Origin of the sequence: Gracilimonas halophila, from assembly GCF_042684365.1 — a bacterium.
GTDB classification, from domain to species: Bacteria; Bacteroidota; Rhodothermia; order Balneolales; family Balneolaceae; genus Gracilimonas; species Gracilimonas halophila.
Genome location: NZ_JBHULI010000024.1, coordinates 461373 through 519043, shown reverse-complemented (window position 1 = coordinate 519043; position 57671 = coordinate 461373). Strand labels below are relative to the sequence as shown.

Below are 57671 nucleotides of genomic sequence, written 5' to 3'. Positions count from 1 at the left end.
CCGGCAAAGTACTCTTCATAGATGCCCGTGAAAAAGGCTACATGAAAGACCGCGTACTCCGCGATTTTAAACCCGAAGAGATCAAGGATATAGCCGAAACCCTCACCAACTGGCAAAAGGGCAGCGAGGACTACGAAGACATTCCCGGCTATTGCAAATCCGCCACGCTGGACGAGATACGGAAAAACGATTATGTGCTTACGCCCGGCCGCTACGTAGGCGCTCCCGAAACCGAAGACGACGGCATTCCCTTTTCGGAAAAGATTGAGAAACTCACTGCCCGACTGAAAACCCAGTTTGAAGAAAGTGAAGCTTTAGAAACTAGGATTAAAGAAAACTTAGCGGGGTTGGGGTATGAGCTCTGAAGTAAAACTATCTGAAGTTGCTGAAATAACTATGGGTACTTCTCCCAAAGGTGAATATATAAATGAAACTGGTGAAGGCACTCCGTTCTTTCAAGGAAGTGCGGAGTTTACAGATCGATATCCAATAGTTCAAAAGTATACAACTCAGCCAAAACGTAATGCGAAAAAAGGTGACATTTTATTTAGTGTAAGGGCTCCTGTTGGATCAATTAATATTTCAAATACAGACTGTGCTATTGGTCGTGGTTTATGCGCAATTCGAGCAAAGAATGATCAGGACCAAGAGTACTTGGAATACGCTATTAAGCAGAGAAATAACTATTGGGGTGCAATAAATGATTCAGGATCTGTTTTTGGTAATGCCAAAAAATCTGACATGCATAATTTTTTAATTAAATGGCCTACAGATCCAATTATTAGAAAATCAATAGCCAGTCAACTAGCATCACTTGACAAAAAGATCCAAATAAATAAAAGAGCCAACGAAACACTGGAAGCCATAGCTCAGGCGATCTTCAAGAGCTGGTTTGTGGATTTTGATCCTGTCCGTGCCAAAATAGAAGCCACCTCCGCCGGCCGCGACCCTAACCGCGCTGCTATGGCTGCCATTGCGGGTATTTCTTTGGAAGACCAGGATTGGGATGAGATCGAAGCCGCTCTCGAACAAAAACTCACCAGTATGTCGGAGGCCCAGCAACGACAACTTTCCCGAACCGCCGAACTTTTTCCGGATGAATTGGTGGAGAGTGAGATTGGGGAAGTGCCGAAGGGGTGGGAGGTGAAAATAGCTGAAGATATTTTAAAAAGATTTCGAGCTCCAAAACGAGTAAAAAAAGATGAAGTTGAGGAAACTGGCAAAGTTGTTGTGCTTGAACAAGGAGAAGGAATAATAATGGGCTACCACAATGAAGAAGCAGGTTATGATGCATCACCCGACAATCCATATTTCATCTTTGGCGATCATACCTGTATAACCCACTTAGTAATTGAACCTTTTGATATAGCTCCAAATGTTATTCCTTTACAAGGGGAAGAATTTGATTCTTACTGGACTTACTACGCAATTAGAGACTTACAGCAGTTTCAGGAGTACCGCAGGCATTGGAGTGAATTAAAAGTAAAAGAAGTAGTTACTCCAAATAATGAATTGGATGAGTTGTTTGCTGAATTTATTAAGCCATTAATTATTAAGATCAATAAGAATCGAAATGAGAATTTAACTTTATCTCAACTAAGAGATACGCTTTTGCCGAAGTTGATTTCGGGGGAATTAGAACTTAACTAACTAATTAAATGCAGGAGAAATAAAATGAATGATCCACGGGGCTCTGTTTGGAGAAAATGGGATTTACATGTTCATACACCGGCATCAATAGTACATCATTTTGGAAATCAAGAAGACGTTTGGGAAAAATTTCTAAAAGACTTAGAATCTTTGCCTTCTGAGTTCAAAGTTTTGGGTATAAATGACTACATGTTTTTGGATGGTTATGAGAGACTTTTGAGAGAGAAAAGAGAAAATTATCGTCTTGAAAATATTGATTTATTATTACCTGTAATTGAATTCAGAATTGAAAAATTCGCTGGTGTAGACTTTGGTTCCTTTAAGAGAATGAATCTACATGTGATTTTTTCTGAAGAAGTATCGGTTGAAAATATTAAATCCCAATTCTTAAATACACTTGATCAAAGTTATGTATTGAATGATGGACAAGAGTGGAATCGGGCTATTACAAAGGAAAGCATTTCGGATCTTGGTAGATCTATCAAGGAAAATATACCTGCGGAAGAATTGGAAAATTATGGAAGCGATTTAATCGAAGGATTTAACAATTTAAATGTCAAAGAGGAACAAATCTTCAAAGCATTAAAGAGAGATTGTTTTATTGGTAAAAATTTAATCGCTATTGGAAAGACTGAATGGGACAGTTTGCGTTGGTCTGATGCATCTATCGCCACAAAAAAGTCGATAATAAATAAGGCAGATATTGTATTTACAGCAGTTGATAATATTAAATTCATTAAAGAGCATGATGAATTTGATTTTAAAGAGATTCAGAGTTTATGGCAATTTATGGGATTTCATCTCACTCTATCTTTACAAAAATGCATGCAGGGAGCAAAACAAAGCGGTACAAGAAGAAAAAAACAAAGTAAGAATAATTGTGTTTTAGTATTTGATCATCAACATCGTGAACAAAATAATTTTACTGATCTAATTCTGAATCCACCTGTATGGTCGATGACTTATTATGATAAGGTAAAACATCAGCGGGATTTGGCTAAGATTATTGATGTACCACATTTTGTTGATTCGAAGCATGTGGAATGAGTATAAGATCCTAACTCCTTAGCAAAGCTAAGGAGTTAGGAAGAGTATTCAAAGAGTAAGTTTAACCGGCAAAAGAACCGGCAATATTTCTTTTTCATATTATCAAATAAAGTCGGATATTATCATGGTTTGAATACACTTATACCACATATATAAACCGGCAAAAGAACCGGCAAAAATACAGTCATGATGTTTGATCGTCCTTCACATATGGAGCCCCTGTTTCCAAAGGCAACCAAGCCATTGGTGGATCTGGCTATGGAGGTATTTCGACTGGAAGCTGAATTAGGTGGATTGGTGCACCCACTCACTCGTAAAGAGATTGCACGGTTGCTACGGCATATTAACAGTTACTATTCAAACCGCATAGAAGGAGAGCACACCAACCCGGTAGATATTGAACGGGCCGTACGAAAAGAATACAGTAAAGATGATGAAAAGAAGGGGTTGCAGAAGCTAAGTGTGGCACACATAGAAGTGCAAAAACTTATTGATTATCGCTTTGAGAATGGGGAGAAGGTTCCGGTATGTTCATCAGAGTTTCTTTGCTGGATTCATCGGGAATTCTATTCAAGAGTCCCCGACAGTTTTCTGAAGATCAGAAAAAAAGACTCGGATGAGATCATTGAGATGGTTCCGGGGGAGATTCGAACCCAAAATGTAGAAGTAGGTGAGCATGTGGCTCCTGTTCATAGTGCGTTAGAAGCCTTCCTGACTCATTTTGAAAAGAAATATGATCCTGAAAAATTATCTGGCCATACGTTATTATTGGCGGCGGCAGCAAGCCATCACCGTTTGGTATGGATTCACCCTTTTTTAGATGGAAATGGTCGTGTGAGCCGTTTGTTTACCTATGCGTACCTGCGAAGAGCCAATATCGAGTCTTACGGACTTTGGACCCTATCCCGAGGTTTGGCAAGAAAAGACGAAGAATACAGAAACTACTTAGCCAGCGCAGATAGTCCAAGAAGAGGAGATTTGGATGGACGAGGCAACTTATCGGAAAAAGCCCTGAACTCTTTTTGTTCTTTCTTCTTTGAGACCGCCTTAGATCAAATTCATTTCATGAAGAAATTATTGAACCTCGAAGATTTGAGAGACCGGATTATGGCTTATGGAAATCTGCGCGCTCAGGGTTCCATTCCAGGAGAATCGACACTTCGACCGGAAACCAAGTATGTATTGGCTGAAGTGATGATGCGAGGTAAAATAGAGCGTGGGGAGGTTCAGCGTTTAATCGGTATGGCCGAAAGAACAGCCAGAGACTTGACCAAACAGTTATTGGAAGAAGAGTTAGTGAGGTCTGATTCCCATCGGAGCCCATTGTATTTTAATATTCCGCCGAAGGTAGTAGGCTATTATTTCCCGGAATTGTACCCGGCCGGTTCGATTTAAAATAGAGTATAATTTTAGATCTTATTCCGTTACTTTAAGCAAAACAGACAATTAGGAATAATGAACGAAACACAGCTTGAAGAAATAGGTCTGCAATGGTTTTCGGAAAATGGCTGGCAGGTGGTACACGGTCCTGATATTGCTCCCGACAGTGATACACCACAACGTGCATCCTACAGTCAGGTATTGATGGAGCAGCCCTTGCGGGAAGCCATTCAGCGTATAAATCCCCATCTGAAACGGGAAGAAGTGGATGAGGTAATCCACAAGCTCCGTACCATCACACATCCCATTTTGGTAAAGCGGAATAAGCTTTTTCATTCTATGCTGTTGGATGGTGTAACCATCGAAATTGAACGTGATGGAAAGCGGGAGCCTGAACCTGTCCGGATAGTGGACTTCGGGAATGCTGAGAACAACAACTTTCAAGTCGTTAATCAGTTTACTATTCAGGGAACCAAGCAGCCCCGTCGTCCGGATGTAGTGGCTTTTATTAATGGGATCCCCGTAGCAGTTATTGAGCTTAAAAATCCTGACAACGAAGACACGGACATATACTCAGCCTTCAATCAGATTCAAACCTACAAAGACGAGATTCCTGATCTGTTCGCCTACAATGTGGCCAATATCATCAGTGATGGCTACAATGCACGGGTTGGTTCACTGACGGCCAACACCGAATGGTACATGCCGTGGCGAGCCATAAAGAATGAAGATGATAGGCCAAAGCTGGAGTTTGAGCTGGAAACAGTGATCAAAGGATTCTTTAATCCAGAGCTGTTCCTCGATTATATCAGACATTTTATTTTATTTGAGCAGGATGGGGACCATGCAATCAAGAAGATTGCCGGTTACCATCAGTTTCATGCGGTCAGGGAAGCAGTAAAAGCTGTGATAACAGCCTCACGTGCACCGGAAGGAAGAGTAGAAGAGCAACCCCGTGCTACATACGGAGACGAAGTAGAACCCGGTTCCAAAAAAGGAGGGGTGATTTGGCATACCCAAGGTTCGGGAAAAAGTATATCCATGGTTTGTTTTGCGGGAAAACTTTTGCAACAGCCGGAAATGAAGAACCCGACTATTTTGGTAGTGACTGACCGTAATGATTTAGACGGTCAGCTGTTTCAAACCTTTTCCTCTGCGCAGGATCTGCTCAAGCAAACACCGATTCAAGCTGACAGCAGGGATGACCTGCGGGAGCAGCTTTCTTCCCGAGAGTCAGGAGGAATCTATTTTACTACCGTACAGAAGTTTTCAACTATTGGTGATGAGAAGAGGCATCCGGCACTGAGCGAACGCCATAATTTGGTGGTGATCTCAGATGAAGCACACCGGAGTCAGTATGGGCTGAAAGCGCAGTACGATACCAAAGAGCAAAAATATAAGTACGGTTATGCCCGCCACATGCGGGACGCCCTGCCCAATGCGACTTTCATCGGCTTTACCGGAACACCAGTATCCATGGAAGACCGCGACACCCGTGCGGTCTTCGGGGATTATGTAAGCATTTATGACATACAAGATGCCGTAGATGATGGAGCCACAGTCCCCATTTACTATGAAAGTCGTCTGGCCAAACTCGATGTGAATCGCGCTGAAATTGATGAGCTTAGTGATCGCGTCGAAGAAGTGGTCGAAGAATATGAAGATGAATCGGAACGGGAGAAAACCAAAAGTGAATGGTCTACTCTGGCTAAGCTGGTAGGGGCGACACCACGAATTACGCAGGTAGCGGATGATTTGGTAAAACACTTCGAAAAACGAACGGCAGCCATAGATGGAAAGGCTATGGTCGTTGGAATGAGTCGTGAGATTTGCGTGGATCTGTATAATGCTATAACAGAGATTCGGCCTGAGTGGCATTATGAAGATCCCGAGAAGGGACAGATCAAGATTATCATGACCGGTTCAGCTGCTGATCCTGCTAAAATGCAACCGCATATCTATCCCAAGAAAGTTAAAAAGCGACTTGAAAAACGATTCAAAGATCCAGCTGATGAGTTTAAAGTAGTGATAGTCTGCGATATGTGGCTCACCGGGTTTGATGCGCCTTCGTGTCATACCATGTACATCGACAAGCCTATGCGAGGCCACAACCTGATGCAGGCGATAGCACGGGTAAACAGAGTATTCAGAGACAAGCAAGGTGGGCTGGTGGTAGATTACATCGGCATTGCTAATGAGCTTAAGCAAGCCCTCAAAACTTATACCGACTCCAAGGGTAAAGGATCGCCGACATTGGGGGCGCAGCAGGCTTATGAAATCTTACTCGAAAAACTTCACATCATTCGTGGAATGCTACACGAGTTTGATTATTCCGGTTATGAGACTGAAGCCCACAATTTAGTTATTCCGGCAGCGAACCATGTACTTGAGCTTGAAAACGGTAAGAAGCGGTTTTTGGATGCGGTCTTGTCTCTTAATAAAGCGCATTCACTCTGCAATACCCTGGATGAAGTGATTGAATTGGAAAAGGAGATTGCTTTCTTCAATTCTATAAAAGCGGCGATCAACAAATTTACGGCCGTAGAACGAAAGCGAAGTGAGCGGGAGAAAAACTCCATTCTAAAGCAGATTCTGGATAATGCGGTGGTGGCTGAGGGAGTAGAGGATGTATTCAGTATGGCGGGATTGGAAAATCCTGAGATTGGATTGCTCAGTGATGAGTTTCTGGAAGACGTCCGCAGAATGAAGTACAAAAACCTGGCTGTTGAGCTGCTTGAGAAGTTGCTAAAAGATGAGATTCGGTCCCGCACTAAAAACAATGTGGTTCAACAAAAGAAATTCAGCGAGCGCTTGTTGGAAACTCTTCGGAAATATCACAACCGGGCTATTGAGACAGCACAGGTGATTGAAGAGCTTATTGAGATGGCCAAAGATTTCAAAAAGGCTATCAAAGAAGAGGACGCACTTGGTTTAAACAAAGATGAAGTAGCTTTTTATTATGCCTTGGCTGAAAATGAAAGCGCCGTTCGTGAAATGGGTGATGAAATCCTGAAGAAGATCGCGGTAGAGATCACCGAAAAGCTGCGCAACTCCACAACCGTTGACTGGCAAAAGAGGGAGAGCGTACGAGCCAAATTAAGAATCCTTGTCAGAAGAACACTCCGAAGGTACAAATACCCACCTGATGAACAGAAGAGAGCTATGGAGCTTGTGATGGAACAGGCCGAAGCGCTGGCAGATGAATGGAGTAAATGAGAATTATGGGGTCAGATTATTAAAGCCCCATTTGAAAATTTTTGTATTTCCTTAATAACTAAAGCAATTTTCTATTACATTCACTCAGCAAAAATAGCGGGTACTATATATAAAGGACCTGAAATTCGGGTAATTCTTATTACTAAATCCATTAATCTAATTATATCAGAATGAAGCTACACCTACACAATGTTTTTAAACTGGTATTAATACTTCCCCTTCTTTTTATCTCAACCAACCTCTTAGCGCAAAGTGATCATACCGGACAGGCTTATCCTACCCGTACCTTTGCCATTACCGGTGCCACCATTATGCAGGCACCCGGACAGGTTGTGGACAGCGGGATGGTAGTAATATCAAACGGACTTATCACTGCGGTTGGGACCAATGTTTCCATCCCTGAAGATGCAGAAGTTATTGACGGAAGTGAACTTTTCGTCTACCCGGGATTCATCGACGGAATGTCGAACACCGGTGCTACACGCCCCGACCAGATGGAACGGCCGGATGACCTTTTCACCCCCGATCCACCTAACGACTATGCCGGTATCACTCCGGAAGAAAGTGTGGTCAGCCAGATCGATGTTACTGAAAACAGTATTGCAAGCATGAGAGGGCTGGGATTTACCATCTCACATACCGTTCCTTACGGAAGAATGCTTCCGGGCTCGGGCTCTATCATCCTCCTTTCAGACAAGGACACTTCGTATGATCTTCTGCTGAAGCAGGACGTTTCCATGTTCACCCAGTTTTCAGGCGCTCCCGGTGCATATCCGGGCAACACGCTTGGGATCATGGCCAAATGGAGAAACCTCTATACCCAGGCTTCACTCAATAAAGACCATGAGGCCTTGTATGCCAGTAACCCGGCCGGTATTCAGCGTCCAACGCAGGATCGTGCATTACAGGCTTTCTACCCGGTCATAGATAAATCGAAACCGGTATTCTACCATACCAACAGTATGCTGGAAGCCCGCAGAGCCATGAAGCTTAAGCAGGAGCTGGGCTTCGATCTCGTACTCAGCGACCTGGAAGAAGGCTGGTTCCTGATGGATGACCTGAGAGGTTCTGACATTAAAGTATTGATGTCGCTGGATCTTCCGGATGAACCAGAAGTATCCGAAGACGAGGAAAAGACGGATGAAGTGGTGCATATGGAACAGCGCAGACAAGAAGCCTATGATCAGTTCCTGGCGCAGTACCGTGAATTTAATGAAGCCGGGATCCCTTACGGGTTTTCAACCATGGGGACTTCCACCGGCAGTATCAAAGGGAATCTGGAAAGGCTGGTAGCTTCGGGTTTAAGTGAAGATGCAGCTATTGCAGCCCTTACCACGGATGCCGCTAAGTTACTCGGAATCGAAAATATTGCGGGGACACTTGATCCCGGCAAACTCGGGAATGTGGTTGTTACCACCGCTCCTTATTTCGAGGAAGGGTCCAAAGTAAAGTATGTGTTTGTGGACGGAGAGAAGTATGAATACGATACCTCCAAGAAAGCAGCTGCTGAAGTTTCGGAAGAAGCAGCGGAAACACTGTTGGGAACATGGAATTATACCCTCACTTCTCCGCAAGGGGAACAAACCGGGCAGTGGATCTTCACTGATGAAGCAGGTTCGCTTACCGGATTGATGACAAGCGACCAGGGAGGGCCTGACATGGATATGGAAAACCTTTCTTTCATAGAAGGAAGCCTGAGTTTTGATTTTAGCTTTGATGCCGGAGGGCAATCTGTTGAGATCGTTGTAGTAGGAACCGTTTCCGAAACCGAGTTTTCCGGTGAGGCTTCTATTGCGGCATTCAGCATGTCTATTCCTATTTCTGCAACCAAAGAGCCTAATTAAAAATGAAAAGATTTGATATGAAGAAACTAACTTTTTTGATCGCCCTGTTGCTGTTTGGCACTGATCTGATCATGGCACAGACCACAAAAGGCGATGTACTTATTAAGAACGCAACGGTGATCACCATCACCGACGGAACCCTTGAGAATACGGATGTTCTGATCGAGGACGGGAAGATCTCCCGGATCGGAACGTCGCTCAGAAATCGAAATGATGTTACCGAGATCGACGCAACCGGAAAATTTGTGATGCCGGGTATCATCGATGCTCACTCGCATATTGCCGGAACATCCATCAATGAAGGTACCAGTCAGGTTACGGCTGAAGTTCAGATGGGGGATGTGGTCAACCCGCTCGATATTTCTATCTATCGTGCCCTGGCCGGTGGTGTTACCAGCATCCACCTGCTGCACGGCTCTGCGAATGTGATCGGCGGTGAAAGCGAAACCCTGAAATTGCGCTACGGCGTAACGGATCCTCAGGACATGATGTTTGAAGGAGCCCCGCGTACCATTAAGTTTGCTCTCGGTGAAAACCCGACTCGCGGCGGACGTGCTCGCGGTATTCAGCCTCAAAGCCGAATGGGTGTGGAAGCCATGCTTCGGAATTCATTCAAAGAAGCCCAGATATATAAAAAGGAGTGGGATGCATACCGGGCTAATAACAGTCGCCGCAAGGTAGCCCCTGAATACGACCGCAGAATGGAGACATTGGTTGATATTCTGGAAGGCGAAGTGCTGGTTCACTGCCATTCCTATCGTGCAGATGAGATCTATATGCTTCTGAATGTATTCAGTGATTTCGGAATTGAGAAACTAACTTTTCAGCATGCCAACGAAGCCTATAAGGTAGCCCCTGAGCTGGCTGAATTCGGTGCCGGCGCCTCGGTGTTCTCAGACTGGTGGGCCTACAAGCTGGAAGTGTATTATTCCACGGCATACAATGCGGCTATACTCACGAACAACGGAGTTACGACTTCCATTAACTCTGACTCCGGTGAGCTGATTCGCCACCTGTTTCATGAAGCAGCCAAATCACAAAAGTATGGTGGGTTGAGTGACGAAGAAGCACTGGCACTCATTACACTGAATCCGGCCAAGCAGCTGGGAGTGGACGATCGCGTAGGATCCATTGAAGAAGGTAAAGACGCTGATATCGCTATCTTTGAAGGCCATCCGCTTTCTTCGTACGCCATGCCTGTAATGACTTTTGTGGATGGAGTGAAGTACTTCGACCGTGAAAATGATGCAAAAGACCAGCGGTTATCTGTAGATCCTGAAGACACCATTGAGCAAGTTCATATTTTTGATGCTGATGAGCAGCACAAGTGTATGCAGGATGCCGAGATCGTAAATCTGTACGAGTTTTTAAATAATAAATAGACGAACTATGAAAAAATTTATACCCTTAATTATTCTGATCGCACTTATCCCATTCGCTACGTTTGGACAACAGGCGAGCAACGAGATTCGTCAGGAAAACAGTACGAAGTTTGCCATTATAAATGCCAAAATTTACACTGTGACCAATGGGATCATCGAGAACGGTACCATACTTGTCAATAAAGGTGTTATTGAAGCTGTTGGCACCGATGTAGAGATTCCCTCTGACGCCGCTGTATATGACTATAATGGCGGTGAAGTATATCCCGGCATGATCGACTCCGGTACCCAGCTGGGGCTGAAGGAGATCGGCAGCATCGATGAAGCCCAGGATTTCGACGAGTACGGAGATATCACTCCTCAGATGGAGGCGCTGACCGCAGTGAATCCCAATTCTGAGGCCATACCCGTAACCAGGGTAAGCGGAGTTACTACCACGCTTACCATGCCCGCAGGCGGACTCTTACCCGGAACTGCTGCTACCATAAATCTCTTCGGATATACTCCTGATCAAATGTATGCAGGCTCCAAAGGGATCGTGGTTAATTTCCCCAACAGCAGACGCAGCTGGAGACAAACGCAGGAACAAGCTGACAGAGCCCGCGAACAGGCTTTGGAAGACCTCAATGACGTATTCGACAAAGCAGAGTTATATGCCGAGATCGAAGATGCGGACGACACGCGCTACTATCCTGAGATGGAAGCTCTTGCCAACGCCATCAGAGGAGAGGTTCTGATGTATATCGAGGTGAATGCAGCCAAAGATATCCTGAGTGCTCTTGAATGGATAGAAGACCGCGGATACGACAACGTAGTGTTTACCGGAGTTTCAGAAGGATGGAGAGTTGCAGATGAGATCGCTGAAGCCGGTATCCCGGTTATAGCAGGTCCGGTTCTGTCAACACCAACCCGAAGCTCGGATGCCTATGACGCGGCTTACAAGAACCCGGATGTGATGCAAAAAGCAGGCGTTAAAGTAGCGTTGCGAACCGGCGACACTGAAAATGCCCGTAACCTTCCTTACAATGCAGCATTTGCTGCCACTTATGGAATGGGACGGGAAGAAGCCCTGAAGGCAGTCACCATTAACGCTGCTGAGATCATGGGCGTTGGCGACACCATCGGTTCTATTGAAGTGGGTAAGAAGGCCAACTTCTTTGTGGCTAACGGTGATCCGTTTGAAACCAAGACCCAGATCCTGAATGTGTTCATCGACGGATACCTCGTACCAATGACGAGTCGTCAGATCGAGCTCTATGAAGAATTTCTGGATCGGAAACCCGGTCTTCAGAAATACCCGGTCACTGAAAACTGATCGATTTCTGAATAACAGATTAAAAAAAGGCGGACACTTGGTGATCCGCCTTTTTTATTGTCTATGAATTTTGGAATGAATCCCATCCTTAGCTTTCGAAAACGCTGAATCCGTTAAATGTGTTTTAAGCCTACTAATTCGAATGAAATGGTATAGTTATGAGCAATCAATTAAAGACACTTTCGAATTCGCAGCTTGAAACTCTTATCTCTAAAAGCATAAGCGAGTACCTTCATGAAGAGGTGGAATGCAATGTGCATCATACCGACAATCCGAACATAGATGATGTAGATCAGATCGGGCTTGGCAACAAACGCACCATGACGTTTAAGGCTGATCTGTCGTACACTGAGTCGGACCGGGTATAAGGGCCATTTTTATGTTACTGGAAGCCGGAGCTTCCGGGAGGGGGTTACGCAGCTGGAGCTATGTAACTAGAATAAAGCACACTCACACCTCAACCAGCGTATCACCTATGGCTTTTCTCAGTTTTGGATCCACCCGGGCGAGTTCTGCAAATTCATTCCAGCGGTTTACGACGAACTGGATCTGATCAATAATAGGCGCGGCTTTTTTGATGTTCATGGTTTTGGCTACCGTCAGGAAGTCATCCCGGCTGATCCCTTTCCGTTTCCCGTTGATACTGAGGGAATGCTGACTGACCCATTCACTGTCGGGCCGATAGGCATGACACAGATCATAAGCAGGAGCGAGTTCCCATTTCCCGTCCTTTTTGAGGCGGAAAGAGAAGTTTTTGGTGTGATCATCACAATTACGGGAGAGTACATTGAAGACCATACGCCTGAACATTTGCTCGGCATCGGGGTAGGGGAGTCGCAATTCCCGCATGGCCTGAAAAAGCTGTTCGTAGCTGTAGCTTCGGACATCGTTATAGTCAAAATGTTTTAGGGCACAGAAGGTTTGTACATGATGTTTCATATCCGGCCCTTCACGATCAAAGCGTTTGGACATAAAATGAGCCCGGCTATTTTCTTCGAATAACTGTGAGGGCATCATGTCAATTTCACACTCTTTAGCCATCAGGTAGTACGCATATTCTACCCGGCCGTAACCCTGACTTTCCCCAAGCTGTACATCACTGACACCATCCAGTTTAATGAGCCAGTGCTCAAAACCCTGAGGAGGTTTTGTCTGCCCGGATTTTACCTTTCCTGATTCTTCATTATAAGCGATCACCGCCTTTGGCCTTGCGCCCCCGGCCGAAGTACCGATCCTCAGTATATTCCTGATCGCCTGTTCATCATTCTTCTCCAGGTTGGTTTCGAAGCCTTCTCTTTTTGAAAGCATCTTTTGTGCGATCTCCACCAGGCTGTTTACCTCAACATTGAAACTTCTGTTGGTGTTTTTCAAGGTTGCCGGTTCAAATTCGAGCGCTCCCATACCTCTTGTCCCGATAAAGCAGAGGGTCTCAACGGGATTCATACTATTCTCCGGCTGACCCTGTTGAGCCAGCCAGCTATTGATCAGCTGATTTCCGTATCTGTCAGGAAGTACATCTGCGAGCATTCCAGGCAAGCCCTTAAAGCAGTCGTTTTCGGTATTGGTTTTCTTACGCAATTCCGGAAAGGTGAATATATCCACGCCGCTGTCTAAAGGCATCTTCAAAGGGGAGAGGTTCCACCCGTTTTGTTTGAATGAATCCTCAAACTCAAAACTAGCCAGTCCTGTGGATTCATCCCATGCAACGGCTCCGACTCTTTTTCCCCAGATGTGAACAAATGCTGTATTCATACTTACCACTCACTTGTTTCTTGATCGTCAGTTTCGCTCTTTCGGGCTCGTTTTCTTTTTTCCTTCTCTAATTTTGCAAGCGTAAGGGGACTCACCGTTTCATTGATCTTGAACGAGTCCATAACATGCAGTTGATCCAGAACCCGGAGTACTTGTATGAGGGTGGTGAGGGTTACCGTTTCTCCCCGTTCCAGCAGGCTCAGGGTGGAACGGCTGATCCCGGCTTCCCCGGCCACTTCCTCCTGGGTCTTATTCTGCTGCAGGCGGTGATGCTTTATATACGCACCGATCTGCTCGATCAATGCCTTATCACTCATGGAAACCCAATTTTTGTATGATGAATCATTCATAATGTTCTAATTTTGTCTATAACGTATGATAACTCATGCGCAATATACAAAAAAATTAGAATAATGGTGTATGATAATTCATTCATTAAATTGTTTTATATGCTTAATGAATGATATATCAAACATAAGGTAGGCATCTTAAAATATTACTAAAAAGCAGAAGTAGGCACTGGGCTCGAAACCCCCCCCCCCCAAAAAGTCGTCATCCCGAGTGCACATTTAAACTCGTTCCTAAGCTCCGGGTTCGGAATGCCGAGTCACAGCAGAAAACTGCTAACCAGAATGGGTGGATTTTGCCGAGATCAGCTATTTGATCAGTTCGATCTCATCAATCAGCAGTTCAAAAGATTCAGGCTTTTTATTTCCGATCAGGAAGGTGAGTTCCTCCATGCTGTTGTGATCAAAATCGGGCAGGTTAAGCTTTCTGCCCCTGAAAACCGGGTACATTTCCTGTAACGGGATATCTATGGTTTGCCACTTTCCGGAGGTTTCAAATTCATAAAACATAAGAATGGCGGGTATGCCTATCGTTTTTGATCCTGAACTGATACTCTTTTCCGTCGCCTTTAACTCGAAGGCGTATGTGGTTATCAGGATTCACATTCATCGGGGGAAAAGCATATCGCAATGAAGAAAAGCCGCCGTTATTCTCCAGGGAGATCTCGCCCGTATACCGGCCATGTCCTTCTGAAGTAAGCTTGAAGTTACCCGAAGATCGTCCGCCCATAACAACATCGTCAACAATACGCCAGTTTTGGAGATCAGAAGAAGCAGTAAGATCAACAATAGTTTCGCTGTTCATGGGCAAAGTGATAAGGATCATTCCAATTAGGTACTTCACAAGTAAAGGAAAGGAGGTTCTCATTGTTTTGAAATCGGGAGGAGGGCTATTTCGTTCCTTTAGTATTTATGAGGCTGCATTTCGGTTCTCAGGATTTCTTACCCAAATACGGATTTAGCGAAATAATCCAATAAAGTCTTAGTAATAAACGCAATTATTGTCTTTATTGATTGCGGTTTGATCGGTCAAAGTCTAATCATAGAATCAGGAATTTAGTTACAGGAAATTATGGAATACCTAATCATCGCATTAAAAGTAATTGTCGGGCTCAGTATCTTAAATGTCTGGTTATTGCGATCAGGCAAAAAAACGCAATGGAGAGGGGGCGAGGCCGGAAACCTTGAAGAAGAATTTAAGGCCTATGGATTGCCTGTTTGGTTCATGTGGACCGTTGGCGGACTGAAGATCTTGTTTGCTGTGGGGCTTTTAGCTTCCATTTTTCTTACAGAATATCCGGCACTGGAAACCTATTCAGCATATGGCATCGCGGCTTTGATGTTTGGAGCAGTTAGCATGCATCTAAAAGTAAAAGACCCCTTAAAAAAATCGTTTCCTGCCTTTACCTTTTTGGTTCTGTCGCTTGCAATCGTTCTTCTATAGGTCATTGAGAACAAGTATCAGATACTTGTAAGCCAGGTAGCCGTTTAACAACAGGAAGAAAAAAGAGGGGAGAGTCTGATTCAAGGAATCTCTCACCCTTAAGCGTGTACTGAAAGCGACCACCATCATGAGGCATAAACCGCAGGCTGAAAGAAAGCCCAGTATGCTGATGTATAGTCCGGCTAGAAGGCCGCCGGCGCCTACAAGCTGAGATATACCTGTGAGTTTCCTTAGTCCATCTCCCATTCCATATCGATGAAATTCTTCTTTCATAAAGGGAGACCGCAGGCATTGTATTCCATAGATCAGAAAAAATCCGGCGATAACTATGGAGAGGAAAAATAAGGAGTCGGACAATGAGTTCCCGGTTAAAGTGAGGCGGTTAAGATACATGAGCACCAAAACATTAGCACGATATGGTTTCGTTCGTTTGGTGTGATGCAGGAGTTATAAACTGGAGGTATTTCTCCTGAAAACTTCCCCACCTCGCAGATCGGTCCATCGGTTCATCGGTCCATCGTTCATCGTCCATCGCATTTCAACTTTCCCCTCGTTGTTAAGCTCCGGCTTCCCGTGCCCTAAGCTGCTTTGTTTCCCGTGTTCACCTTCCTTGTTCTTTTGTGCCGACAAAAGAACCAAAAGCTCCCGGCTGCGAAAAAAGAGCTAAAGCTGACTCCATTCCACTAAAAGAAATCAATGCTCCATCGCCGGGCTTGCAGGTAATTTAAATGCCATGCGGTTTGATTTCTTTCTTAACGCTTCATTGCGTCATCTTCTTAACGCTCTTTTTTCTAAGGCCGAATAATTGGTTTACCTGTTTCTTGCCGGCTTTCTTTACCTTGTTGAAAACTTCCCCACGTGTTTTCGGAGTTACCCCACCTCGCAGATCGGTCCATCGTCCATCGTCCATCGCATTTCAACTTTCCCCTCATTGTTAAGCTTTGGTTTACCGTGCTTATTCTGACTGATTGCTCGTATTCACCTTCCTTGTTCTTTTGTGTCGACAAAAGAACCATCCCGAAAGCGTTCGGGACCGGCTGCGAATTTTGTCCGGCGTTCGCGATGACTTGCTGTATAATTCCAATGGTCCATCACCAGTTGAGATAGTGCGGGTTGCCGAGCCGGTATGGAATTATACCCCGCCGGGAGGCGGGACGCTGCATCATCACTCACTTAATCCGGCCAAAATTCTAAGGCCGATGGGTTTGGTCCTTGTGCTCGTTACGGTGCTCTGCTCCGTAATGTCGTACTGAGGCTCTGCCTCAAACTATAGAGAGATGGCAGAATGATTTATCTGGTATTTATAAGCATCGGCCTCCTTTGCCTTGTTGAAAACTTCCCCACGTTTTTTCGGAGTTCCCCCACTTCGCAGATCGGTCCATCGTTCATCGTCCATCGCATTTCAACTTTCCCCTCGTTGTTAAGCTCCGGCTTCAAAAGCCAGAGCTTGGTAAGGAGTTCGAAGTAGGGCAACGGGCTCAAAAAAAACTCCAAAAGTCGTCATCCCGAGTGTATATTGGGTTCGGGAAGGCAATACTGTTGAACACGAGGGATCTCAAAGTGTGACTTACTTGCTAAGCTTGAATTACCAAGCCCTAAGCAGCTAACGAGTTTGAAAAGATATGAGATGTTTTTTTGATACATTAAGCGGGAATGCCTAACAACTTTTTGAAGAGCATATTGGAATTACCGTTGTCACATTCGAGTTAGATAAGGTAAGAAACACGACTTTGCCGGCATCAACGTAAAAACAGGTATAAAGGTATGGAAATGGAGAAAACAGCGACCCCACTTAAAGCGGCACCTGAAGATAATTCAGAAACTGAATTCAGATTTTCCCGAAATGAGCTTATCCAAAAGTTTGAAACAGTCCGGGCTTTTACCGAAACAATAACCGATCCGCTTGAGATCGAGGATTATGTAATTCAGGTTAGGGAGAATGCGAGTCCTGCCAAGTGGCATCTTGCACATACCACCTGGTTCTTCGAGACTTTTTTATTGGAGAAGGAGCTTGAAGATTATGATCCCATTCATCCACAGTATAGCTACTTATTTAATTCCTACTATCTGCAGACCGGGGTGCCGCACTGCAGGGCCCGGCGGGGTAATATTTCCCGGCCTACGGTGAAACAGGTGTTCGAATACCGGAAGAGTATTAACGAGCATGTGGTTGATCTGATCAAAGATGCTACGGATGAACAGTATGAGAAATGGGGGCCGATCATTGAGATAGGGATCCATCATGAGCAACAGCATCAGGAATTGTTGATGACCGATCTGAAGTATATGTTTTCCCAGAACCCATTGGATCCGGTGTATAAAAATGTAGACCGCCCCAAAGCAAGATCAATCCCCGAAATTTCATGGATCGGTTTTGAGGAAGGAGTATATGAGGTAGGTCATGATGGAAAGGGTTTTGGCTATGACAACGAATTTCCCCGGCATAAAACCTACATTCATGATTTTGAGCTGGCAAGTCGTTTGGTTACAAATGGCGAATATCTGGAATTCATGGAAGCCGGAACCTACAGCGAACCCAAGTGGTGGCTGGATGAGGGGTTTTCAACCATCAGGGATGAAGGATGGAAGGCTCCGCTACACTGGCGTAAGGTAGACGGAGAATGGTATCAATTCACCTTGTCAGGAGTGGTAAAGATCGATTTGAATGATCCCGTGACGCATGTCAGTTATTTTGAAGCGGATGCCTATGCCCGATGGAAAGGATATCGCTTACCGACTGAACAGGAGTGGGAGGTGGCTGCAGAATCAATGGAGGTAGAAGGAAATTTTGCCGATGCAGGATATTTACAGCCGGCGGCACTGCAGTCAGAGAAAGCCGGGTTACAACAGATGTTCGGAGAGGCATGGCAGTGGACTCAAAGTTCGTATGCACCATACCCGGGATATAGACCCCTGCCCGGTGCATTGGGCGAATACAATGGGAAATTCATGTGTAATCAGTATGTGTTGAGAGGGGGTTCTTGTGCAACTTCAGAATCTCATTTCAGAAAGACCTATCGTAATTTTTTCCATGCTAACGAGCGCTGGCAGTTTACCGGTATTCGTCTGGCCAAATAAATAAAAAAGTAATTCATCGACAGCAATATCAATGAGCACCGAATACCAGGAAGTGAGTACATCAACAGCATTATTGGATGATGTTCTTGAAGGCCTTAGACATCCCCAAAAAAGTCTGCCCAGTAAATACTTTTATGATAACAAGGGATCCGAGCTTTTTGAGAAGATCTGCGGACTGGATGAATATTACCTGACTCGAACGGAACTCAATATCAAGGAGAATAATATCCGGGATATCACTGCGGCATTAGATAAACATGTTCAGCTGATCGAATTGGGGAGCGGGAGTAGCTTAAAGACCAGGTTGCTGCTCGATCACCTGGAAGAACTTCATTCATATGTACCTGTTGATATTTCCGAAGAATTCCTTCAAAACGAAGCCCGTAATCTGCAGGAGGAATATCCCAATTTAACGATTGAACCTGTAGCAGCTGATTATACCAAGCCTTTTGATCTGCCGGAATCACCTGATGAAGTTAAAAAAGTATTCTACTTTCCGGGTTCAACGATCGGAAATTTCACCAGAGAGAATGCTACTGATTTCATCCGCTTGATCTCAAATTTGATCGATAACGATGGCGGACTGCTTATTGGGTTCGACCTCATTAAGGATGAGGAGAAACTTATTGCAGCATATGATGACTCAAAAGGTGTGACTGCAGCATTTAATAAGAACATCCTGATTCGTATAAACAGGGAACTGAATGCAGATTTCGATTTGGATCAATTTCATCACAAAGCTATTTTCAATGAGGAAGAGAACAGAATAGAGATGCATCTTGAAAGTTTGATCGATCAAACGGTGACCATTTCTGGGGAAAAGATCTTTTTTGAAAAAGGGGAAACCATCCATACTGAGAATTCACATAAATATTCGCTGAGTTCATTCAGAGAAATGACGTCCTCGGTTTTCAGTAATGTACAAACGTGGATGGATGATGAGCAGCTCTTCGCAATTCAATTTCTGAGCTAAGTTAAGTGGATATGTCAGAGCGGTATAAGTAGTAGTTAGGGCTTTTCTCTGTGACTTCTACATGGGTTCATTCAGTTTCTGGAGAATACCGGTAACCTTCGAAAGCAACACTTTATATTGGGATGGGTCAGTCTTCACTGAGTACCCGTGAAGTAACTCTTTCACAATCGATCTCAGCTAACAGTTCTGCAGCAAGTAGAATTATGGATGCTGACTTTGCGAAAGAGCAGAGTGAGTCGGTACGACTACAGATCCTTAAGCAGACTTCAACCTCAGCATTGGCACAGGCCAACATGGGACCACAGTCAGCACTTGGATTCCTCGGATAATCTCCGACCGAATAACCAGGACGTTTTAAGATCCATGTCTTCGAAAGAGGGCATGGATCTTTTTGTTTGAAGGAATTAAGCAGTGGCAGAGCCAATACATCGAGAATGAATTACATGCTTAGTAGATTTAGAAACGAACTGTCTACCGTGTCATTTTCCGGTTGAAAACTTTTCTTATAGTGAGATAGCGAGATTTAAGATCTCAATCAGGTTGGTGTTAAGCAGAATAAGAAGAACGGCTGCAAAGGAAAGGACAGTATGAAGACCTATGGTCAAGAACAGGTATAAAAACCGCCCGGAACCCATACTTCTGGAAGTATCAAAAGCGGCCAAATTAAATGCCAGAAACCATATTAAAACATAAACAGCTGCAAATATAAGTGTCAGAGATGACCCTATTTGTGCAACAAATAAAGTGATCATTAGAGTGATGATCAAGAAATCAATATAAAAAGAACCGGCATATAGGTTCACGGTTTGACTGAAATGATCTAGTGATTTAGCAGGTAAATGTAGCCAAAGTAAAGTCAGGATCTGGGTCAAGAGAATAAGAATCAGTCCAAAAAAGAAAAATGAGAAATAATTACTGCCGGTAATGGCAAAGAAAGGGAGGTGATGAAAGAACGCTGCTATACCATGTTGCGAAAGTAGAATTTTGGCAACAATATAGAATACCAAACCTCCAAAAATTGCATGCTTTACCATCATCAAAATACCGGGTGCAAGGTAACGCTCACGGTAATGTAGAATGTCATCAACATAAAAGCGATGAGCTAAATAGAATCGTACGATCAGGGGGCGTACATATGGAAGATATTTCATCTGTATTGCCAGAGCAGCCCAAAGCAATAATAAAATAAGAACCATCCAATTTGCTGCAACTCCTTGGTCACTCGTATTTGGAAATGGAAGCTCCCATAGGTTCTTTTCATGATACTCTATTAGAGAATTAGATAGCTCAGGATATTGAGAAATAGCCTCTAAGAACCATGAGGACTGAATAAAAAGCAATTGATCAGAATTCGTTGCTATCAAAGAATGCATAGCAGTATCAAATGCAAAGAGGTCGGAGGGTTGATAGGACTGATCGGGATAGAAGGTTCCAAATGGTTGTTGGGGATTGCCAAAACTATACCATTTTTCTCTTTGGAAGAAGTAAAATGATTTATTGGAAACTGTGGACAGTGAGTCAATTATAGGATTAAAGACATCAGAAAATAAAGGGTGATCAAAATGACTATGTGATAGTAAACCAAGTCCTGCTACATTGAGGTATGGTCGATATTGTTCTGCAAAATCAATGTAATTTTGAGTTAATTGGTCAGATTGAACTTCGATCTCAGAAATGGTAAAAAATCTATTTCCGCTACGAATTAGAACAGCTAAATCTGACCTTTCAAGTAACTCCATTATTGAAGAGGGAACAGGATGAGAAACCTCGATATGGGTGACACCCAAATCTGAAAACTCTTCGAGTTGCTCATTTACTCCGGCTGTATCCGATGGAACTTCCCAGACTATTCCTAATGAATTCTGAGCATTACTTTGCTGAGTAAGAGCAATACTTAAGAGAAACAGACAGCTCGCGAACAGATATGTTGCCTTATTGTTCACTCAGGCTACAACTTCTGCTCCATAGTATTCGGAAAGGGTGGTCTTCCGTATTGGATCTGCGATCAGCGTAGCTGAGGTTGTTTCCTTGACTTCAACTTCAACATAATCACCGGGTTTGAAATCCTTTCGGTCAAAAACTACCATCTTATTGGTATCGGTTCGTCCACTAAGCTGGGCATCCGATTTTTTGCTGGTGCTTTCCACAAGTACTAAATGACGGCGGCCTACTTCTTCTTTATTCCGTCTTTCCTGAATTTCTCTTTGCTGAGTGATGATCTCCGATAATCGTCTTTTTTTAGTTTCTTCAGGAACATTGTCTTCAAATTTGCGCGCTGCAAGTGTCCGCTCACGTTCGGAGTAGGCAAACATATAAGCCAGATCGTACTCAACTTCTGCCATCAAAGTCAATGTTTGCTGATGTTCTTCTTCCGTTTCATCACAAAAACCCGCAATAATATCGGTTGAAAGAGAAACACCGGGTATAATGGCTTTCATGTTATCAATGAGTTCAAGATAACCTTCTCGAGTGTATGGTCGACGCATTCGTTCCAGCATGGTATCGCTGCCTGCCTGTGCGGGAATGTGGATATAATTGCAAAGGTTTGGTCGCTCTGCAATCAAATGCAGAAGGTCATCCGGAAAATCCTTTGGGTGAGGAGAGGAGAATCGAAACCGTATTTCAGGATCTACTTTACTTGCTTCATCCATCAGTTTGGTAAATGTAGTTTCTCCATCGAGGTAGGAATTTACATTTTGTCCAAGCAGGGTTACTTCCTTATATCCTTCATCACTAAGTTGCTTGATCTCTTTAAGAATTGACCCCATAGGACGGCTGCGCTCTCGGCCTCTGGTGAATGGCACTACGCAAAATGCACACATATTGTCGCAACCACGCATAATGGATACAAATGCGTTTACCCCATTTCCGGTAGTTCTGACAGGAGCAATATCTGCATAGGTTTCTTCCAGCGAGAGTAACACATTTACTGCTTTTCGTCCATCATCAACTTCCTGTAACAGATTAGGTATATCACGATATGCATCGGGGCCAACCACGATATCAACTAAATGCTCTTGCTCTATAATCCGATCTTTGATGCGTTCAGCCATACAGCCTAACACACCCACCGTCAATTCGCCATTTTCTTTCTTTATGGATCGGAGTTCCTTCAGTCTATTCCAGACTTTTGTTTCTGCATTTTCACGTATGGAACAGGTATTCACTAAAACCACATCTGCGCTCTCGGCGTCATGTACGGGTTTCATTCCTTCTTCCAGCAAAATGGAATTCACGATCTCAGAATCGGCGAAATTCATCTGGCAACCGTAGGTTTCGATATAAAATGTTTTATTAGTCACTGCACTAAACTTTTTAAGAATTTAAAAAAATATAGATTATTGATCTTCTTCAGGAGATTCAGGCCATGTTTCAGGATGATCTCTCCAGCTTGAAAGCAGGTCCAGGTCATCTCCGTTTATCATCCCTTTTTCAACAGCTACATTAACGAGTGTCTTATAATCGGTGAGCGTATAAACAGTTACACCAGCATCTTTGAATTTTTTAGAGGCTTTATCAAAATCATAAGTAAAAATTGAAAGTACGGCATCTACCTTGGCACCTACAAATTGTAACGCTTCAACTACTGAAATAGCTGATCCCCCGGTAGAGATCAGATCTTCAATAACAACCGTTGATTCACCTTTCTTTACGCCTCCTTCAATTTGATTACCCATGCCATGAGCTTTAGCTTTAGCTCGAACATAAGCCATCGGTTTGTTGAGGTTCGAAGCAACCCAGGCTGCATGTGGTATGCCTGCAGTAGCTGTTCCGGTTATGACATCGACATCAGCGAATTTCTCCTTTATGATGAAAGTAAATTCGTTCTCAATCTTATTTCTGATCTCAGGGAAACGTAAAGTCAGCCTATTATCACAATAGATAGGTGAATTCCATCCTGAAGTCCATGTAAAAGGATCATTGGGGCGTAATACTACGGCGTTAATGTCTAACAAATGAGCTGCCAACTCACGTGCAAATGAGGTATTAAGTATCATAAGTAATTTAAATTCTGTTATTGGTACCGCTGCGATGAGTGAGGTATTAGACCATTCCAAATAAATTTGGCCACGTAAAAATAAGGGTTTTTAAGCATATAAGCGCATACAATCCTGCCAATAAATCATCCCCTAATATCCCAAATCCACCTTTGTATTTTTGCAGTTTGTTAATACCCAAAGGCTTGAGAATATCAAAGAAACGGAAGAGAATAAATCCGGCAATAAGAATGATTAAACCGGACTTTAGATCGCTTGTAAAGGATATGGAAATAAAAGTAAGGCTTTGACCGGCCCATTCGTCAATGACCATCTTGCCGGGATCTTCCCCAAATTCTTCTTCAAAATACGGAGCAACCCACAAAGAAATCAGGCAAGAACCAATTAAGATCACAAACAAAAGCAGGTAAATTTGTGCATATATGATCCAAAATATGATCAGCAAAACAGCCAAACTCCCTGTTGTTCCGGGTGCTTTTGGAATGAGACCGGAGTAAAATCCTGTTCCTAAAAAATATTTAAGAATATTCACGATGAAGGTTTTGCAGCGTTGAACATGCTACGGTTCACCCATAGGTATTCAATTCCTGAATAAACGGTAAGTGCAGTTACAAACATCATACTGTAAAACAAGATCCCTGAATGAAAGAATTGAGCAGCTGAATCTGCGAATTCAATATCTGCTTGCTTGAATACCCCTACCAGTAATACAATATAAAGGAATACCATTTGAACCAGTGTTTTAGCTTTCGCTGTGAAGCGGGTTTCCATAGAGATATTCTTTCTTCCTGCATATAGTCGTAAAAGTGTCACAACCATATCCCGAATATAGATCAAAGTCACAGCCCACCAAGGAAATTGACCTGGATCAAGTATAGGAAGACAGAAAAAACCAGCAAAAGTCAGGAATTTATCAGCGAGAGGATCTAGAAAAACTCCAAATTCACTTTCAAGTTTGTAATAGCGTGCGATCTTTCCATCAAAGTAGTCGGTTACCGCTGCGGTTGCGAATACAGCAATACTCAATGAACGCCAGATTAGTTCGTCCTGTATGTACATAAACAGAAAAATAGGTGCCAAGACCATTCTGAATGCACTGAGTATGTTTGGTAGGTTTTTCATTGAAAACAATAATATTTAAAGTGCCCAAACTTACTAAGGAATTTAATTCATAACACAAGCTTTTTAATCAGCAATAAGAAGCAAGGTTCAAGGTGCAAGAAACTTCTTGAAACTTGCTTCTTGCACCTTGAACCTTATTATAAATAGCTGTGGAATTTGGGCATGGTAATGCAGAATTTACGTGGCATGAAAGCACAGATCATCTCTATCGGTAACGAACTTCTTATTGGTGACACAGTAAATACCAACGCAAGCTGGTTAGGAGAATTTCTTACAGGAATGGGATTTACAGTGACCATGGTCTATACCATATCCGATGAACTTGAGGATATTAAGAAGGTTATTACACAATCGATGAGCGAATCCGACCTAGTTATTTGTACCGGTGGACTTGGCCCTACACATGATGATATGACCAAAAAAGCCGTAGCGGAATTGTTTGAAGTCGGCTACAAGCTGGATGAGAAGACACTGAATCATATCAAGTCGTTGTTCAAGGAAAGAAATATTCCCTTTTCAAGTTCAAATAAAAGTCAGGCTGAAGTGCCGGAAAACGCCGAAGTAGTCTTTAATAAAGCCGGTACAGCTCCGGGGATGTGGTTTCATGAAGGAAATTATTTGGCCGTTCTTCCCGGGGTGCCCTATGAGATGAAATATCTGATGAAGAAAAAAATGGCCGCTAAAATCCGCAAAGCTTTTGGAGAAACGGGGTATGTATACTCTCACTATATAAAAACCGCGGGTATTGGAGAGAGTACACTGAGTGATAATATTTTGGGAGATCTATCCGGTTACTATCAAAATGGAGTGAGTTTAGCATACCTTCCTGCACCGGGAGGAGTAACGTTGAGATTGAATGCCGCCGGAAAGACACAGGAAGAAGCTAAAGGATATTTGGAAGATCTTTCTGAAATTATCTATCGAAAGGCAGAAATTTATATTTATGGGGAAGGAAATGAATACTCAATTAGCGAAGCTGTTGGGGAGTTATTAGTAGAAAACGGAATGAATATCGCTGTTGCGGAAAGTTGTACGGGTGGACATATTTCTAATGCATTTACAGACGTTGCCGGAAGCAGTAATTATTTTGAAGGCGGTATTATTTCGTATGCCAATCGGGTAAAGGCCGGGCAACTTGGAGTTTCTCAAAAAGATCTAGATGATTTGGGAGCTGTGAGCAAGGAAGTAGCATTACAAATGGCAAAAGGGGTTGCTGAGAAACTTGGAACAGATATTGGTATTTCAACAACCGGAATAGCAGGCCCCGGTGGCGGAACAAAAGAAAAACCGGTTGGCACTGTTTGGATGGGATTCTATCAAAAAGGAAGAGAACACTTTGCTATAAAAGCACTGTTTACAAAAGATCGCCTGATCAATAAAGAACGTACTAAAATGGTATTACTTGAAACTGTCCGAAGGGTATTGAAAGGAATCGAAATTATGCCCTATGATCTTAAAAAAGAGCAAGCATGAAGAAACTGCTTCTCATACATGTCATGTTCTTCATTTTCATTGGTCAAGGCTATGCTCAAAGGAGCGATACTACATCAGTGGACTCAACTGCTATTGAAATGGACCGACAAGGAGTGATGGAGGAAAGTGCCCGGGACACTTCAGCTATCGAACAGAAGAATCTTCCTGAAGCCAGAGAGGTAGTTCCATGGCAAGAGGAACGTGAATTGAATGAGTATTTCATTACTAACGATAGTTTAATGCGTTGGCAGCTTTGGCCTAATTGGGGTGATTTTCAGTCCTACAGGCGAGATGCTATTTCTTTCCGTCAAGGTACCATTGGCAGAGTAGATGCTTTTCATGTCAACGGTTATGAGCCGTATGAGCAGCAGCTTGAGATGGAGGGACTTTCCTTAAATAATCCTATAACAGGGCTTCCAAATTATAACCTTGTACCGCACCGTAAAATCGGTGAGGCTGTGGAAAGCTATGGTGGTAATTATTATTCAAATATCAGAATCAGGGATTTTTATGTGGTCAAACCCATTAGTTATCTAAACTATGATGAGGATGGAGAAGCATTCAGAAATCTAGAGTTCCTTGTAGCTCAGAATTTTACTGAAAAAACAAATGTGGAAGTTTCATACTGGGATCGAAGAGGAGGAGGGTATTATCCGAATAGTGAAGTTACCGGAAATCAGATTACGGCGAGAGCTTATCATCATCTGAATGAAAATTATTTAGTGAGGGCATTATATTTACGTAATCAACTTAACAAAGGAGAACCTTTTGGGTATAGTGTGGGAGATCCATCCTCATTTCCATTTAATGAATTTACATCGGCACCAGTTTCGGGCAGAGCCAGTTCTGAGTATAGCCGCTGGGATTTGATAACCGGTATCTATCAGCGTAAGGATACGGCCTCTGCAGAAAGTGGAGGCTTGGAGTTTTCGGTTACCAAAAATAAGCATGATCTCTACTTTAGTGCAGACACACTTTCCCGGGATATTCGAACATTGGGTACAAGAGCATTTAAATCGCTACAGCTTGATCGTTTTGAAATTAGGGGAGAAATTAGTGCTAAAAACCATAAAGCCGAAGCATTCAGTCCAATTAGCTTAGGTGGTTGGACTGATCTCCAATCCGAAGTATCAGGGGCATTTAAGCCAATCAAAAATGTAGCGTTCTTTGGTTCAGGGATCTTTACTTACCGAAGTGATGGAATGAATGGGTTCGATATAACAGGTGGAATAAAATCATCACTTTTTGATCGCTTACAGACTTCAGTAAGTATTTCTACATTCAGCAAGATACCTACCATACAGGCAATGTATTGGCAATCAGAAAATTATGTCGGAAATGAAGGGCTGAATAACGAATTAGGTGTTTCGGCTGTAGCAACGCTGGATTTTGAGTTGACTTCAAATATTACCGTTGGCGGAAAGGGTAGGTTTAAATTAAGTGGGAATGCTTCCTTCCTGACTCAGGATAGCTCTTTCACAAATAGCAGGCAGTTGCAACATATTTCCGGCTCAGCCTATGCCCGTTTTGAAAATCATTTATTTGAGATCGAAAGCTCGGGGATCTTTCAACAGTTCCAATACAGTGACACAGATGCGAATAATCTTGAGCTCAATGGGCAGGATCAGGTAGTATGGCTTCGGAATTCTGCTTTCGTAAAAGGATATATGTTTGATCGTGCTACCTATCTGAAATTGGGTGTAAAAACCTTATTATCCCCTTTATTTTATGGAGCCCGTACATTTAATACGGAGTTGGGATATTGGCAGGGAAACAGTACGTATCAGGAACTTCCTGCTTTTTTCAGGATGGATGTGGAACTTTCAGCGCGGCTTCGGGGAATTATGATTGTAATGAGGTGGGAAAATGCGCTTGACGGATATGGTCAGGCGGGCTACTTTGAGGCGGCAGGTTTCCCAATGCCACCACGTAGATTATTAGTAGGAATTAGAGCACAATTCAGAAATTGATATGAGTATAAAATATATTGTTAGAGAAGGTTTTACAGGTATAAAGCGCACTAAATTAGCAGCTACCACATCAATCTTCTCACTATTCATCGCCGTTCTTTTATTGGGAGTACTCACCAGGACCGGGTATAATGTGTACAGTCAGGCTATGTCTATTAAGAATTTGATTGAGGTTGAGGTATTCTTGTTGGATATAGATGAGCGAACCACCAACCAAATAAGGGTTCAGCTTGAAAACGAGGAGTTGGTTGAAGGAGTAAATTATATTTCCAAAGACAGTGCTTCTGCTATAATGAGAAAGGAATTTGGAGCCGGAGTTGAAGAACTTGCTGAACTCAATTTTCTTCCGGCCTCATTCCGACTGAGTGTGAATACTGATGCCGGTGCTTCTCAGATTGAGAACATGGTTTCCCGCTTGCAAAATGTTAGGGGAGTAGATGAAGTAGAATACAATGAGGCGTTACTCCGGATCCTGGAATCAAACCTGAATACCTTTAGCCTGGTTGGAGGTGGTATTGGTATCTTAATTCTTTTGGCAGCTCTTATTTTAGTCTACAACACCATTCGTCTAACGATCTATGCAAAACGTGACCTTATTAGAGCTATGAAGCTGGTGGGCGCCACCAATAAATTTATACGAAGTCCTTTTATAGTGGAAGGAGTATTGCAAGGTTTGATCGCCGGCTTCCTTGCCGTGCTTAGTATATTTCTGATCTTTGAATTTGCAGTTCCTTTTTATCTGGATCTGGGAACCTTAAGCTGGCCATTTGGAAGATGGTACTTTTTAGTAGGTGGAATGATGGGGCTTTCCCTGTTAATGGGATGGTGGGGAAGCCGCTGGGCAGCCCGTCGATTTATTCAGGAAACATATATTGCAAGTTGATCAGGAGTCTTTGATACCCGCAATTTTATTATCGGATTCCTGTCTAAGTTTACAAGCTTCTTTATCAGTACACGTTCCAAAGAAATGAAGTGAATGCCCATCAATATCCATGTCGTGGATCTCAGAAAGCATACGCTGAATCTCACCAACACGTGGATCACAAAATTCGAGAACGTGTCCGCATTCCCGGCAAATGATATGATCGTGCTGTTGGTAAGCATAGGCACGCTCGTAATAATACTGGCTTTTACCGAACTGCTGTCGTTGCACTAATCCGCATTCAACAAGTAGGTCGAGCGTATTATATACTGTAGCTCTAGAGACTCTTGTGCCTGCTTCTTTCATACGAAAGAAAATATCGTCGGCATCAAAATGTCCATCAGCAGTATAGATCTCTTCCAACACCATAAATCGTTCCGGTGTTTGGCGCTGATTGCGTTCTTTGAGATAGGAACGAAATATCTCCTTTACTAAATTTACTGTATCTTCGTGCGCTGGGTGTGCCATAAATACTTTTTTGATTTCCTCAAATATACGATTTGTAAACATGCTTATGAAACCCGTGCATTTGATTTCAAGAGTATTATATTTCGCCCGGAGTTACACTTGGAATAAATCAGCTTATTATGCCTACTATCGTACCATTCGAAACACTTACGGAACTTTTTATAAACCTTTCTCGCAAGTACAAAGGTGCCGGAAAAAAACCTTTCTATTTCAAGCCTACGCCTGATGCAGAGTACCAACCAATAGATTGGGATCAGGTAACAGATGATGTGTATTCCCTTGCCGCTTATTTGATTGAGCAGGGAATTGAAAAGGGAGATAGAGTCGGAATATTGAGTGAAAACAGATATGAGTGGGCTGCAGTTGACCTGGCAATTCAAGTGGTAGGAGCGATTAATGTGTCGTTATACACGACTCTACCTGCACATCAATGTCAGTATATTCTAAAAGACTCTGGGGCTAAGATATTTTTTGTTTCAACCGGACTCCAACTTAAAAAAGCTGTAGAAGTATTTGAGGACTGTGATGAGCTTATGGAAGTAGTAGCGTTTGATGTTCCTAAGCTTGAGCATCTTATGGAGGAGCCTTATGTGAATATGTTTGAGGATGTGCTTATTGAAGGTGGAAAGCATTTGGAGTCGCATAAAGCGACTATCAAAGAAAGAGTTAAAATGGTTCAGCCTGATGATGTAGCAACGTTGATCTATACTTCCGGCACAACAGGAAAGCCCAAGGGAGCCATGCTTACCCACAATAACATTGTGAGTAATGTAAAAGCGGCAACGCAACATATTTACTGGGATGACACTGATCGGTTGCTCTCTTTTTTACCACTTTGCCATTCTTTTGAACGTACCGCAGGGTACTACGCCATGATATCAAGTGGGGTAGAAGTATACTATGCTGAAAGTGTTGATACCGTTTCGAAAAATATGCCTGAGGCCAAGCCAACCATTATGATAAGTGTGCCTCGACTGTTCGAAAAAATGTATAACCTGATTGTAAAGAGCGTGGAAGAAGGCAGCGATGCCAAGAAAAAAATTTTCAATTGGGCTGTTGAAACAGGGCGTAAATATGCTGAGGGAAAACGAGGCCTGGTTTCCCTGCAAAAGAAAATTGCTGATAAACTGGTATTCGATAAACTTAAAGAACGTACCGGTGGTCATGTTCGGCTTTTTGTTTCCGGCGGCGCCGCACTTCCTCCGGAGATCGATACTTTCTTCCAATGTGCCGGTATGAATATTTTACAAGGCTACGGCCTAACAGAAACTTCACCGGTAATGGCTGCCAACAAACCCGGACAGGAAAAGGTTGGTGCTGTGGGAACGATCATCCCCGGGGTAACGGTAGGTATTCAAAGTCTGGACAATGGTAAAATTATTGCTGAGATAAGTGGCGAGGATTACCCAACGGATCTAAGCAGTGAAGCAGGAGAAATCCTTTGTAAAGGTCCGAATGTCATGAAAGGATACTGGAAGAATGAAGAAGCAACCAAAGAAATGATAGATAATGACAACTGGTTGCATACCGGAGACGTTGGTAAGTTTGATGAAGGATTCCTTAAGATCACTGACCGGATAAAACACATGATCGTCAATGCCGGTGGGAAGAACATTTATCCGGGCCCAATCGAGGATCTCCTTAAAACAAGTAAATGGATCGACCAAATTGTAGTGGTTGGAGAGGGACAAAACTACATGGCAGCGATCATCGTGCCCGACTTTGAGGTTGTAGCCAAGTTTGCGAAAGATCAGGGACTTAGCTTCGATGGTAATGAGGAATTAATAGAACCTGAAGAAGTTAAAGGGGTGTATAAAAAAGAACTGAGGTCTTTTTCTAAAGAACTGGCATCACATGAGAAGATCCGGGATTTTCGACTGGTTGCTAATGAGTTCACTGTTGAAACAGGAGAGATAACACCTACATTGAAAGTAAAACGACGGGTTATAGCAGATAAATATGGGCATCTCATCGAAGATATCTTTAAGAATGACAAAGATTGACCGATAACAATTATTGATATCATTTTATAACCGAGAAGATCAATTAGGTATAGGATAACATCTTGTTGTCGATAAACCTTTAGTCAGCCAATTATATTAATACCGTGGTATTTATTAGCAGGTTTTTTGTGCTTTTTTGATCGTAATTCTCGATTGCTAAAACCACTTTCATTATTAGTAGTATGCAAAGCCATCTAAACACCGACAATGGAAAAATAATTAATCCATTTTCTCGCATCTCATTATCTGATAATTATAAAAATCTTGTCAAAATAGCTGCTTATTTATGTGATACAAAGTTTGCGATGATCATCACATTGGATGAAAGTAAAGTATCGACAATAACGCCCTATGGGTTTGAAGTTGATCCGATACCGGGTATGAATTCATTTTGTACGAATGCTTTAAAAGTAAAAGACCTTTTGCTTATTAAAGATCTTAATGAACATAAGAGACTTCAGAATATAGTCAGTGATTATGCGGGACAAGAAATTCGTTTCTTTTGTGGATTACCCATCAACTCTCAAAGTGGTAAGAACATTGGAACTATCTGTGTTTTAGACGATAAGCCCGGAAAAATGAGTTTTGAGAAAATTGATCTTCTGCGGTCCTTAGCAAAGGAAGTAGAGGAAAAAAGTTATCATTCAGATCTCTATAAAAGACTCAGGGAGAAAACGACTTTTCTAAAGCATGCTTATGATCTGATTTTAAAGGTAGATATTGTCAGCTTTTCAATTATGGATATTCAGGGGAGTGTAAAAGAGTTGACGGGGACCAGTGCATTAGAAATTGTAGGAAAGAAGTTAAACTGGTTGATATCTGACCGGGAATTTATACATGCTTTTGAAGCTTTGGTTAACGAGGAATCGAACAGTAAGAATCAGATGGATACTTTTCTTTCAAGGAGAACTTGTTTCTTAGATGTTCGAATGATAAAAGATAATGATGTGATATTTATTGCAGCAAGGGATATCACAAGCCAGAAAAGGTCAGAGAGTGGTTATAAGAAATCGCTGAAAGAAAAACAGGTTTTGCTCCAGGAAACACATCATAGAGTTAAAAATAATTTAGCCCTGATCAGCAGTCTTCTTTTGATAGAGGAATTCAATTCAACCAACAAACAGGTAATTGAAATTCTTGCAAAGAGTCAGAATAGGATCAAGTCAATGTCTTTAATTCACGAGGTATTATACAGGGCTAAAAGTCATGTACAAGTTCCTTTAAAACAGTTTCTGGAAGAGTATATAAGATCGATCGAGCCGAGGTTAAATATCGAAGGTAAAACTATAAAGATTAAAAGTAAGATCTCAGCAGATGGGTTAAACTTAAACCAGGCTGTTCCTTGTGCATTGATCATAAATGAATTGGTTACTAATGCATATAAACACGCATTTGAAAGTGTAGATCAAGGAGAAATTAAACTGGGATTGCACATAGAGAAGGAGATATTCTATCTGACTGTGAAAGATAATGGCTCAGGACTTCCGGAAAACTGGGATATAGAAAGCTTTGAAACAGTTGGCTCAACCTTGATTAGAAATCTTATACAGCAAATAAATGGTAAGATAGAATATAAAAATGAATCAGGGGCATTTTTTAAAGTAAGTTTTGCGAAAGATTATAATAAAGGTTCCCAAAGTTCACTTACTGATGAAGAATTTGATAAAATGACCAATTAAGTCCTCTTCAATTAGTTGGATAACTGATCATCTTGTAACCGTAAGAAAATCTTAAAATGGAATATGGCAGTATATCAGTTCTTAAGGTTTCCTAGTGTAGAAACATCGGCCTTTCCATTGGCAATAGCCTCAAGGCGTGCGACAGCATCCCATAATGTCATGGCTTTATCCAGGGTATTATCAAATATGTCATTCACGATTGGATAAAAATATTCCATTCCCCAGATCTGGCGGGCTAATTCCGCTTTCATTCTCCCTTCAAGCAACCAAGAAACTTCTTCAAAGTGGCCGGTTGGAACGAACAGAGAATCTTTTCTGAAATTTGGTGTGTCAACGGTATCTGAGATCACCATTCCTCTTTCTAAAAGAAGTGATTTCAATCCTTTGATCTGACTTTCATCCCATGTGAAATTTTCACGGAAATCCTGGAAATCAGATTCCCATTTATTTCGGAAGCTCTCTCCATTCTCATCCAGGAATGTTCTTACATAGTCAAAGGAAGCACGTTGTCTTATAGCATAATTAAATACATATGCGGAGGTGGTTGTGTCATTTGGGACGATGTAATCAGGTACAATGCCTCCACCACCATAAACTGTACGACCTGCATCAGTAGTGTATTTCAGGGAATCAGGGATCTGATCGATGAATTCATTTGCATCATCCATTGCATCATTTCTACGGAAGATCTCATAGGCATATTCTTCACCGCCTTCCACAAATGGCTTTTGTATCAATCGTCCGGAAGGAGTGTAATAGCGTGAGATGGTAACCCTGACACTGCTTTTATCAATTAACTCATATTGCTGCTGCACCAGGCCCTTTCCAAAAGTTCTTTTACCAACTATCAAGCCTCGGTCATGATCTTGAATAGCACCACTAACGATCTCACTTGCTGAAGCTGCACCTTCATCTACTAAAACGATAACCGGTTTATCTTTGTAATCACCGTCTTTTCGTGAAAAATATTCGCCATTAAAACGGGAATGCTTACTTTTAGTTGAAACTAACTCTGTGCCTCTCGGGAAGAATTCCTCAGCAATGGCAATAGCCTGACTTAAATATCCTCCCGGATTACCCCGAAGGTCTAATACCAGGCGTTCCATACCTTTTTCCTTAAGATCTTCAGAGGCTGCAATAAATTCATCATGGGTAGTAGCAGCAAAACGGTTGATCTTAATATATCCGGTTTGTTCATCAAGCATATAGGATGCATCAACGGTATATATAGGTATGTCATCCCGAATAATGGTATAATTGATGGGATCTTTAACGTTAGGTCTTTTTATTGTGACATTGACTTCTGACCCTTTCTCCCCTCTCAGCCTCCTCAAAACCATTTCATTGGTAAAACCAACTGATGATGTATCTTCGATCTGAATGATGCGGTCGCCTGAGCGTATTCCAAGTTGTTCACTTGGACCTCCTGAAATTGCGGTGATCACCGTTATGGTATCTTCAATAATCTGAAACTGAACTCCAATTCCCTGAAACTTTCCGGCAAATTCTTCCTGGATCTGTTCATTGTCTTCAGCTTCAATGTATATTGAATGAGGATCCAAAGTCGAGAACATTCCTTTAATAGCAGCTTCTGTAAGCTTGGTCATATTTTCATCAGGGCTATTATTACTGACGTATAAATATGCTTTTTCAAAATTAGTGAATGAGTCTCGTATCGAACTGATCTCGACGCCCTGGAAGGTTGTGTCGATAGGGGTTCCACTTATACCCAAAGTAGAATCTTTTATCGCTTTCACCATATACCGTATGCTGGACAGATACATTTCATTTAAGTCCGGTTCATTGAAGTAATTGGTGACAATACTACGTTGTGCCTGATGATATTTAGTCAAATTTTTAGTGTCATCTTCTCCTGATTGTAAAACAGGGTCTACACCGGTAAATCTGAGAGCAGAAAGAATTAGTAGTATTAGTACGTTGGGAAAGAGTATTTTTTTCAAATGCATAAATGTGTTTTTACGTCAGTTACTTAAATAATAACCAATATGGCGACAAATAGTTTCATCCTAACGATTGTACTAAATAATGTAGTATAGTACAATTACTGCCAACAGATTATTATATGTAAAAAACAGCTTTAGAGTATATAATGACTCAGGTCTTTGTCTTTTACTATATCTGCCAATTGTTTGTCCACATAAGCTTTATCGATAGTGATCTCACCGGAATTAATATCATCAGGAACTGCAAAAAGAAGTTCGTCAAACAATGATGACATGATCGTATGAAGCCTTCTCGCACCTATATTCTCAACGGATGAATTAACTTCTGCAGCTATACGTGCAACCTCTCTAATAGCATCTTCCTTAAATTCAATATGCACGCCCTCTGTTTTCAGCATGGCGATATATTGTTTGGTCAACGCATTTTTCGGTATTGAAAGGATGTCGATGAAATCCTCTTCTGTCAACGAGCTCAATTCAACCCGGATCGGAAAACGACCCTGCAATTCCGGGATCAGATCAGAAGGTTTGGAAACATGAAATGCTCCGGATCCTATAAAGAGGATATGATCGGTCTTAACGATACCATGTTTGGTATTAACAGCACTTCCTTCAACAATAGGGAGGAGGTCGCGCTGAACGCCCTGACGGCTTACATCCGGTCCGCCTTTTCCGCCACTTCCGGTGGAGGATTCAGCGATCTTGTCGATCTCGTCAATAAATACAATTCCCTGTTTCTGAACACGTTCCAGGGCTTCCTGAACAGCAGCTTCGTGATCAATGAGTTTTTCTGCTTCTTCCTCGGTTAGGATCTCTCGAGCTTCACTGATAGGTAATTTCCGCTTCGTTTTCTTACCGCCTTTGCCAAGATTTCCAAGCATATCCTGCAGGTTGATTCCCATTTCTTCCATTCCCTGAGGGCCGAAAACCTGCATCATCGGGCTTCCTTTGCTGGCATTTACTTCTATCTCTATCTCACGATCTTCCAACTCCTCATTCCGGAGCTTTTCGCGGAACCGCTCGCGAGTTCGTTCATTCAATTCAGAGTCACTGGCTTTCTGAGGGTCAAAATTATCATCTGAATTGCTATTGAATCCAACCCCGGTTTTCTTGACAGGAGGGATGAGTATATCTAAAATACGTTCTTCTGCTTTATGTGCAGCTTTTTCCTTCACTCGATCCTGCATTTCCTTTTTTACCATGCTGATAGCAACGTCGGTCAGATCCCGGATCATGGATTCAACATCGCGACCAACATAACCGACTTCAGTAAATTTAGAAGCTTCCACTTTCATAAACGGTGCATGTGCAAGCCTTGCTAAGCGACGGGCAATTTCAGTTTTACCAACTCCGGTAGGACCTATCAATAAGATATTGTTGGGGATGATCTCATCACGGATCTCTTCTTCAGAGTTGAGTCTTCTCCATCGGTTTCTTAATGCAATGGATACAGACCTTTTGGCCGATTTCTGGCCTACAATGTACTTGTCTAACTCAGCGACGATCTGCTGAGGGGTCAAATTCTTCTCTTCAATAGTTAACATATCAGTCTTCAATTTCTAAAATCGTAATATTATGATTGGTATAGATGTCGATATCTGCAGCAATGTTCAGGGAGTCTTCAACGATTTGCCTGGAAGATAATTTCGGAGCATGTTTAACCATAGCTCGAGCTGCCGAAAGGGCATAGGAGCCACCGCTTCCGATCGTTGCGATCTCATCATCAGGTTCAATGACATCACCCTGACCTGAGATGACCAATGACTTTTCATTATTCATGACAATTAGTAATGCCTGCAGCTTTTGCAAAAACTTGTCTTTGCGCCATTCTTTGGCTAATTCAACGGCAGCTCGTTCCATGCTTCCGTTGTATTCATTTAACTTTTCCTCATATTTTTCAAACAAGGTAAAAGCGTCTGCTGTAGATCCGGCAAACCCGGCTAAGATCTTGCCGTTATATAATTTGCGTACTTTTTTTACGGTGCTTTTCATGACGGTTTTGTCCATGGTAGCCTGTCCGTCACAGCCTATTGCAGCCTTACCATTGTGGATCACTCCCACAACAGTAGTTGCGTGTAGATCGGATAAATTCATGCTAAATATTATTTAAAAGGGTTGAGTCTATAAGAAACAAAAACCAAGCCAAGGCTTAATTTGAGGACTTATAGTACTTAGAATTGTTTCTTCCGTTCGAATTGTCATTGTTACCTGACGTTCTGTTGGAATTCTTCCGTTCCTTTTTTGAGATATCTAATCCGTCTTTACTGCTTTTGCCACTTTCAAGTTCAATGAGTTCTCCCTCACGGTCTAAGACTTCCTCAATTGATTCATCCCTCATTACGATATCAGTAATGTCTATATCAGAACCCACAAGTGTTGCGCGGAATTCATTCATTGAAACCGTTTCGTCTCCTATCAAAGAGACTTTGATCCGGAATCTCGCCATCCACTTCCAGCGTGTACTGAACAGACCTTTTGTCAGAACCGACTTCAGGTATGGGTTAACATACAGATCAACCGCACGGTAACTAGTGTTATGCTTGAATTTGCTCAACCATGTTTCAAGATCGGTTAGTATAGTATCTTCAGTTACAACGTTACCGGATCCTCCACAAACAGGGCATACTTTAGATACGGAGTTTACTACACTTGGGCGAATTCGTTGTCTTGTGATCTGAACAAGACCAAAGTCACTCATCCCGATCACATTGGTTTTGGCCGGGTCTTTTATAAATTCCTTCTTTAACTCGTCGTAGATCTTCTTTCGGTTCTTATCATCACGCAGATCAATGAAATCAACTACTATGATCCCGCCAATATCTCTCAGGCGAAGTTGTTTGGCGATCTCTCTTGCAGCTTCGAGGTTTGTTTTCAGGGAATTGTCTTCCTGACGTTTTTTTGCGGCGTAAGGCCCGGAGTTAACGTCAACCACATACATAGCTTCTGTTTGCTCAAAGATGAGGTATCCGCCCGATTTCATGCGTACACGAGGACTAAAAATAGAATTCACATCGTGTGCGATCTTCATGTAATCGAAGATATGCTCTTTGCCTTTATACAATTCTACATTAGGAACCATTTGAGGGGCTATCTGTCCCACATACGACTTGATCTGACGATATAGTTCGGAATCGTCAATGAGAACACGATCATAATTTTTTGCAAAAAGATCACGGATCAAACTCTCCGTCATATTTAAGTCTCGGTACAGAAGGGAAGGGGGCTTTGCATCTTCCAGCTTATCAACGATCTGTTCCCACTTTTGAAGTACGTTTCGAAGGTCATCTTCGAGTGCTTTCTTATCCTGCCCCTGGGCTACGGTCCGTACAATCACTCCAAATCCATCAGGAACCATGTTATTCAGAATTCCTTTCAATCGTCGTCTTTCTTTGTAGTGCCCGATCTTTTTGGAAACAGCGATGTAATCACCCATTGGGATCAATACCAGAAAACGCCCGGCAATGGTAATATCTGTGGAGATTCGGGGGCCTTTGGAACCGATCGGTTCCTTCACGATCTGAACCAGTAATTTCTGTCCTGTTCGTAAGATCTTTCCTGCCAATACCTGTTTTTCAACATTTGAAAGGTTGTCTTTATTCTGAATATCCTTTCTGGCATGGCTTGGAATGGCTTCCGGTCCATTCAGTTTACTTACGTATTCATCAAGATGATCGCCGGCATCGGAAAAGTGAAGAAATGCATCTTTAGGGGTACCCATGTCGATGAAAGCGGCACGAATACCGCCTAATACCTTGTGAACTCTGGCTACATATATATTACCAACGGTACGCTGGTTTTCTTCCGATTCTATGAAAAGTTGCGCTAACTCGTTGTTTTCTAAAAGCGCGATACGGGTCTGATTGCCCGAAGAGTGTATAATAATTTGATTCTTCATTGGTAAAATTCTTCCTTTCCCGGAAGCCGCTAAAACCCCTGCAAACAAACCATCGTATTAATTTACGGTGCAAATTTAGTACGGACTCATTGTTGAGATTGGGGTTGGAAGCAAACGGTCGAGCGGCTGCTTCAGGAATAATATCTGTTAAAATTGTTTTATTTGGAGATTCCGAATAGGAATCAGAAAAGAGAGTCTGCGTTAGATCTGTAAGTAATAGTCCGCAGAAAAAGAAAAAATCGATGATAGCATCGGTACAATAGGTAGACAATGATGCTGTCAGGTGTTTTTGATATGTATTCTGTGCGTTATGCAATCGAAAATAGTTTAAAAAAGCTTGTTTTGGGCGATTTTTTCTTAAATCAATATAACTGTGAATGCCCATTAATGTAAACGCTATTTTCACTTATAATTGATAAGAAGAGAGAAATTTATAAATGCTGAATTACTCCTCATCAACACGGCTAATGTCAGCTCCAACGATAGTAAGTTTATCCTCGAGTGATTCATAGCCACGGTCAAGGTGATAGATTCGCAATACTTCTGAGCTATTTTCGGCTACCATTGCAGCTAATACGAGGCTTACACTAGCTCTAAGGTCGGTGCTCATTACAGATGCCCCGGTAAGTGGAGTTTTTCCGGATATCTTTACCGTATTTTTTTCAACATCCATATCAGCCCCAAGCCGCACTAATTCCGGGACATAGCTGAATCGGTCAAAATAAACAGTATCAGTTACTTTTGAGTCTCCCTCCGCCTGGGTCATCATAGTAGCCCATTGCGCCTGCAGATCGGTTGGGAAACCGGGATAGACCTCGGTCTTAATGGATACAGGCTTCAGTGTTTCAGGAGCCTTTATTTTTATAGTGGTTCCCTCAATATCTACAGAAGTTCCGGTTTTACGAAGTTTATCCGGAAAACTGCCCAAATGCTCCGGATTACATCCTGTGAGTGTAAGCTCTGAACCGGGAAACATAGCACCGGCTATCATAAAAGTTCCAAGTTCAATACGGTCAGGGTCATTGGAAACTTCAACTCCCCGGAGCTGATCAACTGCTTTTATGGTAATGGTTTTCGTGCCAATACCATCAATGTCAGCACCCATATTTACAAGGAAGTTGCAAAGCTGAACTACATCAGGCTCTTTAGCAGCATTATTGATGGTGAATTTCTTTGCCTTTAGCACAGCAGCCAGTATCAAATTAACCGTTGCTCCAACACTGCTGGGTTCAAGGGTGAATGAACCGCCGTCGACTTTGTCCTCAGCTTTAGCGATCACATATCCTTTTTCAAGGGAGATATCGATGCCCATAGCTTCCATGCCTTTCAGGTGAAGGTCAACAGGACGGGGACCCCAAGCGCATCCTCCTGGGAGGGAAACTTTAGCATAACCGTGTTTTCCAACCAAAGCTCCAAGCATGTAAAAAGAAGCTCGCATTTTTCGGACAAGGTCATAAGGAGCTTCCAGGTGATTGACATAGGTAGGGTCGATCGTAAGTGTATTCTCGTCTTCCTTAAAATCGACGTGAGCTCCTACAACCCGGATGACGTTATTAAAGGTATAAATATCCTTAAGCCGGGGAATATTTTTTATAGTAGATGTTGAATTTCCAAGAAGGGACGCGGCCATGAGTGGCAGGGCTGCATTTTTTGATCCGCTAATTGGGATAGTTCCTTTTAAAGGATTTCCTCCCTTGATAATAAATTTATCCAATGGTTTCGATCTCCAGTATAGGTGAATTTTTTTCTAATGATTGTCCGACTTCGGCCGAGATGTTTACTATGGTTCCGGCTACCGGGGCTTTCAATTCGTTTTCCATTTTCATGGCTTCCAGAATAGCCAGCGGCTGATCTTTTTCAACTTCGTCACCCTCCTTTACCATGATCTCGAGGATCTTACCCGGCATAGGAGATTTTAGGATACCTTCCGCAGCGGCAGCACCTGTTTTAAAGCCAAGCCGGTCGAGAAGTAGCTCTTGCTCATCTTTAACATCCACCGAATGCCAGACACCATTCATTGAAAATTCAATTGTAGAACCTTCCTTAGTTACATTATCGATTTTATAGGTTTTTGTTCCGGTTCGAAGGATATATCGGCCGTTTACAAATTCAAAGGTATAGGTTCCTTCCATATCTCCAGAAATAAAAGTTCCTTCTTTGGGAGATAACTCAATATTATGTTCGTCTTCTCGAATGGTTGCCTGGAATTTCATACGCTTTTTTTCATGTGGTTTATCCCTGATTTAGTGATGCGATAAGTAGATCTTTTGATGTTATCAGAATCAAAAGCTGTGATACTGTTGGCTTTTAAGCCTTCAGGATCCACCACTTCGATCAGTCGGGAATTCATCAGATTTATAATGTCATCTCTGATCTCGCCATAAGCCAGTTCTGTTTCTTCCTGAATAACTTCAAAAGGCTCGGGATAGATCAGTCGGTCTAAAATTTTTCTTTCTGATGGAGTTAATTTTCTCATACGGGCAGAAGATAGAGCCGATGAAAAATTATCACAAATTATAAGCCCTTTTATTTAAAATGATTTTGAAGGGAATTCAGAAATCATAAAAATAAACCTTCTTTCATCGAAATATGTCTCACTGATTCTTATCTTGATTCATGTTCAAAGTTAAAAATACAATTCTATCTGACGATATAGCCACAGCCAAGTTTGCATGTGATCTTCCAAGATGCAAAGGGGCTTGTTGTGTGGTAGGCGATGCAGGAGCACCTGTTTCAAAGAACGAGATCCCGGTACTCCATAAGGCATACAAACTGCTAAAGGATGAACTTAGAACAGATTCAGTGAAGGTTGCAGAGAGCGAAGGTGTTGTCGTAGGTTCAGAAAAAGCAGGCTATGAAATTGCTACAGTAAACGAACAAGAGTGTATTTTTGTAAAGTATGATGAGAATGAAATAGCGTATTGTGCTATTCAGAGAGCTTATTTTGAAGGCAGATTTAAATGGGAAAAACCTATAAGTTGCCATTTATTTCCAGTTCGGTTAAAACGGATCGCCGGGTTTGATTATGCCAATTTTGAGTATGTTCCGAAACTTTGCTCCGTTGCATGCGAAAAGGCAGAAAAGGAGAATATTCATCTTGCAGAGTTCTTAGAGAAACCGTTAGTTCGCAGATATGGAGAGGAGTGGTTTGCAGAATTTATTGAATCCTGTAAAGAGATCAGGTTAAAAAAGACGGATGCTACGTAATCAGCAAAATTTAAATCAGAAACAGCAGCAAAGCCTTCAGCAAAAACTGTCTCCCCAGCAGTTACAGTATATCAAGCTGCTACAACTGCCTACCATTGCGCTGGAACAGCGTATAAAAGAAGAGATGGAAGTAAATCCTGTTTTGGAAGAAGCAGACCCAAATGAATATGAGACCGTAAGTCTATCTGAAACAGAAGAGGAAGTAAAAGAGGAGAAAGAAGAAGCTCTTGAAAGTTTGGAAGAGCACGAAGTTGAGTGGGATGAATTTGAAACAAATACTGAATATGACGGAGAAAATTTCAGCACGTCATTCAATCCGGATATTGAAGAATGGAAAGAGTTACCAAATCCTTATCAAGCTTCTTTTCTTGAACAACTTGAAGATCAGGTAAACCTGCTTGATTTTTCAGATGAAGAAGCCCTGATCGCTGATCAGATACTTGGTTCTTTGGATGAGGACGGATATTTCAGAAGAGAACTTGAAGCGGTTGTAGATAACATTGCTTTCAATCAAGGGGTCTTGGTAGACCAGGAGACCGTTGATAAAGTCCGAAAAGAGATCCAGCAGTTGGAACCGATTGGTATTGCTTCAACAGATCTTCAAGACTGTATTCTTGTGCAACTTGAAGCTTCGGATAAAAAATTACCCGGAAGGGAGCTGGCAATTAAAATTGTACGTGATGGCTGGAAGGCTTTTGAGAAAAAGCACTTTAATAAATTACTCCAGAAATTTAATATCAGCCGTGAAGAACTGCAGGAAGCATTTGAAACTATACGTCATATGGACCCCAAGCCCGGAGCTGTAGCCAGTGGCATAGAGGAAACGCAGAACTACATTGAGCCCGATTTTGAGGTGTATTGGAAGGGCGCCAATGAAGGGAAGGCTACACGCGGTGAATATGTTATCAATCTGAATCAGCGTAATTCTCCTTCTTTGCGAATATCTCCTGAATACAAGCAAATGTGGGAGGAGATCAAGGCCAAGAAAAAGAAGAATACAGATACGGAAACACGGACGTTCATGAAGAGTAAGATCGATTCGGCTCAATGGTTTATCGAATCTATACGCCAGCGGCAGAATACGTTGATGAACATTATGAAGACGATAGTGGCACTTCAGGAAGAGTTTTTCAAGTATGGAGAAGGCTTAAAACCGATGATCCTAAAAGATGTGGCAGAGCGTATCGGTATGGACATATCCACAGTATCAAGGGTTGTGAATGGAAAGTATGTTCAAACCCATTTTGGAGTATTTGAGTTAAAGTATTTTTTCAACGAAGGCCTTGAAACCGAAAGTGGGGAGGAGGTTTCAAACAGAGAAGTTAAAAATATACTTCAAGACATGATCGACAATGAGAATAAAAGGAAACCGCTTAGCGATCAGGAGCTAACAGATCGGTTAAATGAAAAGGGTTTTAAAGTGGCGCGAAGAACCGTAAGCAAGTACCGGGAACAGCTGAATGAGCCTGTTGCACGAATGCGTAAACAGGTTATTTAGTCATAGTTAAGTTCATTTCCGATCCTGCTTTCCAACAAATGAACAACAGGGACTTTAAAGGATGAATTTTCTTCTATCTCATCTTTGAGTTGATTTACCCGATCCCAGTTTGTGAACATTGATTCTGCAACGAGGATTATATTCTCCTGCTCATCTACCAGAATCTTAGACCTGAAACCAAATTCTTCTTCAATTCTTATGGCATACAGCATTGCTTGTCTTGTGGTCTCAAATTCACCAAGCTGAAGGATAAACTCAAAGTCAACATTGATCATTGAGGCTGGAAGTTCTTCTTCAGAAATGAATAGATCCGGAATGTTGGTGGTTTGAAGAATATCAATGAGCTTTTGCTTTGCATCATTCTCAGTATCGAAAGGACCGAGTTTGATCTTATACAGCTTCGAATTTTCATCCCTAACCTGATGAACATTCAGCTTATATCGATCTTTAAGCTGGTTTAAATAAGTCTCGGCTCTGTTTGGATTTGTAAAAGCTCCAAACTGAAGATCATAACGCATTTTGCCGGGCGAATAATTAGAGGCAATGGTTCCATAACATTGATTCAGTACTGCTGCATCCGGATAGTTTTCGTTGATATTAAGCGTAGCATTAGAAGCCTGACTCAGTACCTGATAAAGTCCAGTCCGTACGGCATAGAGCCTTCTGGGTACGTTATATACAACATAAGAATCTGCCTGACTGCTATAGCTTTTTACGATTCTTTTAGCTGCGGCATCTGTAGAATAGGCTCCCAGCTGAATGCCATAGCGACAGGTATTGATCTGAAGACTATCTACCTGGATGTTATAGTCTATTGAAAGCCCTCCACCGGTATTTGCTGTTTGGTTGATACCAATATTATTTGAGGTAATTTCCTCAGGTTCTTCATAATCATTAGGAACTAACAAGAAAGAGATCCCCTCCACAAAATCACCCTCAGGAAGTGCCTCTACTTCAAATTCTATTTCTTCAGGAACAGACTTTACTTTCAATTGATCCAGGTTCCCCTGATCAACAGACAGAAGATATTCACCCGGTGGAACTTCGTAAGAATAGAAACCACCATCAGAAAACGTTCTTAACTCTTCACTAAAATTATTGTTTTTACCTTCCAGAGAAAGTTTTAAGCCTCCAATTCCTGACCTTCTATCTTCTGCATAAAGCCGTTGAACCAAGCCTTCAACTACCCCTGACATATAAAATGGAATCTCGACTTTTTTGAAACGGTTGGGATCGGTTATCAGTCCAAAATTTTCGAACTCAGGAACAAGCATCGGGTTTCTGATAGCCGATTTATTCATTTCCATGTTGTAATGGTAATAAGAGTTCATTTGAGTGTAGTAAAGAACTCCATTTTTTTGAATTGCCTGAGCTCCTGAACGCTGTACACGCACTGCATTTTCTGTAATTGCTTCATCACCGTCATCATAGGCCCCATCCGCATTATTGTCGACAAAAAGTCGAATTGCGGTTCCAGATCTTCCAACCTGATCACGGCTTGTAAAAAGGAAATTATTATAATTTGTATCGTAACCTACAGATCCGCGGATATTCTGGGTGAAATTGCCATTGCCCTGAATTTGGTTAAAAGTTGAGCTGGTGCGGAACTTGTCAAAATCTATTATAAGGCTAAAGCGAATAGAGTTGAACTCCCGGAAAAAATTTCGGCCATAGGAAAACTGAAGACGGCCTTTGTTGAGCACATTCCGAGATACCAAAAACTCTACAGATTCGATCTCATCAATATCAGGCTGATAACGCAGGGAGGTTCGCAAAAATACGCCACGCAAATAGGCTGGGACATTACGATTACGAGAAATATTATAAGTAGCAGAGCCTTCGAAGTAAGCTGAGGAGCTGGGGTTTAAAAGATCAATTTCATCTAAAAACCGATCACTGTAACCTAATCTGACATTTAATTTACCAAGGCGTGAGTTAGCATCGACCCGGAAGGTAGTAGTTGAATTGGTTGGCCGAATTCTGGAGAAAGTAGAAGCCCGGAGATTAAAAGGTAAGCTCCCAAACTTAAATGGATAAAATATACTGGCGACTAATCGTTTGTCATCATTAGATGGATTATATATACCGATTCTGCTGGTAAAATCGGTATAATCTACATTAATATTTGCGGAATTGGGGTATATAGCATTCAATACGCCTCGATAATAAGCATCTGAAGCAGCTTCTAAAGTAAGAATGTAGTTACTCATGATCCTTGAAGACAGGGAACCGGTAAAAGTAGGTAATTCATTATGAATATCATCATAGTATTCCACACCGGCCTTAGCTGTCAGCCAATTCGTTATTCCATATGCTCCGGTACCCTGAGCTGTCAGGTTTTGTTCAGTACTTCCAAAAAGAGGGTTGTCTAAACGACCTGCATTTATGGTATAGTTGAAAACACCTTCAGGTTGAAAAGTAAATGGGACTTGTATTCTGCTTGAACGTTCGATGATCTGTCCTGTTGGACCATAGATCCTAAGATCAAGTTGTGAAGACCCATATGTAATAGGGGTTAGGAATCGATAATTACCTAATTCGTCAGCTTGCTGAAAATCAATAAGAGCATTATTAAGAAAAAGCTCCACTTCCGATTGAGGTATGGTGTTGCCCTGCACTTCGAATTCATCAAATAGTCTTCGGGGTTCAATAGGCTCATTACTTAGTCTGATACCGGTATAAGCGTTACGTGCAAAGCCATCGGTCGTAGTTTGCCCGATCGTTAATTTAGTTAACCAATTTTGATCCCGATACATATATCGCCAGCGAAGGTTATCCGTAGCAAAACTGCTGAAATTATCAGAGTAACTGCCAAAAAGGGAGCCTTGCAGATCTCCGCCATATAACTGAATTCCTAAATTGCTGTTATAGTTATATACATTTTGACTGGAATTTAAATTAGAAGACAGATTATAATCCACAAAGCCGCCATCTAAGAAAGGTCGCTCTCTGCCATATCGCACATCATATTCCTCTTGCATCAGCCTGTTTCGATCAGCTACTTGACGGCGCTGTCTTCGAATGGCTTGTTCAATAGCAGGGAGTTCCTGATCTGTTTCCAGGTTTAAGGTCAGGTTGTTGAAGTCTATGGTGAAGTCCAATTCAAAAGCTTCGTAGAATAGGTCGGCACGAAGGTAGAAATCGAGTTCCTTGATCAGGTAATCATCGACATTAATATCAATGGTTCTATCCCCAAAACGTATGCGATTACCTTGCAGATCCAAACGGTAGGGAGTTTGGGCAACCCCAAACCGGCCTTCAACAACTAAGCCATTAACGGTATGCTCAATATTAAAGAGAGAGAAAAGCTCAGAAACAGGAAGGTAAAATTCATCGTCTTTGTAGTAAGAAATGACGACGGAATTAACTACACCACGATGGCGAAAATCGAGATAAACCTCGAATTCATCTCCGGTATTATCTTGAGCAAGAAGAGAGGTTTGAAAACTTCCAGCACAAAATATAAACAGGAATAAAAGTGATATTACTTGCAGACAACCTTTGTTCACCTATGGAATAGTTACTGTGGTAGTTGCTGTTACGGGTTCCATCTGGACTAAGTCAGTGGAAGATATATCGCTTCGGCGGGTTTCAAAATGAACCTGAACGGTGTATTTACCGGGACTAAGTCCTGAAATATCTAATTCTTCCTTTTGTGTTCCGTCAAAAAATAAAGTTGTAGAACGAAAACCTTGAGCTAAAATTTCTCCATTTTGATTTTGCAGGGTAGTAGTTATGGAGCCCAAAAAAGGAGAATTGCCGGTTCTTTGGTAATCAGTAAGTACTACCAATTGATCTTCATTTCCATCCGGAAAAGAAGTTTTTATACCCTCAACTTCGATACCGGTAGTTACTTCACCACTCTTATAAAACAATCCTGTGATCTGTTCGATGTTAATTCCTACGCGGGCAGTAACATTATCATCAGATCCAATTTCTACCGGCGGACTTTCCGGGGTGGAAGTGGTTTTAATCCTTGACCAAAAAGTCCCATCCTGTGAATTATTTGGGGCATTTATTCGTAACCTAACGATTTGCCTTTGACCTGGCTGAAGAATGAAATTTTGAGGGAATGCGCGGATACTTTCAGCAACAGAGTGAGAAGCTTCAATTTCTTGGTTATCTGTAATATTTATTCGCTCCCCGTTTATATCTGTTTCAGAATACCCAAAAAAGAACTCTATAGAAATTTCCTGAGGAGTATTGGATCCATTAATCACCATGTAAGTGCCGAATCTTGTTTGATTATCTAAAAACAAGTTAGTGGGAGCTATGGTAACCTGTGCATGCACTGAACAAGTAAGTAGGCTTAGGAATAGAAATATGGAATTAAGAGATCGTTTCATATTGTTTAAACATTAAATCATAAAGTTTTTAAAACTTAACTAAAAAGTTTCAAACTGTTATGATTTATTATTGAACCTGTTCATTTGATGGTTGGATAAAAAAAAAGCCATGAAAGATTAGCTTCATGGCTTTGACAAACTTTAATTATCCAATTAATTGTACTGAACAGTAAATGTAATTGCTGATCCGTTAGCAGTAGAATAAGAACCGGTTCCACTTGGTGAAGCAAGTGTACCACCAACATCAAGGGTGATATCACCATTTAATGTTACGGTACCACTGAGATCAGGACCAGGTAATGTTACGGTACCACCTGAAGAAACAGATGAACTTCCATTATAAACGGAAGGTGTGAATGTAATTGGATCTGTATTATCTGCATTATCTAGTGTTGCATTGGTCCATGATACAGACACATCAACACCTGCTGATCCTACTATTTGCAGAGAACCAGCTGAAGCGCCAGCTCCAAGGTTAGTTTCAGTTGCTGTATCGTTAGTGTTTGCATCAATGGTAGAGGTTGCTTGCTGAATTGTACCTAACGCAATAGCAGTAGGTGTTAAGCTTAGAGCAGCTTCTACATTAGCTGTTACGGGAACTTCTGCAGTTTCCTGAGCCATAGCGCCGGTTGAAAAAACAGCGGCTATTGCAAATACGGATAAAAGGGTTTTAAGAGTTTTCATAATCGTGAGATTTATTTTTTTCGGTTGTTTAATTTCTACGAGAAAATTAGAGAAGATTAGTTTGCTGTCCAATTAGATACTCTTAATTAAAACGTCCTAACCTTATTACTGAAATCTTATTTACTTGGTTGTAGATGATGATTTATTACTTAAAAGATACTTAATGAAATCGTGATTTAAGTTTAGAGTTCTTTAATGCTACAGCCAAAATTAGAAGATGTTGGATTTCCCGATTGTTAAAAGAGGAAGGTTTTATCGGTTGTTCTTTGAAGAAGGGCTTTAAAAGAGGAGTTCGGAACCGTTCGTCAATCGTAGTCAATAGTAAGAATGATATCAGCAGTATAGACCCCATTTGGGATGTTACCAACGTCAATAGCACCAAAAACATAGATATACATTTCTTTCCAGATCTCCTGATCAAATTCTGCCTGGGTTCTTTCGTGGATGGATACAAGCCCTCTGTTGGCATCTAAGAGGTTTGCGTTTGTAGCATCGTTTGTATCTTGATTGTTGTAGGCCATATCAAGTTCAAGAGGGATCTGATTCTCTATTCCCGGATCTTCATTGGTCAACTGATCTGGATATTGTAGCGATATATATAGGTTTTGAGTATGAAAAGCTCTGATACTAAAAACACCCATATTAACATCTCCGAGCTGTACTGTTGTTCGCCCGGAATTTGTAACCTGGGTTCCAAAATCTAAATTTTGTTCAACGGTGGCACTGAGTTCCGGTTCAACCTTAAGTTGAAGGTTGATGAACTGAGCATTAAGGGGAGAGGTGATACTCCCTAAGAGGAAGAAAAAACCGATATACCGGATAGCATTAATCATAAGTTACGGTCACAGTAATATTGCCGGTGTAGCTTCCTGCATTTACATTTCCAACATTTAAAGAGCCGTAGATATATAAGTAAGCAGTTTCATTAAATATGGCCGGATTGTACCCTTCATATACAGGGGTAGGTGGCGGTCCCGGAGGTCGGTTTCCCCTGGCTAGTATTGGAAACTGAGCACTTGCCACATTAGAGGCAGTCTGCATCAGCACAGCTTGATTGGTATTGTTATTTCCCCGGTTGGCATAAGCAGCCTGTAATGTAAAAGGAATACAATTTGTATTGGAGCCATTGCAGGCCACATCGGAATCAAGAAAGAGATAATTGTCTGCGGTTATATCAACAATCACATCTAGATACTTTACACCTTCTATCATCAATACTTTAGAGTTTTGGAGATCAATAGATTTAAGCCCTTCATTCTGAATAGTCAATCCAAATTCGAGATCTTGAGCAGGGTTTAACTCAGAAAGGGTAACAGCATACTTACTGCTGAAATCACCAAAATCTATTTCCTGGGCACGAAGGTTCACCCCGTTCATAAAAGAAAGGAATGCAATTAATAACAATAACACAGAACACCGATAGCCCTTCATAAAGAAAGGTCTGGAATAGGTTGTGGTTCTATGTGATCTAAGGATCATATATAATCTATTTCTATTGTGAAGTCACCTTCATAATTACCGGGCGCGGCATTTTCCAGATTAACACGTCCGCCAACCCAAATGTAGTATCTTCCTTCGCTATTGAACCGAATATTCCTGTTTTCTAGTTCCAGTAGTTCAGATGTTGCCTGATCTTCCACATCATTACCCGAGATCTCATATTCAAAAGTAAGGCTTCCCTCACCATCAATCTGGGTAAGTTCTCTTTCTGGTAAATAATTTAATCTGAACTCAGCATCGGGTGTGCCAACAGCGATCATATAACCCGCATTCAGATCATTAATTGGGTTAACATAAATCAGACGCTGCCCTGGTTGTGTATTTCCAAACTGCATTGACTGAACTTTAATAAGCTCAATGGATTGTATTACTTCCGCATTAACATTTACTTGTGCGGAAATATTGCTTTCCTGATTTTGAGCCAATACAGTTCCATAGGTGAAGAGTAGAAATAATATTGTGAGCGGGTAATAGCGCATGAAACTGATTTTGAGGTTGCTGCAACTGGTATTTCAATGATTAAAGGTCTGGGTTGACCGACATTATTACCAGTTAATAATTTTTAATTAGAGCTTTGTAACTCCTTCTGACTTTTTGCAAAGTTCTTCTTCAGATGTAGTATAAGATACGACTAAAGGAGGAGCCCGGATTGGTCAAGAAAATTCAGTTTCTGAAATGGATAAAGAAATCATATGACTGAAAAAACTAAAACCGCTTTAAGAAAATTTAGGTTCAATAAAGAAGACAAGAAGCTACGATAGCTTAAAAAGCAAAAGAGTTAAAACCCAGGGGCTGGATATTAATATTTTCATCATTCAGCAGTATTGATCTTGGCCCTTGTTCTGAAAGTTTATTATTGGGTTTAACGATCTCAAAGTTGAAGCTCAATCTTTTGTTGGAGTGCTGTCTGGAAAACCGTACTTCAACCGAATATACACTGTCAATGGGAGCTTCGTCTCTCATTCTGGTACCTGATCTTAAACCAAGAGGGTATAGGTTACCTTTAATTTGCACATAATCCTGATCAGGGATAAAGGTGCTGTCTTGTATGGCAGCTCTCATATCTACATTGAATACAACGGTTGTTTGAGCATTAACAGAAATTAAGGGAATGGAAAATAATAATAAGAGTGCGAGAATTGTTTTCATTGTCACCAGTATATTTTTTTAAGTATAATTTATTTTTCTATTGGCAGATCTTTCCAGTAGACAATTGAAAAGACACTTTCCCTTGGGTAAAAAGGAGGGACCGTATGCATTAGTCTTTCATCATAAACGTAATTCTTTGTATAGCCTGATGCTACACCATAGCTGTTGAATGTTCCAACTGCTCCCCGGTTTTTCTGGACAATTCCTCCCACTAAATTAAGTGTTCCCCTGGGGCTTCCTGAGCTATAATTTTCAACTTCAAAAGATGTACCAAGAGCCATGATAGAAGCTTGAATCGTTAGGTCGGAACTCCCGTTATCTTCATGAGCATATCGGTCAACCACAACATCACCTTCACTTACCATACCGATCATATCGGTAGATGTGCTTCCAACATCAAGTGGGTTTGAGTCATATAAGATATCACCCATAATTTCTATTTTTTCAGAAGAGTGCAGGGTTACCTGACCTTTAACGGTTCCTTTTACTTTTGTGAGTCCATCAACACTTATCACACCGTTATAATCTGATAATTTATGTTCGGTTGTTGAGATAACATTTTCGTAGGAACAGTTCCACCCACAAGAAAGAGTTTCAGTTTCCTCATGCCTGACATATCCTTCTCCTGCGTCCACATAAAATTCCAGTGTTGCATGGTTGCTACCAGAGGGATTGATATTAATCCCGCCTGAACTTGATAAAGTTTCTAACTCAGCAATTTATGCTGCTCCCGGCAATTCTTTAGTTCTATTTAAGTTGAAGTTTGAACCGTTGTTGAAATTGGGAGTGTCACTGCCGTGGCGCATATCTGGATCATTACTGTCCTCATCTCCGGTATAACCTATCCAATCATTCGGACTGGTTACGAATCCGTGAAAGGTTGGAGAACCTGACATTCTGAACGTACCGTTGGTGTGAACCGGGCCGCGTACCTCATCATCATTCCACCACCAGATATTTTGTCCTCCCGGAAGTTTTTCTTCATCTGTGAAATAGGAGTACTTTGAAAATGAATCACGGTTCATCAATACTTGTGTTTCAGCAGTATATCCACCAAAATTCCCGGTACTTGTAAGCAGTGCTTTATATTCATTTAGAGGATCAGCAGGGTCGGGTCCGGTTGTTAATGTTCCGGTACCTTCATAATGCTCATCCGTTGTGATCGTGCCTTCCCATTCCATATCCAATAAGAGCTTATTTATGGCATCATCTACAAGGCTTGAGGCTACATTTCTGGCTTGATGTTCATTATATTGATCAACCACTCGCTCTGGAAGCATATTTGCCCTATTGGCGTTGTTAAGTTGAATAATACCGGATATGATCACAAATCCGCATACTAAGATTAACATTGATCTACCCATTGTGCCCTCCCTTGGTTACCATGGTTTATTGATATTATGAGGCGTGAATGTTCTTTTCCAGGCTGTACGATGGTATTCAGCACCGGTAATTTCTTTTTGCCGTATTGATTCCCCGGACTCCAGCATAAATTCTACTTCAAATCTTTTGGCATTTTCAGGATCCGGAGTTTCTATCCATTGTCTGCTCGCATTATCGTAAAACAGGTATTTTATTTCAAAAAATACAACCGGGAAATAAGAGGTGATGGTACCGTCCTCTTCCCTATACAAGTAGAAATCGTCAGGGTTGGTTGTTGAAGGTACTGAGCTTGTGGAATCAGCATACCATCGGATGGTGCTTCCTGTTGTATTAATTGTAAATTCAATTTCAGTGTCATCACTGGTTGCTAAAACAGGTTCTTCGAATGTTTGGTCTTCGTTATCATCATTAAATCCTATTCTTTTAAAATCGTTTGATAAGACCTGTGCTATATCATCACTACTAAACTGGTTGATAGCAGAAAGAGTAGTTTCCTGTGTAGTTGTCGATAAGCTTATATTGAATGCTAACAGAGAAAGCAACATTAGCCCACCAATCAGAAAAGTTGTAATAAGACTGTAATGCATATCTTTTAGTATTCAAAGGTTAAGGTTCTAACAAAGTCCAGAGCAACGTTCAGAGGAGGAGATAATCTTTCATTTCTTATGGTAATTGTAATAAGGTACCTCCTTTGATCAGAAGTTTCTTCAAGTAATTCAGCTGTACGATTGATCTCAAAAGTTTCTGAATACTGATTTTCACTACCATATTGGATTACTCGTGTATCAGGATTGTCATCATATATAAAATTATCATTATCAGGATCGAATGGATCATAAGGAAAAACAGGCCCATTTTTTGACCTTGCTTGAATCCACCTGATCGCATCGATCTCATCCTGTGCAATGGCAAGAGCCCGGTATTCAAGTTCGGAACGGATCATGGTGTCCGATGTCATATGGAAACTCTGCGAAGTATTGATTGACAACGTGCCAAAAATCAGTATTGCAGCAGTCAAAAATATAATTTCCGAATAATCAGCCATGTTAAAGATCCCTCTTTGTTTATATAACTGTCAACTTAAAGACTATCTGCAACGAACTATGTTACAAATTGACCTCTACAATTTTTAAATATTTAGCCTAATATCTAATTAAATTTTTAAAATATTTGTACCCATCCGGAGAGACTGGTAGTTCTAACTTATTGAATATTAGTCTATTGGGAGCTAGAACTACTTAATAAGGGTAAGCTTTTTGATAAAAGTGAATTCGTCGGTAGACAGCCGGTAGAAATAGACACCGCTGGCAAGTTGGTTTCCTCTGAATACTGCTCGGTGCTGCCCTGCCGGTAACCGTTCTGAGATCAAGGTTTGTACTTTTCTTCCAAGAATATCAAAGATCTCAAGTGTCACATCCGCTTCTGATTCCAAACCAAAAGGAATAGTGGTCTGGGGATTAAATGGGTTGGGGTAATTATTATCCAGGTAACTTACTTCCGGTATATCGGCTTCTATCTCTGAAGTCGTAAATCTTATAGTAAAACGACCCAATTTCAGAGTTTTGGATTTGACCGGAGCACCTGTAGTAGGTGTAGAAGTTTTTATTCGACTATTTGAATTATAGTTGAATGTATAGGTATTCTGCTCATTGAGGTTGATCTCTTTCTGTTCTTCGTGATCAATAAGTAAAATTATCCAATTTTCAGGGATATTACGCATTCCCGGCCAACTAAGTGTATAAGACCCCGAAGCTGTTCTGCCATTCTTAAAAGCCTCAAAATGGATAGGGATATTTAACCGATGTTCAAATTGCTTGGGTAAATTGTTAATTGCCAGCTCTGTTCCGTTTCTTATTGTAGAATAGAGTTCAATATGTGATTGTGAGAATGGTACTAATCGAAGCCCATCCAGGCCGTCTTTTTCCACAAGCCCAGACTCACTGAGCATGATATGGGTTGTTTTCTTCAGGTCGTTTCCTTCTGCCATTAACTGAAGAACGGGAGGACTTACCTTCATTTGCGGGGATTCAGATTCTTTTCGAAGGAAATTACCGCCTGTGGTTTTCGCAGTTTTCATGACCTTTAACTCAGGCGAGGGGCCATTTGCTTTTACCCAAAATCCCTGAAAAGGAGGGATGAACCCACTACCTAATGATCCTGTTGAACCATTCCAGGTAAGAAATTCACCATTTCCACTGTTGGCTGCAGGATCCCAAATGTAGATGGTCGATTCAATGTTTGTTTTAGTCCAGTTAGGCGCATTATTCCAGTTTATTGCTGCTCCGAATGGATTTCCTACAAAGTTCCATCCTGAGTCAGCTGCAGGAGTGTAAGTAACCCCGAAATCTACTTCAGTTGCTGCTGAACCAAATTCTTGTCCGGCTACATCAAGTGTGTCCGGTAGAGGGTTGTTGTAGAGTGGGTCAGCAGGGATATCACCAAAGAAGTAAACCCAGTAACCACGTCCGGGAGATAATGAGTTAGTGACATTGGAAGGGGCTCTTAGCCGGTCATTGTCAGTAGCCGGCAAACCTTCTTCATTAATATCATAATTTTCCAGGTACCACATTACGTTTGGCTGAAGTGTGTCTCCCGGATTTGAACCAGTACTGTAAGAAGCTCCGGTATAACCTTGAGTTAAGGTGCCGTCAAGGAAGTCACCAATAGTAGAGCTAACCGGTGATGCAAGCATTCGCCAGCCTCTCACTCCAGATATTTTTCTTTGAAAACGGAGTACACCTGTACCATATACCTGATCGTTGGCTATTAGATTTATTCCGCTGGGTACAAGTAATTCCCCATCGGTAAGCGTAAGAGTACCGGTAACCGTAAAATTATGTGTGATATCCACTGTACCCGGGTTATCAACTTCCAGGTTTACAAAAGAAAAAGGACTCTCAATGGTTTGATCCGTATTGCCATTAAAAATGACATTCCCCAGAGTGAAATTCGGGATATTCAGATCTCCACCAATGGTTAGGGAGTCATTATTACTTCCAAGCATTTCTCCATTTCCGGTTACATCTCCTGAGACTATGAAGTTAACTCCACCGGATACATTAAGCTGAGCACTGGATTCGATAGATAAACCCGCAATTTCGGTATCGGTGATATTTACTACAGGAAATTCATTACCAACAGCAGGACTGGCAGGTATAAGGACAACTGAGGAAGCATTGGGGATGGAACCAACGTTCCAATTATCAGGATCAAAATAATTTGAAGCGACCGCAACCGAGCCCAATTGACTTTCCCAAATATGACTAAAAGATGCAAACTCCACTAAAGCATTGTCGGTGATGCTATTCCCATTCAGCGTACCGGTAATGGTTGCGACAACCGTTCCGGTTGAAGAAGTGAGTGTAGCTGAGTAAGTGCCGTTTGAATTATCAGTTACACTTCCAATTGAGCCTTCATCAGTGCTTAATACAACTGTTGCCCCACCGGTTGTTACATTATTTCCAAAAGCATCTTTGGCTTGAACGGTAATTGTTGAAGTACTGGCTCCATCATTTAAAATTACAGAAGGAGAGGCCGATATTATTGTTTCAGACTCACTGGGAGCTCCCGCAGATACAAGGAATGAATTACTTATACCTGTTTCTGAACCTGATGAGTTGGTTGCTGTAATGGTACAACTCCCAACACTTGTGATACTAATTGTATGGGATGAGAGTACCCCTGAACTGAAGCTTGAGGTTGTTCCCTGTCCGGTTCCTATTGAGCACGAAGAAGTAACAACTGTAGTCCCTGTAAAAGTAGTGACAGTAGTGCCTGAGCCGTCAATGGCTGTAATTTTTATGTTGAAATTTTGTCCGGCTACTTTTGGACTAATGTTCCCGGAAGGTACTCGCTCAACTTTAAATCCTGTTAAAACTCCCGCATTCACAATGTTAAAATTGTTGCTAACGGCATCATCGAGACCGGTACTGGTGGCCGTCAGTTGTTTGGTGCCCACATCATCTACCTGAAGGTCAGAAAAATCTGCAATACCCAGCGAGTTTGTTAATCGAGTGGTAGTACCTGATAATGATCCTGTTCCTGAAGTTAAAGACATATCGATCGAGACTCCCGATTGCTTGACACTGTTTCCAAACTGATCAGTGAGTTGCACACGTACAGCTGGGGTAATATCTGTATTCACATTTGTAGCTGATGGTTGCTGAGTAATTACCAAGCTATCCAAAGCACCTGCTACCATAGACAGAGAGCCATAATTGGTTCCTCCACCAAGTCCTGTAGTCCCGGAATTGGTGATGTTTCCGGTATTGGGCAATGTTCCTGTTGTTGGGCGAATCTCCAGCCCGCTAATATCGATCTCACCGGGATTAGAGGTGGACGATGTATTTACGGTAAAAGTGACTTGGGAGGAAGTGATGCTTGTGTATGATACATCAAGGGTAGAGGTACCACCATATACTGCGGAGGTGGTTACTGAAGGTATTGCACCTATATTCCACTCAAAACCTGTAGGAGCATTTAATACAAATGTACCACTGGCTGCTAGCTCTCCGGCAAAACCTTCTTTGATAATCGGGCCTGTAAGTGATGTATAGGTAGAATTTGCATCATCAGCTGAGATGTTTTCTCCATTCTCAGCAGCAGTAATTTTTCGAATGGAAAGGGTATATTTCTCGGAAAGATAATCTTCAACATTCTCACGTTCGGATTGAGAGAGAAGGCGGCCATAATATATGAATTCAGCTATTTGACCATCCCAGCTTTGGTTATTGGAATCAGGAGAATCTTTACCTCCCTTACCCACAATGGAAGTTGTTGCCGTATTGATGGTTCCAACCGGAGGAGGACCTGCTGAAGAAGGGTTATTTAAAATTCCATCTATAAAAATATCATACGTATTTCCACTTTGCCACTGATAACTGATAATCTGTCCATTCGTAGTTTGAATATCAGAAAAACTTTCCAGTTGATTATCTGCGTCATCCCCAAGTATCCCCGTTTTAACTACATTCGTAAAAGCC

At 41.8% G+C, this 57671-nt stretch carries 48 protein-coding genes and 1 pseudogene (2 of these 49 cut by a window edge); 20 read left to right on the top strand and 29 right to left on the bottom strand.

From position 1 onward, the window contains the following. From ACFSVN_RS08730 to ACFSVN_RS08690, 9 genes are all read left to right on the top strand, one after another. Positions 1–365: the 3' portion of a class I SAM-dependent DNA methyltransferase gene (locus ACFSVN_RS08730; RefSeq protein WP_390301118.1), read on the top strand. It extends 1327 nt beyond the left edge of the window; only the last 365 of its 1692 coding nucleotides appear in the window; its start codon lies beyond the left edge, outside the window; it ends in the stop codon at positions 363–365. After that, positions 355–1650 (top strand): restriction endonuclease subunit S, encoded by a 1296-nt coding sequence (locus tag ACFSVN_RS08725; protein ID WP_390301115.1) that lies wholly within the window; start codon positions 355–357, stop codon positions 1648–1650. Before ACFSVN_RS08730 ends, ACFSVN_RS08725 begins: the two co-directional genes overlap by 11 nt. A gap of 24 nt (positions 1651–1674) precedes the next feature. Next, on the top strand, positions 1675–2697 hold the full coding sequence (locus tag ACFSVN_RS08720; protein ID WP_390301112.1) for a hypothetical protein: 1023 nt from the start codon (positions 1675–1677) through the stop codon (positions 2695–2697). A gap of 186 nt (positions 2698–2883) precedes the next feature. Continuing rightward, on the top strand, positions 2884–4092 hold the full coding sequence (locus ACFSVN_RS08715; protein ID WP_390301109.1) for a Fic family protein: 1209 nt from the start codon (positions 2884–2886) through the stop codon (positions 4090–4092). A gap of 60 nt (positions 4093–4152) precedes the next feature. Further along, entirely contained in the window at positions 4153–7293 is a 3141-nt protein-coding gene (locus ACFSVN_RS08710; protein WP_390301106.1) for a type I restriction endonuclease subunit R, read from the top strand. A 170-nt stretch (positions 7294–7463) separates the two neighbouring features. After that, the gene (locus ACFSVN_RS08705; RefSeq protein ID WP_390301103.1) at positions 7464–9137 is read left to right on the top strand and encodes an amidohydrolase family protein; all 1674 of its coding nucleotides are present in this window, start codon (positions 7464–7466) and stop codon (positions 9135–9137) included. 17 nt (positions 9138–9154) lie between these two features. Beyond that, positions 9155–10519, top strand: a complete 1365-nt coding sequence (locus ACFSVN_RS08700; protein WP_390301100.1) for an amidohydrolase — start codon at positions 9155–9157, stop codon at positions 10517–10519. Positions 10520–10526: 7 nt separating this feature from the next. Then, positions 10527–11834 carry an amidohydrolase family protein gene (locus ACFSVN_RS08695; RefSeq protein WP_390301097.1) on the top strand — a complete coding sequence of 436 codons (1308 nt, stop codon included), beginning with the start codon at positions 10527–10529 and terminating at the stop codon, positions 11832–11834. A 158-nt stretch (positions 11835–11992) separates the two neighbouring features. After that, the gene (locus ACFSVN_RS08690) at positions 11993–12202 is read left to right on the top strand and encodes a hypothetical protein (RefSeq protein WP_390301094.1); all 210 of its coding nucleotides are present in this window, start codon (positions 11993–11995) and stop codon (positions 12200–12202) included. An 82-nt stretch (positions 12203–12284) separates the two neighbouring features. On the opposite strand, the gene ACFSVN_RS08685 is transcribed toward ACFSVN_RS08690, so the two are convergent. The 3 genes and pseudogenes from ACFSVN_RS08685 to ACFSVN_RS08675 all read right to left on the bottom strand — a co-directional run bounded on the left by ACFSVN_RS08685 (position 12285) and on the right by ACFSVN_RS08675 (position 14663). Next, positions 12285–13586, bottom strand: a complete 1302-nt coding sequence (locus ACFSVN_RS08685; RefSeq protein ID WP_390301091.1) for a type II toxin-antitoxin system HipA family toxin — start codon at positions 13584–13586, stop codon at positions 12285–12287. Positions 13587–13588: 2 nt separating this feature from the next. Further along, positions 13589–13936 carry a helix-turn-helix domain-containing protein gene (locus ACFSVN_RS08680; RefSeq protein ID WP_390301088.1) on the bottom strand — a complete coding sequence of 116 codons (348 nt, stop codon included), beginning with the start codon at positions 13934–13936 and terminating at the stop codon, positions 13589–13591. A 306-nt stretch (positions 13937–14242) separates the two neighbouring features. Beyond that, positions 14243–14663 (bottom strand): annotated as a pseudogene (locus ACFSVN_RS08675) (CIA30 family protein). 342 nt (positions 14664–15005) lie between these two features. Here ACFSVN_RS08675 and ACFSVN_RS08670 point away from each other — a divergent pair. Next, positions 15006–15377, top strand: coding sequence for a DoxX family protein (locus ACFSVN_RS08670; RefSeq protein ID WP_390301085.1), 372 nt, complete (start codon positions 15006–15008; stop codon positions 15375–15377). Here ACFSVN_RS08670 and ACFSVN_RS08665 read toward each other — a convergent pair. Further along, positions 15372–15734: a DoxX family protein gene (locus tag ACFSVN_RS08665; RefSeq protein WP_390301082.1), complete on the bottom strand. Its 363-nt coding sequence runs from the start codon at positions 15732–15734 to the stop codon at positions 15372–15374. The two genes, ACFSVN_RS08670 and ACFSVN_RS08665, sit on opposite strands and share 6 nt — an antisense overlap. A gap of 1413 nt (positions 15735–17147) precedes the next feature. Here ACFSVN_RS08665 and egtB point away from each other — a divergent pair. The 3 genes from egtB (at position 17148) to ACFSVN_RS08650 (ending at position 19757) form a co-directional block, all read left to right on the top strand. Further along, entirely contained in the window at positions 17148–18455 is a 1308-nt protein-coding gene (gene egtB, locus ACFSVN_RS08660) for an ergothioneine biosynthesis protein EgtB (protein ID WP_390301079.1), read from the top strand. A 31-nt stretch (positions 18456–18486) separates the two neighbouring features. After that, the gene (gene egtD / locus ACFSVN_RS08655) at positions 18487–19428 is read left to right on the top strand and encodes an L-histidine N(alpha)-methyltransferase (protein WP_390301076.1); all 942 of its coding nucleotides are present in this window, start codon (positions 18487–18489) and stop codon (positions 19426–19428) included. Positions 19429–19550: 122 nt separating this feature from the next. Further along, positions 19551–19757 (top strand): flagellin, encoded by a 207-nt coding sequence (locus tag ACFSVN_RS08650; protein ID WP_390301073.1) that lies wholly within the window; start codon positions 19551–19553, stop codon positions 19755–19757. A 174-nt stretch (positions 19758–19931) separates the two neighbouring features. Here the strand turns inward: ACFSVN_RS08650 and ACFSVN_RS08645 are convergent, their stop codons facing one another. From ACFSVN_RS08645 to ACFSVN_RS08625, 5 genes are read right to left on the bottom strand one after another with little or no spacing between them, the layout of a single operon-like run. Beyond that, the gene (locus tag ACFSVN_RS08645; protein WP_390301070.1) at positions 19932–21371 is read right to left on the bottom strand and encodes a hypothetical protein; all 1440 of its coding nucleotides are present in this window, start codon (positions 21369–21371) and stop codon (positions 19932–19934) included. After that, the gene (gene miaB / locus ACFSVN_RS08640) at positions 21372–22730 is read right to left on the bottom strand and encodes a tRNA (N6-isopentenyl adenosine(37)-C2)-methylthiotransferase MiaB (RefSeq protein WP_390301067.1); all 1359 of its coding nucleotides are present in this window, start codon (positions 22728–22730) and stop codon (positions 21372–21374) included. Between the two features lie 36 nt (positions 22731–22766). Then, entirely contained in the window at positions 22767–23426 is a 660-nt protein-coding gene (gene pyrE / locus ACFSVN_RS08635; RefSeq protein WP_390301064.1) for an orotate phosphoribosyltransferase, read from the bottom strand. A 46-nt stretch (positions 23427–23472) separates the two neighbouring features. Further along, positions 23473–23958 (bottom strand): phosphatidylglycerophosphatase A family protein, encoded by a 486-nt coding sequence (locus ACFSVN_RS08630; protein WP_390301061.1) that lies wholly within the window; start codon positions 23956–23958, stop codon positions 23473–23475. Then, on the bottom strand, positions 23955–24548 hold the full coding sequence (locus ACFSVN_RS08625; protein ID WP_390301058.1) for a CDP-alcohol phosphatidyltransferase family protein: 594 nt from the start codon (positions 24546–24548) through the stop codon (positions 23955–23957). The genes ACFSVN_RS08630 and ACFSVN_RS08625 overlap by 4 nt, the downstream gene beginning before the upstream one ends. Positions 24549–24716: 168 nt before the next feature. Here ACFSVN_RS08625 and ACFSVN_RS08620 point away from each other — a divergent pair, with 168 nt between their 5' ends. From ACFSVN_RS08620 to ACFSVN_RS08610, 3 genes are read left to right on the top strand one after another with little or no spacing between them, the layout of a single operon-like run. Further along, positions 24717–26021, top strand: coding sequence for a competence/damage-inducible protein A (locus ACFSVN_RS08620; RefSeq protein ID WP_390301055.1), 1305 nt, complete (start codon positions 24717–24719; stop codon positions 26019–26021). Further along, positions 26018–27991 carry a putative porin gene (locus tag ACFSVN_RS08615; RefSeq protein WP_390301051.1) on the top strand — a complete coding sequence of 658 codons (1974 nt, stop codon included), beginning with the start codon at positions 26018–26020 and terminating at the stop codon, positions 27989–27991. The genes ACFSVN_RS08620 and ACFSVN_RS08615 overlap by 4 nt, the downstream gene beginning before the upstream one ends. 1 nt (position 27992) lies before the next feature. Further along, positions 27993–28874, top strand: coding sequence for a cell division protein FtsX (locus tag ACFSVN_RS08610; protein ID WP_390301048.1), 882 nt, complete (start codon positions 27993–27995; stop codon positions 28872–28874). Here the strand turns inward: ACFSVN_RS08610 and ACFSVN_RS08605 are convergent, their stop codons facing one another. After that, the gene (locus tag ACFSVN_RS08605; protein ID WP_390301045.1) at positions 28875–29381 is read right to left on the bottom strand and encodes a Fur family transcriptional regulator; all 507 of its coding nucleotides are present in this window, start codon (positions 29379–29381) and stop codon (positions 28875–28877) included. A gap of 119 nt (positions 29382–29500) precedes the next feature. On the opposite strand from ACFSVN_RS08605, the gene ACFSVN_RS08600 reads away from it, so the two are divergent. Next, positions 29501–31384 carry an AMP-dependent synthetase/ligase gene (locus ACFSVN_RS08600; protein WP_390301042.1) on the top strand — a complete coding sequence of 628 codons (1884 nt, stop codon included), beginning with the start codon at positions 29501–29503 and terminating at the stop codon, positions 31382–31384. Between the two features lie 317 nt (positions 31385–31701). Further along, complete coding sequence (locus ACFSVN_RS08595) at positions 31702–33063, top strand: histidine kinase dimerization/phosphoacceptor domain -containing protein (RefSeq protein ID WP_390301039.1); 1362 nt, start codon at positions 31702–31704, stop codon at positions 33061–33063. 74 nt (positions 33064–33137) lie between these two features. Here ACFSVN_RS08595 and ACFSVN_RS08590 read toward each other — a convergent pair whose 3' ends face one another. From ACFSVN_RS08590 to ACFSVN_RS08560, 7 genes are all read right to left on the bottom strand, one after another. Further along, positions 33138–35030 (bottom strand): S41 family peptidase, encoded by a 1893-nt coding sequence (locus tag ACFSVN_RS08590; protein WP_390301036.1) that lies wholly within the window; start codon positions 35028–35030, stop codon positions 33138–33140. Positions 35031–35161: 131 nt separating this feature from the next. Continuing rightward, positions 35162–36571: an ATP-dependent protease ATPase subunit HslU gene (gene hslU, locus ACFSVN_RS08585; RefSeq protein WP_390301033.1), complete on the bottom strand. Its 1410-nt coding sequence runs from the start codon at positions 36569–36571 to the stop codon at positions 35162–35164. A gap of 1 nt (position 36572) precedes the next feature. Next, positions 36573–37121, bottom strand: coding sequence for an ATP-dependent protease subunit HslV (hslV, locus tag ACFSVN_RS08580; RefSeq protein WP_390301030.1), 549 nt, complete (start codon positions 37119–37121; stop codon positions 36573–36575). Between the two features lie 55 nt (positions 37122–37176). Further along, positions 37177–38922: an Rne/Rng family ribonuclease gene (locus ACFSVN_RS08575; protein ID WP_390301027.1), complete on the bottom strand. Its 1746-nt coding sequence runs from the start codon at positions 38920–38922 to the stop codon at positions 37177–37179. 445 nt (positions 38923–39367) lie between these two features. Further along, positions 39368–40636, bottom strand: coding sequence for a UDP-N-acetylglucosamine 1-carboxyvinyltransferase (murA, locus tag ACFSVN_RS08570; RefSeq protein ID WP_390301024.1), 1269 nt, complete (start codon positions 40634–40636; stop codon positions 39368–39370). Further along, on the bottom strand, positions 40629–41135 hold the full coding sequence (locus ACFSVN_RS08565) for an acetyl-CoA carboxylase biotin carboxyl carrier protein subunit (RefSeq protein WP_390301021.1): 507 nt from the start codon (positions 41133–41135) through the stop codon (positions 40629–40631). Before ACFSVN_RS08565 ends, murA begins: the two co-directional genes overlap by 8 nt. After that, positions 41132–41398: a hypothetical protein gene (locus ACFSVN_RS08560; protein ID WP_390301018.1), complete on the bottom strand. Its 267-nt coding sequence runs from the start codon at positions 41396–41398 to the stop codon at positions 41132–41134. The genes ACFSVN_RS08565 and ACFSVN_RS08560 overlap by 4 nt, the downstream gene beginning before the upstream one ends. Before the next feature lie 140 nt (positions 41399–41538). On the opposite strand from ACFSVN_RS08560, the gene ACFSVN_RS08555 reads away from it, so the two are divergent. After that, the gene (locus ACFSVN_RS08555; protein ID WP_390301015.1) at positions 41539–42129 is read left to right on the top strand and encodes a DUF3109 family protein; all 591 of its coding nucleotides are present in this window, start codon (positions 41539–41541) and stop codon (positions 42127–42129) included. Further along, positions 42119–43627: an RNA polymerase factor sigma-54 gene (gene rpoN, locus ACFSVN_RS08550; protein WP_390301012.1), complete on the top strand. Its 1509-nt coding sequence runs from the start codon at positions 42119–42121 to the stop codon at positions 43625–43627. The genes ACFSVN_RS08555 and rpoN overlap by 11 nt, the downstream gene beginning before the upstream one ends. On the opposite strand, the gene ACFSVN_RS08545 is transcribed toward rpoN, so the two are convergent. The 12 genes from ACFSVN_RS08545 to ACFSVN_RS08490 form a co-directional block, all read right to left on the bottom strand. Next, positions 43624–47136: an SPOR domain-containing protein gene (locus ACFSVN_RS08545; protein ID WP_390301010.1), complete on the bottom strand. Its 3513-nt coding sequence runs from the start codon at positions 47134–47136 to the stop codon at positions 43624–43626. The genes rpoN and ACFSVN_RS08545 overlap by 4 nt on opposite strands. Further along, the gene (locus ACFSVN_RS08540) at positions 47137–47973 is read right to left on the bottom strand and encodes a fimbrial biogenesis chaperone (RefSeq protein ID WP_390301008.1); all 837 of its coding nucleotides are present in this window, start codon (positions 47971–47973) and stop codon (positions 47137–47139) included. Between the two features lie 153 nt (positions 47974–48126). Continuing rightward, a complete protein-coding gene (locus ACFSVN_RS08535) occupies positions 48127–48657 on the bottom strand; it encodes a hypothetical protein (RefSeq protein WP_390301006.1) in 531 nt (176 codons plus the stop codon). A gap of 305 nt (positions 48658–48962) precedes the next feature. Further along, positions 48963–49490, bottom strand: a complete 528-nt coding sequence (locus ACFSVN_RS08530; protein ID WP_390301004.1) for a hypothetical protein — start codon at positions 49488–49490, stop codon at positions 48963–48965. Continuing rightward, on the bottom strand, positions 49483–50136 hold the full coding sequence (locus ACFSVN_RS08525; protein ID WP_390301002.1) for a hypothetical protein: 654 nt from the start codon (positions 50134–50136) through the stop codon (positions 49483–49485). Before ACFSVN_RS08525 ends, ACFSVN_RS08530 begins: the two co-directional genes overlap by 8 nt. Continuing rightward, the gene (locus tag ACFSVN_RS08520) at positions 50133–50636 is read right to left on the bottom strand and encodes a hypothetical protein (protein ID WP_390301000.1); all 504 of its coding nucleotides are present in this window, start codon (positions 50634–50636) and stop codon (positions 50133–50135) included. The genes ACFSVN_RS08525 and ACFSVN_RS08520 overlap by 4 nt, the downstream gene beginning before the upstream one ends. 283 nt (positions 50637–50919) lie before the next feature. After that, complete coding sequence (locus tag ACFSVN_RS08515) at positions 50920–51306, bottom strand: hypothetical protein (protein WP_390300998.1); 387 nt, start codon at positions 51304–51306, stop codon at positions 50920–50922. Between the two features lie 29 nt (positions 51307–51335). Next, positions 51336–51941: a hypothetical protein gene (locus ACFSVN_RS08510; protein WP_390300996.1), complete on the bottom strand. Its 606-nt coding sequence runs from the start codon at positions 51939–51941 to the stop codon at positions 51336–51338. A gap of 84 nt (positions 51942–52025) precedes the next feature. Then, a complete protein-coding gene (locus ACFSVN_RS08505; RefSeq protein ID WP_390300994.1) occupies positions 52026–52658 on the bottom strand; it encodes a DUF4900 domain-containing protein in 633 nt (210 codons plus the stop codon). Between the two features lie 27 nt (positions 52659–52685). After that, positions 52686–53276 (bottom strand): hypothetical protein, encoded by a 591-nt coding sequence (locus tag ACFSVN_RS08500; RefSeq protein ID WP_390300992.1) that lies wholly within the window; start codon positions 53274–53276, stop codon positions 52686–52688. 5 nt (positions 53277–53281) lie between these two features. After that, positions 53282–53647, bottom strand: coding sequence for a hypothetical protein (locus tag ACFSVN_RS08495; RefSeq protein ID WP_390300990.1), 366 nt, complete (start codon positions 53645–53647; stop codon positions 53282–53284). A gap of 276 nt (positions 53648–53923) precedes the next feature. After that, positions 53924–57671 carry the 3' portion of a DUF2341 domain-containing protein gene (locus ACFSVN_RS08490; RefSeq protein WP_390300988.1) on the bottom strand. It continues 3740 nt past the right edge of the window, so the window shows 3748 of its 7488 coding nt (coding positions 3741–7488); its start codon lies off the right edge, out of view — the gene reads right to left on this strand; it ends in the stop codon at positions 53924–53926.

What these genes read in the sequence shown, in the direction of transcription:
- ACFSVN_RS08725 (WP_390301115.1), top strand. Translation starts at nt 355, where the DNA reads ATGAGCTCTGAAGTAAAACTATCTGAAGTTGCTGAAATAACTATGGGT.
- ACFSVN_RS08720 (WP_390301112.1), top strand. Translation starts at nt 1,675, where the DNA reads ATGAATGATCCACGGGGCTCTGTTTGGAGAAAATGGGATTTACATGTT.
- ACFSVN_RS08715 (WP_390301109.1), top strand. Translation starts at nt 2,884, where the DNA reads ATGATGTTTGATCGTCCTTCACATATGGAGCCCCTGTTTCCAAAGGCA.
- ACFSVN_RS08710 (WP_390301106.1), top strand. Translation starts at nt 4,153, where the DNA reads ATGAACGAAACACAGCTTGAAGAAATAGGTCTGCAATGGTTTTCGGAA.
- ACFSVN_RS08705 (WP_390301103.1), top strand. Translation starts at nt 7,464, where the DNA reads ATGAAGCTACACCTACACAATGTTTTTAAACTGGTATTAATACTTCCC.
- ACFSVN_RS08700 (WP_390301100.1), top strand. Translation starts at nt 9,155, where the DNA reads ATGAAGAAACTAACTTTTTTGATCGCCCTGTTGCTGTTTGGCACTGAT.
- ACFSVN_RS08695 (WP_390301097.1), top strand. Translation starts at nt 10,527, where the DNA reads ATGAAAAAATTTATACCCTTAATTATTCTGATCGCACTTATCCCATTC.
- ACFSVN_RS08690 (WP_390301094.1), top strand. Translation starts at nt 11,993, where the DNA reads ATGAGCAATCAATTAAAGACACTTTCGAATTCGCAGCTTGAAACTCTT.
- ACFSVN_RS08685 (WP_390301091.1), bottom strand. Translation starts at nt 13,586, where the DNA reads ATGAATACAGCATTTGTTCACATCTGGGGAAAAAGAGTCGGAGCCGTT.
- ACFSVN_RS08680 (WP_390301088.1), bottom strand. Translation starts at nt 13,936, where the DNA reads ATGAATGATTCATCATACAAAAATTGGGTTTCCATGAGTGATAAGGCA.
- ACFSVN_RS08670 (WP_390301085.1), top strand. Translation starts at nt 15,006, where the DNA reads ATGGAATACCTAATCATCGCATTAAAAGTAATTGTCGGGCTCAGTATC.
- egtB (WP_390301079.1), top strand. Translation starts at nt 17,148, where the DNA reads ATGGAGAAAACAGCGACCCCACTTAAAGCGGCACCTGAAGATAATTCA.
- egtD (WP_390301076.1), top strand. Translation starts at nt 18,487, where the DNA reads ATGAGCACCGAATACCAGGAAGTGAGTACATCAACAGCATTATTGGAT.
- ACFSVN_RS08650 (WP_390301073.1), top strand. Translation starts at nt 19,551, where the DNA reads ATGGGTCAGTCTTCACTGAGTACCCGTGAAGTAACTCTTTCACAATCG.
- pyrE (WP_390301064.1), bottom strand. Translation starts at nt 23,426, where the DNA reads ATGATACTTAATACCTCATTTGCACGTGAGTTGGCAGCTCATTTGTTA.
- ACFSVN_RS08625 (WP_390301058.1), bottom strand. Translation starts at nt 24,548, where the DNA reads ATGAAAAACCTACCAAACATACTCAGTGCATTCAGAATGGTCTTGGCA.
- ACFSVN_RS08620 (WP_390301055.1), top strand. Translation starts at nt 24,717, where the DNA reads ATGCAGAATTTACGTGGCATGAAAGCACAGATCATCTCTATCGGTAAC.
- ACFSVN_RS08615 (WP_390301051.1), top strand. Translation starts at nt 26,018, where the DNA reads ATGAAGAAACTGCTTCTCATACATGTCATGTTCTTCATTTTCATTGGT.
- ACFSVN_RS08610 (WP_390301048.1), top strand. Translation starts at nt 27,993, where the DNA reads ATGAGTATAAAATATATTGTTAGAGAAGGTTTTACAGGTATAAAGCGC.
- ACFSVN_RS08605 (WP_390301045.1), bottom strand. Translation starts at nt 29,381, where the DNA reads ATGGCACACCCAGCGCACGAAGATACAGTAAATTTAGTAAAGGAGATA.
- ACFSVN_RS08600 (WP_390301042.1), top strand. Translation starts at nt 29,501, where the DNA reads ATGCCTACTATCGTACCATTCGAAACACTTACGGAACTTTTTATAAAC.
- ACFSVN_RS08590 (WP_390301036.1), bottom strand. Translation starts at nt 35,030, where the DNA reads ATGCATTTGAAAAAAATACTCTTTCCCAACGTACTAATACTACTAATT.
- hslU (WP_390301033.1), bottom strand. Translation starts at nt 36,571, where the DNA reads ATGTTAACTATTGAAGAGAAGAATTTGACCCCTCAGCAGATCGTCGCT.
- hslV (WP_390301030.1), bottom strand. Translation starts at nt 37,121, where the DNA reads ATGAATTTATCCGATCTACACGCAACTACTGTTGTGGGAGTGATCCAC.
- ACFSVN_RS08575 (WP_390301027.1), bottom strand. Translation starts at nt 38,922, where the DNA reads ATGAAGAATCAAATTATTATACACTCTTCGGGCAATCAGACCCGTATC.
- ACFSVN_RS08565 (WP_390301021.1), bottom strand. Translation starts at nt 41,135, where the DNA reads ATGAAATTCCAGGCAACCATTCGAGAAGACGAACATAATATTGAGTTA.
- ACFSVN_RS08560 (WP_390301018.1), bottom strand. Translation starts at nt 41,398, where the DNA reads ATGAGAAAATTAACTCCATCAGAAAGAAAAATTTTAGACCGACTGATC.
- ACFSVN_RS08555 (WP_390301015.1), top strand. Translation starts at nt 41,539, where the DNA reads ATGTTCAAAGTTAAAAATACAATTCTATCTGACGATATAGCCACAGCC.
- rpoN (WP_390301012.1), top strand. Translation starts at nt 42,119, where the DNA reads ATGCTACGTAATCAGCAAAATTTAAATCAGAAACAGCAGCAAAGCCTT.
- ACFSVN_RS08540 (WP_390301008.1), bottom strand. Translation starts at nt 47,973, where the DNA reads ATGAAACGATCTCTTAATTCCATATTTCTATTCCTAAGCCTACTTACT.
- ACFSVN_RS08535 (WP_390301006.1), bottom strand. Translation starts at nt 48,657, where the DNA reads ATGAAAACTCTTAAAACCCTTTTATCCGTATTTGCAATAGCCGCTGTT.
- ACFSVN_RS08530 (WP_390301004.1), bottom strand. Translation starts at nt 49,490, where the DNA reads ATGATTAATGCTATCCGGTATATCGGTTTTTTCTTCCTCTTAGGGAGT.
- ACFSVN_RS08525 (WP_390301002.1), bottom strand. Translation starts at nt 50,136, where the DNA reads ATGATCCTTAGATCACATAGAACCACAACCTATTCCAGACCTTTCTTT.
- ACFSVN_RS08520 (WP_390301000.1), bottom strand. Translation starts at nt 50,636, where the DNA reads ATGCGCTATTACCCGCTCACAATATTATTTCTACTCTTCACCTATGGA.
- ACFSVN_RS08515 (WP_390300998.1), bottom strand. Translation starts at nt 51,306, where the DNA reads ATGAAAACAATTCTCGCACTCTTATTATTATTTTCCATTCCCTTAATT.
- ACFSVN_RS08505 (WP_390300994.1), bottom strand. Translation starts at nt 52,658, where the DNA reads ATGTTAATCTTAGTATGCGGATTTGTGATCATATCCGGTATTATTCAA.
- ACFSVN_RS08500 (WP_390300992.1), bottom strand. Translation starts at nt 53,276, where the DNA reads ATGCATTACAGTCTTATTACAACTTTTCTGATTGGTGGGCTAATGTTG.
- ACFSVN_RS08495 (WP_390300990.1), bottom strand. Translation starts at nt 53,647, where the DNA reads ATGACATCGGACACCATGATCCGTTCCGAACTTGAATACCGGGCTCTT.